The 57,671-nt window shown below is 49.8% G+C and carries 56 protein-coding genes (2 of these 56 cut by a window edge); 33 read left to right on the top strand and 23 right to left on the bottom strand.

Annotated elements, in window-relative coordinates; translation table 11 throughout:
* The 4 genes from NNX04_RS12405 to NNX04_RS12390 form a co-directional block, all read right to left on the bottom strand.
* On the bottom strand, positions 1-551 hold the 5' portion of the coding sequence (locus tag NNX04_RS12405; protein ID WP_261945961.1) for a S1C family serine protease. Its footprint begins 493 nt before the window's first position; 551 of the gene's 1,044 nt are visible here — the first part of the coding sequence; its start codon is at positions 549-551; its stop codon lies off the left edge, out of view.
* A 16-nt stretch (positions 552-567) separates the two neighbouring features.
* A complete protein-coding gene (htpX, locus tag NNX04_RS12400) occupies positions 568-1,443 on the bottom strand; it encodes a protease HtpX (protein ID WP_007639841.1) in 876 nt (291 codons plus the stop codon).
* 356 nt (positions 1,444-1,799) lie between these two features.
* The gene (locus tag NNX04_RS12395; protein ID WP_261945959.1) at positions 1,800-2,594 is read right to left on the bottom strand and encodes a Crp/Fnr family transcriptional regulator; all 795 of its coding nucleotides are present in this window, start codon (positions 2,592-2,594) and stop codon (positions 1,800-1,802) included.
* A gap of 107 nt (positions 2,595-2,701) precedes the next feature.
* Positions 2,702-2,989, bottom strand: coding sequence for a TfoX/Sxy family protein (locus tag NNX04_RS12390; protein WP_007639843.1), 288 nt, complete (start codon positions 2,987-2,989; stop codon positions 2,702-2,704).
* 230 nt (positions 2,990-3,219) lie between these two features.
* On the opposite strand from NNX04_RS12390, the gene NNX04_RS12385 reads away from it, so the two are divergent.
* From NNX04_RS12385 to cysE, 4 genes are all read left to right on the top strand, one after another.
* Positions 3,220-3,894 carry a M15 family metallopeptidase gene (locus tag NNX04_RS12385; protein WP_261945958.1) on the top strand — a complete coding sequence of 225 codons (675 nt, stop codon included), beginning with the start codon at positions 3,220-3,222 and terminating at the stop codon, positions 3,892-3,894.
* 36 nt (positions 3,895-3,930) lie between these two features.
* Positions 3,931-5,343, top strand: coding sequence for an MFS transporter (locus tag NNX04_RS12380; RefSeq protein ID WP_261945957.1), 1,413 nt, complete (start codon positions 3,931-3,933; stop codon positions 5,341-5,343).
* 68 nt (positions 5,344-5,411) lie between these two features.
* On the top strand, positions 5,412-6,116 hold the full coding sequence (locus NNX04_RS12375) for an HAD family hydrolase (protein WP_261945956.1): 705 nt from the start codon (positions 5,412-5,414) through the stop codon (positions 6,114-6,116).
* A gap of 2 nt (positions 6,117-6,118) precedes the next feature.
* Positions 6,119-6,943, top strand: coding sequence for a serine O-acetyltransferase (cysE, locus tag NNX04_RS12370; RefSeq protein WP_261945955.1), 825 nt, complete (start codon positions 6,119-6,121; stop codon positions 6,941-6,943).
* A 3-nt stretch (positions 6,944-6,946) separates the two neighbouring features.
* On the opposite strand, the gene NNX04_RS12365 is transcribed toward cysE, so the two are convergent.
* Positions 6,947-7,216 (bottom strand): hypothetical protein, encoded by a 270-nt coding sequence (locus tag NNX04_RS12365; RefSeq protein ID WP_007639851.1) that lies wholly within the window; start codon positions 7,214-7,216, stop codon positions 6,947-6,949.
* 212 nt (positions 7,217-7,428) lie between these two features.
* Here NNX04_RS12365 and NNX04_RS12360 point away from each other — a divergent pair, with 212 nt between their 5' ends.
* From NNX04_RS12360 to NNX04_RS12330, 7 genes are all read left to right on the top strand, one after another.
* A complete protein-coding gene (locus NNX04_RS12360) occupies positions 7,429-8,223 on the top strand; it encodes a hypothetical protein (RefSeq protein WP_261945954.1) in 795 nt (264 codons plus the stop codon).
* Positions 8,224-8,294: 71 nt separating this feature from the next.
* The gene (locus NNX04_RS12355; protein ID WP_261945953.1) at positions 8,295-10,412 is read left to right on the top strand and encodes an AsmA family protein; all 2,118 of its coding nucleotides are present in this window, start codon (positions 8,295-8,297) and stop codon (positions 10,410-10,412) included.
* 123 nt (positions 10,413-10,535) lie between these two features.
* Positions 10,536-11,678, top strand: coding sequence for an A/G-specific adenine glycosylase (gene mutY / locus NNX04_RS12350; RefSeq protein ID WP_261945952.1), 1,143 nt, complete (start codon positions 10,536-10,538; stop codon positions 11,676-11,678).
* An 8-nt stretch (positions 11,679-11,686) separates the two neighbouring features.
* Complete coding sequence (locus NNX04_RS12345; protein ID WP_151054613.1) at positions 11,687-11,965, top strand: oxidative damage protection protein; 279 nt, start codon at positions 11,687-11,689, stop codon at positions 11,963-11,965.
* Positions 11,966-12,066: 101 nt separating this feature from the next.
* The gene (locus tag NNX04_RS12340; protein WP_261945951.1) at positions 12,067-12,366 is read left to right on the top strand and encodes a hypothetical protein; all 300 of its coding nucleotides are present in this window, start codon (positions 12,067-12,069) and stop codon (positions 12,364-12,366) included.
* A 24-nt stretch (positions 12,367-12,390) separates the two neighbouring features.
* Complete coding sequence (locus NNX04_RS12335; protein WP_261945950.1) at positions 12,391-12,828, top strand: hypothetical protein; 438 nt, start codon at positions 12,391-12,393, stop codon at positions 12,826-12,828.
* A 91-nt stretch (positions 12,829-12,919) separates the two neighbouring features.
* Complete coding sequence (locus NNX04_RS12330; RefSeq protein ID WP_261945949.1) at positions 12,920-13,984, top strand: extracellular catalytic domain type 1 short-chain-length polyhydroxyalkanoate depolymerase; 1,065 nt, start codon at positions 12,920-12,922, stop codon at positions 13,982-13,984.
* A 103-nt stretch (positions 13,985-14,087) separates the two neighbouring features.
* Here the strand turns inward: NNX04_RS12330 and NNX04_RS12325 are convergent, their stop codons facing one another.
* Positions 14,088-16,580: a cellulose-binding domain-containing protein gene (locus NNX04_RS12325; protein WP_261945948.1), complete on the bottom strand. Its 2,493-nt coding sequence runs from the start codon at positions 16,578-16,580 to the stop codon at positions 14,088-14,090.
* Positions 16,581-17,019: 439 nt separating this feature from the next.
* On the opposite strand from NNX04_RS12325, the gene NNX04_RS12320 reads away from it, so the two are divergent.
* Complete coding sequence (locus NNX04_RS12320) at positions 17,020-17,859, top strand: penicillin-binding transpeptidase domain-containing protein (protein ID WP_261945947.1); 840 nt, start codon at positions 17,020-17,022, stop codon at positions 17,857-17,859.
* 37 nt (positions 17,860-17,896) lie between these two features.
* A complete protein-coding gene (locus tag NNX04_RS12315; RefSeq protein WP_261945946.1) occupies positions 17,897-18,547 on the top strand; it encodes a glutathione S-transferase family protein in 651 nt (216 codons plus the stop codon).
* A 159-nt stretch (positions 18,548-18,706) separates the two neighbouring features.
* On the opposite strand, the gene NNX04_RS12310 is transcribed toward NNX04_RS12315, so the two are convergent.
* Positions 18,707-19,543 (bottom strand): AraC family transcriptional regulator, encoded by an 837-nt coding sequence (locus NNX04_RS12310; protein WP_261945945.1) that lies wholly within the window; start codon positions 19,541-19,543, stop codon positions 18,707-18,709.
* A 124-nt stretch (positions 19,544-19,667) separates the two neighbouring features.
* Here NNX04_RS12310 and NNX04_RS12305 point away from each other — a divergent pair, with 124 nt between their 5' ends.
* Entirely contained in the window at positions 19,668-20,099 is a 432-nt protein-coding gene (locus NNX04_RS12305) for an organic hydroperoxide resistance protein (RefSeq protein ID WP_040391165.1), read from the top strand.
* Positions 20,100-20,150: 51 nt separating this feature from the next.
* Positions 20,151-21,083: an alpha/beta fold hydrolase gene (locus tag NNX04_RS12300; protein ID WP_261945944.1), complete on the top strand. Its 933-nt coding sequence runs from the start codon at positions 20,151-20,153 to the stop codon at positions 21,081-21,083.
* Between the two features lie 78 nt (positions 21,084-21,161).
* Here NNX04_RS12300 and NNX04_RS12295 read toward each other — a convergent pair whose 3' ends face one another.
* Together NNX04_RS12295 and NNX04_RS12290 are read right to left on the bottom strand one after the other, a co-directional pair.
* The gene (locus NNX04_RS12295; protein ID WP_261945943.1) at positions 21,162-22,358 is read right to left on the bottom strand and encodes an acyltransferase family protein; all 1,197 of its coding nucleotides are present in this window, start codon (positions 22,356-22,358) and stop codon (positions 21,162-21,164) included.
* A gap of 99 nt (positions 22,359-22,457) precedes the next feature.
* Entirely contained in the window at positions 22,458-23,054 is a 597-nt protein-coding gene (locus NNX04_RS12290; RefSeq protein WP_261945942.1) for a CIA30 family protein, read from the bottom strand.
* Positions 23,055-23,250: 196 nt separating this feature from the next.
* Here NNX04_RS12290 and NNX04_RS12285 point away from each other — a divergent pair, with 196 nt between their 5' ends.
* Complete coding sequence (locus tag NNX04_RS12285) at positions 23,251-24,879, top strand: RNA polymerase sigma factor (protein ID WP_261945941.1); 1,629 nt, start codon at positions 23,251-23,253, stop codon at positions 24,877-24,879.
* 24 nt (positions 24,880-24,903) lie between these two features.
* Here the strand turns inward: NNX04_RS12285 and NNX04_RS12280 are convergent, their stop codons facing one another.
* From NNX04_RS12280 to NNX04_RS12265, 4 genes are all read right to left on the bottom strand, one after another.
* Complete coding sequence (locus NNX04_RS12280; protein ID WP_261945940.1) at positions 24,904-25,323, bottom strand: group II truncated hemoglobin; 420 nt, start codon at positions 25,321-25,323, stop codon at positions 24,904-24,906.
* 99 nt (positions 25,324-25,422) lie between these two features.
* Positions 25,423-25,740, bottom strand: coding sequence for a CcdB family protein (locus tag NNX04_RS12275; protein ID WP_261945939.1), 318 nt, complete (start codon positions 25,738-25,740; stop codon positions 25,423-25,425).
* Positions 25,740-25,985 (bottom strand): type II toxin-antitoxin system CcdA family antitoxin, encoded by a 246-nt coding sequence (locus NNX04_RS12270; protein WP_261945938.1) that lies wholly within the window; start codon positions 25,983-25,985, stop codon positions 25,740-25,742. The genes NNX04_RS12275 and NNX04_RS12270 overlap by 1 nt, the downstream gene beginning before the upstream one ends.
* A 68-nt stretch (positions 25,986-26,053) precedes the next feature.
* A complete protein-coding gene (locus tag NNX04_RS12265) occupies positions 26,054-26,707 on the bottom strand; it encodes a DsbA family oxidoreductase (RefSeq protein WP_261945937.1) in 654 nt (217 codons plus the stop codon).
* Between the two features lie 261 nt (positions 26,708-26,968).
* Between NNX04_RS12265 and NNX04_RS12260 the strand changes: the two genes are divergently transcribed.
* On the top strand, positions 26,969-28,222 hold the full coding sequence (locus tag NNX04_RS12260; protein WP_261945936.1) for a hypothetical protein: 1,254 nt from the start codon (positions 26,969-26,971) through the stop codon (positions 28,220-28,222).
* Between the two features lie 104 nt (positions 28,223-28,326).
* Here NNX04_RS12260 and NNX04_RS12255 read toward each other — a convergent pair whose 3' ends face one another.
* From NNX04_RS12255 to NNX04_RS12230, 6 genes are all read right to left on the bottom strand, one after another.
* Positions 28,327-29,706 (bottom strand): 8-oxoguanine deaminase, encoded by a 1,380-nt coding sequence (locus NNX04_RS12255; protein WP_261945935.1) that lies wholly within the window; start codon positions 29,704-29,706, stop codon positions 28,327-28,329.
* 9 nt (positions 29,707-29,715) lie between these two features.
* Entirely contained in the window at positions 29,716-30,474 is a 759-nt protein-coding gene (locus tag NNX04_RS12250; protein WP_081489649.1) for a TetR/AcrR family transcriptional regulator, read from the bottom strand.
* Between the two features lie 75 nt (positions 30,475-30,549).
* Positions 30,550-31,635 (bottom strand): BMP family ABC transporter substrate-binding protein, encoded by a 1,086-nt coding sequence (locus NNX04_RS12245; RefSeq protein ID WP_007639904.1) that lies wholly within the window; start codon positions 31,633-31,635, stop codon positions 30,550-30,552.
* Positions 31,636-31,698: 63 nt separating this feature from the next.
* Positions 31,699-32,613 (bottom strand): ABC transporter permease, encoded by a 915-nt coding sequence (locus NNX04_RS12240; RefSeq protein WP_261945934.1) that lies wholly within the window; start codon positions 32,611-32,613, stop codon positions 31,699-31,701.
* A 29-nt stretch (positions 32,614-32,642) separates the two neighbouring features.
* Entirely contained in the window at positions 32,643-33,722 is a 1,080-nt protein-coding gene (locus NNX04_RS12235; RefSeq protein ID WP_261945933.1) for an ABC transporter permease, read from the bottom strand.
* Positions 33,712-35,271: an ABC transporter ATP-binding protein gene (locus NNX04_RS12230; protein WP_261945932.1), complete on the bottom strand. Its 1,560-nt coding sequence runs from the start codon at positions 35,269-35,271 to the stop codon at positions 33,712-33,714. The genes NNX04_RS12235 and NNX04_RS12230 overlap by 11 nt, the downstream gene beginning before the upstream one ends.
* A 218-nt stretch (positions 35,272-35,489) precedes the next feature.
* Here NNX04_RS12230 and xdhA point away from each other — a divergent pair, with 218 nt between their 5' ends.
* The 10 genes from xdhA (at position 35,490) to NNX04_RS12180 (ending at position 45,532) form a co-directional block, all read left to right on the top strand.
* Entirely contained in the window at positions 35,490-36,995 is a 1,506-nt protein-coding gene (xdhA, locus tag NNX04_RS12225) for a xanthine dehydrogenase small subunit (RefSeq protein WP_261945931.1), read from the top strand.
* The gene (xdhB, locus tag NNX04_RS12220; protein WP_261945930.1) at positions 36,988-39,372 is read left to right on the top strand and encodes a xanthine dehydrogenase molybdopterin binding subunit; all 2,385 of its coding nucleotides are present in this window, start codon (positions 36,988-36,990) and stop codon (positions 39,370-39,372) included. Before xdhA ends, xdhB begins: the two co-directional genes overlap by 8 nt.
* Positions 39,359-40,219, top strand: coding sequence for a xanthine dehydrogenase accessory protein XdhC (gene xdhC / locus NNX04_RS12215; RefSeq protein ID WP_261945929.1), 861 nt, complete (start codon positions 39,359-39,361; stop codon positions 40,217-40,219). The genes xdhB and xdhC overlap by 14 nt, the downstream gene beginning before the upstream one ends.
* Before the next feature lie 34 nt (positions 40,220-40,253).
* Positions 40,254-40,760 carry a 2-oxo-4-hydroxy-4-carboxy-5-ureidoimidazoline decarboxylase gene (gene uraD / locus NNX04_RS12210; protein ID WP_007639920.1) on the top strand — a complete coding sequence of 169 codons (507 nt, stop codon included), beginning with the start codon at positions 40,254-40,256 and terminating at the stop codon, positions 40,758-40,760.
* 81 nt (positions 40,761-40,841) lie between these two features.
* The gene (uraH, locus tag NNX04_RS12205) at positions 40,842-41,180 is read left to right on the top strand and encodes a hydroxyisourate hydrolase (RefSeq protein WP_261945928.1); all 339 of its coding nucleotides are present in this window, start codon (positions 40,842-40,844) and stop codon (positions 41,178-41,180) included.
* An 89-nt stretch (positions 41,181-41,269) separates the two neighbouring features.
* The gene (guaD, locus tag NNX04_RS12200) at positions 41,270-42,679 is read left to right on the top strand and encodes a guanine deaminase (protein WP_261945927.1); all 1,410 of its coding nucleotides are present in this window, start codon (positions 41,270-41,272) and stop codon (positions 42,677-42,679) included.
* The gene (locus NNX04_RS12195; RefSeq protein WP_261945926.1) at positions 42,667-43,896 is read left to right on the top strand and encodes a urate hydroxylase PuuD; all 1,230 of its coding nucleotides are present in this window, start codon (positions 42,667-42,669) and stop codon (positions 43,894-43,896) included. The genes guaD and NNX04_RS12195 overlap by 13 nt, the downstream gene beginning before the upstream one ends.
* A gap of 21 nt (positions 43,897-43,917) precedes the next feature.
* Positions 43,918-44,220: a DUF1330 domain-containing protein gene (locus tag NNX04_RS12190; protein ID WP_261945925.1), complete on the top strand. Its 303-nt coding sequence runs from the start codon at positions 43,918-43,920 to the stop codon at positions 44,218-44,220.
* 89 nt (positions 44,221-44,309) lie between these two features.
* Entirely contained in the window at positions 44,310-45,242 is a 933-nt protein-coding gene (locus NNX04_RS12185; protein ID WP_261945924.1) for an alpha/beta hydrolase family protein, read from the top strand.
* Between the two features lie 95 nt (positions 45,243-45,337).
* Complete coding sequence (locus NNX04_RS12180; RefSeq protein WP_007639929.1) at positions 45,338-45,532, top strand: hypothetical protein; 195 nt, start codon at positions 45,338-45,340, stop codon at positions 45,530-45,532.
* Positions 45,533-45,624: 92 nt separating this feature from the next.
* Here NNX04_RS12180 and NNX04_RS12175 read toward each other — a convergent pair whose 3' ends face one another.
* Complete coding sequence (locus NNX04_RS12175) at positions 45,625-47,280, bottom strand: endonuclease (RefSeq protein ID WP_261945923.1); 1,656 nt, start codon at positions 47,278-47,280, stop codon at positions 45,625-45,627.
* Positions 47,281-47,527: 247 nt separating this feature from the next.
* On the opposite strand from NNX04_RS12175, the gene NNX04_RS12170 reads away from it, so the two are divergent.
* A complete protein-coding gene (locus NNX04_RS12170; RefSeq protein WP_261945922.1) occupies positions 47,528-47,959 on the top strand; it encodes a GNAT family N-acetyltransferase in 432 nt (143 codons plus the stop codon).
* A gap of 158 nt (positions 47,960-48,117) precedes the next feature.
* Here the strand turns inward: NNX04_RS12170 and NNX04_RS12165 are convergent, their stop codons facing one another.
* The 3 genes from NNX04_RS12165 to NNX04_RS12155 all read right to left on the bottom strand — a co-directional run bounded on the left by NNX04_RS12165 (position 48,118) and on the right by NNX04_RS12155 (position 53,132).
* A complete protein-coding gene (locus tag NNX04_RS12165; protein ID WP_151054556.1) occupies positions 48,118-48,885 on the bottom strand; it encodes a DNA/RNA non-specific endonuclease in 768 nt (255 codons plus the stop codon).
* A 141-nt stretch (positions 48,886-49,026) separates the two neighbouring features.
* Positions 49,027-52,170, bottom strand: coding sequence for a TonB-dependent receptor (locus tag NNX04_RS12160; RefSeq protein WP_261945921.1), 3,144 nt, complete (start codon positions 52,168-52,170; stop codon positions 49,027-49,029).
* A gap of 104 nt (positions 52,171-52,274) precedes the next feature.
* Positions 52,275-53,132, bottom strand: a complete 858-nt coding sequence (locus NNX04_RS12155) for a S1/P1 nuclease (protein ID WP_261945920.1) — start codon at positions 53,130-53,132, stop codon at positions 52,275-52,277.
* 527 nt (positions 53,133-53,659) lie between these two features.
* On the opposite strand from NNX04_RS12155, the gene NNX04_RS12150 reads away from it, so the two are divergent.
* From NNX04_RS12150 to NNX04_RS12130, 5 genes are all read left to right on the top strand, one after another.
* Positions 53,660-54,538: a PhnD/SsuA/transferrin family substrate-binding protein gene (locus NNX04_RS12150; RefSeq protein WP_261945919.1), complete on the top strand. Its 879-nt coding sequence runs from the start codon at positions 53,660-53,662 to the stop codon at positions 54,536-54,538.
* Entirely contained in the window at positions 54,538-55,578 is a 1,041-nt protein-coding gene (locus tag NNX04_RS12145) for a hypothetical protein (protein ID WP_261945918.1), read from the top strand. The genes NNX04_RS12150 and NNX04_RS12145 overlap by 1 nt, the downstream gene beginning before the upstream one ends.
* A 119-nt stretch (positions 55,579-55,697) precedes the next feature.
* Positions 55,698-56,924, top strand: a complete 1,227-nt coding sequence (locus NNX04_RS12140; RefSeq protein WP_261945917.1) for a TNT domain-containing protein — start codon at positions 55,698-55,700, stop codon at positions 56,922-56,924.
* Position 56,925: 1 nt separating this feature from the next.
* Positions 56,926-57,285, top strand: coding sequence for a hypothetical protein (locus tag NNX04_RS12135; RefSeq protein ID WP_007639954.1), 360 nt, complete (start codon positions 56,926-56,928; stop codon positions 57,283-57,285).
* Positions 57,286-57,436: 151 nt separating this feature from the next.
* Positions 57,437-57,671, top strand: partial view of a hypothetical protein gene (locus NNX04_RS12130; protein ID WP_261945916.1) — the 5' portion only. It continues 101 nt past the right edge of the window; the window shows 235 of its 336 coding nt (coding positions 1-235); its start codon is at positions 57,437-57,439; its stop codon lies beyond the right edge, outside the window.

The raw sequence follows: 57,671 nt of genomic DNA, 5'->3' as shown, positions 1-57,671 counted from the left end.
GTCTGGATCACATTGGTAATTTTGCGTTGGTTGGGCGATTCAATTTCACGCCCCAAGGCGCTTACCACACCCGTTGTCAGGGTGGCATCCAACCCAAAAGGGTTGCCAATGGCTAACACCTTGCGGCCAACACGCAGGTCGGCTGAGTCACCCAGTGGCAAAGCGGTTAACTGGTCGGCGGGCGCTTTAATCCGCAGTACGGCTAAATCCCGCTCCGGCGCTAAACCCACCACTTCGGCGGGCCAGTTGGATTGATCTTGCAGGGTGATGGTGATTTGACGGGCGCCCTCTACTACGTGGTAGTTGGTGACTATGTAACCGCGTTCATCCCACACAAAACCGGTGCCGGAACCGCGTGGCACCGTGACGAGATCAAACGAGTAGGGGTTGCGCGCCAGCTGTTGGTTGGTGACAAAAACGACGCTCGGGCGAGCGGCGTCAAACACCTCCATGCTATTGCGCTCATCATCGGTGGAAAAAGCATTGGCGACAGCGCTCAAGGCGCTGGCGCCAATCATTAAGGTAACAAGCAGCCAGCGCCAGAGTGTCATGCGGCGATCCTCGTACTTAGGCGGCGTCGCGCAGGGCTTGGATACGCGCTTCCAGCGGTGGGTGGCTGGCAAACAGGCTGCGCATACCACCGCTGATACCAAAAGCGCGCATGCTGCTTGGCATTTGGCTTTCTGCACCGGCGCCGCTTTCAGCTTGCAAGCGTTGCAAGGCGCGAATCATAGCACCGCGATCCGCCAGCGTAGCACCGGCGTGGTCGGCGCGGAATTCACGGTAGCGGGAGAAGGCCGCCACAATCATCGAGGCTAAAACACCCAGTACGATTTCAGCGACAAAGGTGGCGATCATAAAACCAAAGCCACGGCCGCTTTCATTCTTGAGCAATACACGGTCGACAAAGTCGCCAATGATGCGCGCAAAGAACATCACAAAGGTGTTCACCACACCCTGGATTAGGCTGAGAGTAATCATATCGCCATTGGCAACGTGACCGATTTCGTGCGCTAACACCGCTTTCACTTCGTCGCGCTCAAAGCGTTGCAGCAGGCCAAGGCTCACCGCCACCAGTGCCGCGTTGCGGTTCCAACCGGTGGCAAAGGCATTGGATTCCTGTGCGGGGAATACACCGATTTCCGGGGTTTTAATACCCGCTTTTTGCGACAGCTCTACCACGGTATCAACCAGCCATTGCTCATCGGCATTGCGGGGTTGGTCAATCAATTGCACGCCCATGGTCTTTTTTGCCATCCACTTGGAAATGAACAGCGAGATAAAGGAGCCGACAAAACCAAAGACCGCACAGAATACCAGCAGGTTCTGCAAATCCAGTCCACCTGCTGTGCGATAGCTGCCTACACCCAAAAGGCTGAGCACAATGCCGGCAACAACCAGAACCGCGATGTTCGTTAACAGAAACAAGCCAATACGTAACACGATAGGATCTCCCATAGAAGTTGATGCGCTGGTTTATACGCAGCGTCGGGGGAGTATATGTGTGCAGGGAGGGATTATTTCAATCGCGGCAGGTTAAGAATCGCAAAAAATCACGGCAAAAGAAAAATGGCCGCCACAGGGGCGGCCCAAGCAACCGTGTTAGCCAAGAGACTTGTGCAGAAATGCTCGCAGAGAAAGTCCCAAGGGGTGAGCCGTTTTAACAATCGACTTGCAGGGCGATCATCAATTCCGCTCAGCTGCTGTGGGGAGAAATCCGCAGCAACGAATTAACGATAATCGTTCTCATTTGTTCGGTCAAGTCTTTTTTGAGAATAATTCTTGTTTGTGGGGGTGTTTTAAAGTTCCGGGCTTTTGAGTTGCAGTAACTGGCTATTTAGCTGGTTAATTTTGGCGGCCATTTCCTCGATAAGCCCCAGGCAAATCTGGGGTTGATGCTCAATCAAGGCGATAAACTCCTCTTTGCGTACCGCCAGTACAGTGCAATCACTGGTCGCCACCACCGAAGCCATCCGTGGTTGGCGAGTGAATACGGCGAGGGCGCCAAAAATTTCGTTCGGGTGAATCTGCCCCACAGTGACACCATCGCATACCGCCTTGGCGGAACCCTCCAGCAGGGTATATACCTGATCTGCGGTATCGCCTTGCTGGATAATGGTTTCACCGCTGCGGAAGTGTAAAAAACCAGCGACAGGTTGGAATTCACCACGCAGTTCCTGGGTGAGTGCCTGCTCAAAGTAGCTGATGGAGCAGACCAAAAAGTAAGTCCAATTGCGCTGGTATTTCAGGTCGCTGTTGGCCTGCTCGACCAGCGCGTCGCGTTCGTAGGCCACTAGTTCCACCGGGCTGCTGCAGCTGAATTGGCCTTGCGGCAAGTTCAGTGAGCGCGGCAATCCGAGCAGGTCGCCCGCCTCAAAATGCATGACCAGCTTGCCCTGCAGGTAATAATCGACCTGGCCTTCCATGAGGCGCAGCAGGCGGGTGGGGGCGATATCGGCAAAAATGTCATCGCTCGCGGCGACCCGAAAAGGCTCCTCAGCCGGTGTTACCGGTGTGCAGATGAGTTCAGTCAGCGCGCCCAGTTTGGCGGCCAGCTCGGACATTAATTCGGATTGTTTGGTTGAAAGGTGCATAGAATCCCCGGCGACAAAAACACTAAATTAGGCAAAGTTTTAGTGTAGCCTGTGACGGAGAAAAAACTGCGTGTAAAACCACATCTGCGCACAGATGTGGTTTTTATTTATGCGGTGGCGTGAGTTAGCTCGTCGGGTTGTTCGGCTTCTTGCACCAAGCGGGCTTTAAGGTCAGGGGGAATGTCGTTCCAGTGAATATCCATCAGTGCACCCTCAAGGGCGTAGAGCATGACTTTGGATACATTAATATTGCGGGCGCGAATGCGGCGATAAGTTTCTACTGCCCCCAGACGCTTGAGATCCGCGTGGGTATTAATCCCTATTGCGCGGAGGATATTGACCGATGCTACGCCCAGATTCTTTAACTGTAATAACTCACTTTGACAGGCTGTCATACAGTGCGACTCTCCATTATTGTTGTCGGATGTTGTGTTCAAATTTTCCGTTTACTGCGGGCCTTATCTTACAGGCTTGATTTAGTGGTGCAATTCTTTTTATGGGGCTTCGGTCAAAAAATTAGCTACGCAATATTGAGTGCCAGCGCGAAGTTTGTGCGCTACCGCGCTTAGTGTCGGTGATCATGAGCGTGGAAAAATTTGGATAATTAATAGCTATGCACAATTGGATGAAACAATTATTACTCGGGCTGGATGAGCGCGAGTTAATTGAATTACCTGCGCTGCAATGCCGTGTGCATCGCGCGTTGGAAACCCCGTTGCTAGGTTTGCAAACACGCGCGGCAGCCGCCGGTTTTGATTTGCGAATTGCCAGCAGTTATCGCAGTTTTGAGCGCCAGCGGATGATCTGGAATAACAAGGCATTGGGGTTGCGCCCGGTGCTGGATAGCGCCGGAGCACCGCTGGATTTAAGTCTCATGAGCGAGCGGGATATTGTCCTGGCGATTCTGCGCTGGTCGGCATTGCCCGGCGCGTCGCGCCATCACTGGGGCACCGATATTGATGTGTATGATGCATCGCGCATTGCGCCTGATTATCAATTGCAGCTCACGGTGGCAGAGACGGAAGGTGATGGCCCTTTTGCAAAATTTCATTGCTGGTTGAGCGAGGAGTTGTGTACTTCTACCGGTGATTTTTTTCGCCCTTACGCGCAGGATTGCGGCGGCATAGCCCCCGAGCCCTGGCATCTAAGTTATGCACCACTGGCCAATCAATTTGCCCGGGAATATTCCGAAAGCTTGTTGCGTGAGCAATTGGAAGTGACGGAGTTGCAATTAAAAAATACCGTACTGGAAAACCTGAGTGAAATTTATCAGCGTTTTATTGGTATCACTACGCCTTAAACCAAAAGCCCCTAAATACACGACAGGATTTTAGTGTTGACTGATTCTTCTATCGCCTCGCCGCGTGCAAATAATTCGCCAGTGCAACATCAGCCACCGGCATCCAAATTGGCTATTCGCTCCTGGATGCTATTTGACTGGGCCGCGCAGCCATTTTTTACGGTGGTGATTACCTTTATTTTCGGGCCTTATTTTGTCTCGCGCTTGGCTGAAGATGCAGTGCAAGGTCAGGCGGCTTGGGGTTATACCGTGACCATCGCCGGGGTGATTATCGCGCTCTTAGCGCCGATATTAGGCGCCGTCGCGGATGCCACCGGCGCGCGCAAACGGTGGATCGCTTTTTTTGCGCTGATCAAAATTACCGCGCTACTGCTACTCTGGTTTGCGGCGCCCGGCTCCGCGTTATGGTTGCCTATGGTGTGTGTGATTTGTGCGATGGTCGCCGCTGAATTTTCGATTTTGTTTAACGATTCCATGATGCCGCGCCTGATCCCCGCGCAGGATATTGGCCGCGTTTCCAATCTCGCTTGGGGGCTCGGTTATCTCGGCGGTTTGGTGGTGCTGTTCAGTGTGTTGCTGCTGTTGGCTGGCAGCCCTGAAACGGGCAAAACCTTGTTGGGCATTAAGCCCCTGTTTGGCCTGGATGCGACTCAAGGTGAAGATGCGCGCATCACCGGCCCCTATGCCGCGCTCTGGTATTTAATTTTTATTGTGCCGATGTTTTTATTTACCCCCGATTCCCATGGCGGCGTTTCATTGTTGCGCGCAATTAGCGGCACGCTGCGCGAATTAAAATCCACCCTGGCGGAAGCGATGCAGCGTAAATCCCTGCTGCGCTTTTTACTCGCACGCATGGTGTATCAAGACGGCGTGAATGGCTTACTGGCATTGGGAGGTACTTTTGCAGCGAGCATGTTTGGTTGGCAAACCATTGAGATGGGTATCTACGGCATTTTGTTATTAGTCGTGGCGATTGGCGGCTGTGCTTATGCTGGCCGGTTGGATGCACAGTTAGGTTCCAAAACCGTCGTGCTGATGAGTTTGCTGCTGTTGATTGTGGCTACCTTTGGCATAGTCTCCACTGGGCCGGGTTATTCGCTGTTTGGCTGGGTGTCATTATCCACCGCAGATAGCGGCGGATTATTCGCGACCGCAGCAGAAAAAGTGTATATCGGTTTTGGGTTATTAATTGGCATCGCCTTTGGGCCAGTGCAAGCGTCATCGCGTGCGTATCTGGCGCGCAGTGTTAACGCCGATGAAGCCGGTCGCTATTTTGGGCTTTATGCACTGTCTGGCCGCGCGACGGCATTTTTAGCCCCCATGGCGGTGGCGAGCTTAACGCTCTACGCTGATTCGGCGCGTATCGGCATGTCGGCGCTGTTGGTGTTTTTAATCGCGGGGTTATGGTTGCTGCTAAAAACTCCCTATCCCGCGTTGCGAGCTAGCTGATTTTTTTATCGTTTATTTTTTCTCATTTTTGTTTTTTTATTATTGTTGGCGGCATTTACGAGGTACTCATGCTGGTTATTTTTGATTGTGATGGCGTGTTGGTGGACAGCGAAATTATCTCGGCACAGGTGTCGGTGGATTGTTTAAAGGCGGTGGGTGTTGAACGCAGCCTGGATTATATTTTGGAAACCTATCGCGGCAAATCGGTGGTGGATTGTATTCGCATGATTACCGATGAGTTGTCATCGGCTGCCGATTGGCAGCAATTGGCCGAGAGCGAAAAAGCTGAACGCGGCGCGCAATTTTGGCGGCAGGTGCAACTGCAAACCCTGGTGGTGTGTGAGCAGCAACTTGAACCGGTAACCGGCGTGATGACGGTGTTGGATTATCTGCGCGATCACAAGATTCCCTTTTGTGTGGCCTCCAACGGCAAACATGAAAAAATGCGCATGACGCTCAACAAAACCGGCATCATGCCCTATGTGCAAGGGCGTGTTTTCAGTTTTGAAGATGTCACCCGCGGCAAACCCGCGCCGGATTTATTTTTGCACGCCGCCAAAACTCTGGGTGTTCCTGCAACTGAGGCAATTGTGGTGGAAGATTCACTGACCGGTATTCAAGCGGCGGTGGCAGCGGGCATGCGCCCCTTAGGTTATTGCCCGCCCAATCACGATGGCAGCGACAATTGTTTGGTAAATGAAATGCGCGCGTTGGGTGCGACCGTATTTTTTTCGATGGATGAATTAATTCCGTTAATTTTGCAACAGGGTTAAGCATGGTTATGCAATCTGCGGGGGCGATATTTCCGCCCGACCTGGACGTGTGGCAGGAAATTCACACCGAGGCCAAACAAGCGAGTAAAGATGAGCCGGTGCTGGCGAGTTTTTATCACGCCACGATTTTAAATCACGCCTCGTTTGCGGCGGCGATCAGTTTTCATCTCGCCAATAAATTGGACAGTCAGGCGCTGCCGGCGATGATGCTGCGCGATGTATTTGCCGAGGCGATGAATGCCGACGCAAACATTGAGCGGGCGATGCGCGCCGACATTCGCGCGCACCGCGAGCGCGATCCAGCGTGCAATAAATTTTCCATGCCGTTTTTATTTTTTAAGGGCTATCACGCGCTGCAATCCTGGCGCATTGCCCATTGGCTGTGGCAGCAGGGGCGTACGGCGCTGGCGCTGTATTTCCAGAACCAAATCTCTGAAGCCTTTGATGTGGATATCCACCCCGGCGCACAAATTGGTCAGGGCATTATGGTTGACCATGCGACGGGTGTGGTGATTGGTGAGACCACGGTAATTGAGGACGATGTCTCCATGCTGCACAGCGTCACCCTCGGGGGCAGCGGGTGTGTGAAAACGGATCGCCACCCTAAAATCCGGCGCGGGGTATTGATTGGTGTCGGGGCAAAAATTCTGGGCAATATTGAAATTGGCGAGGGGGCAAAAATCGGGGCGGGCAGTGTGGTGTTGGATGCAGTTGCGCCGCACACCACCGTTGCCGGTGTGCCAGCTAAACCTATCGGGCGCCCCAAGGGCGAGGCACCCGCGTTGGATATGGATCATCACTTGAGTGATGATCCGTCAGCCATTTGATGGTCAGGCGCTGCGCTGGCCGGGCAGGCTGGAGGTTTCGTCATCGCAGCCGTCCATTAACCACTTGAGCACGGATTCGCGGCTTTTGAGCATGGATTGATAGTGCTCAATCAACATGGGATTAGGGCGCGCCTGACTTTTCATCGCAGTAATGCGGTCAGTGAGGAAGGCGATATCCTGCTCTACCTTAATGCGCGCGTTGCCGTGCGGGCTGATGAGTTGATCGCCGGTGAAGCGATTATCCTGCAGTTTTTTATCGATGAAAGGCAGCATGGCGTTATTACTCCCTGAGTGGGTCAGGTATAGAGTATGGTTCCGCTTCTTGCCTTGTGCCAGTTGTCCCTAAGACTGATTGGTTACATTCTGTGCACTGGTTATCGCGCTTGTTATCACACCGGCGGCTTGGTGCTCCCACCGCGCCCGCAGCCAAAGGCAGGAGTGCTATTATCCTTGCATCTGCCACTCTTCTAGCGAGTCCTATTGCGATGAGCACTTCTGAATTCGACATTATTTTTCGCGGCGATATTGTGTTTGGTCACCAATTAACGGAGGTCAAACTCAAGCTGCAGCAGCTATTTAAAGTGGATGCCGCCAAGGTGGATGCACTGTTTACCGGCCGCCCCGTTCCACTCAAACGCAAGCTGGATGAAGCGACCGCCAATAAGTATCGCGAAGTATTACTCAAGGCGGGCGCGCAGGTGGAAATCTGCCCCAGCGATAGCAGCCCGGCTACGGCGGCGCCCGCGCCCAAACCGGCACCTGTCCGTCCGGTGGCGCCAGCACCCGTCAATAACTCTACTGCGACGGCAGCGATTACCCCCGTTACGCCAATAGCGCCAGTGTGGTCGATTGCACCGGCGGGCGCGGATTTACTGCCCGCCGACCAGCGCCCTGCAGCAGCCGCACCGGTGGCGGTGGATCTCTCTGGCCTGAGCCTGCGCGCCCAAAGTGGAAACTTATTGGATGCTACGGAGGTCGCACCCATACCAGTGGCTACTGTGGCGGTGCCGGATCTGGTGGTGGCCGAGGCGGGCGCTACCCTGAGTGATGAAGATCATCTGCCCCTGCCACTGGTGGAGATCGAACTGGAAGACTGGGATATTGCTGAAGCCGGCGCCGATTTACTGCGCGAGGATGAGCGTCCACTGGTGGTACCGGTAGCGGTCGGCCCGGTCGATTTTGGCTTGGCGCCCGCTGGCAGCGATCTGGGCCAGCTCAAACCCCAGGTGAAACCGCTTAACCCCGATATCAGCGGTCTGCAGTTGGTTGATCCCTCTTGAACCCTCTGCTTACCGCACAAGCTTTTGGTTATTGATAACCACGTTTTTTCGCTTACTAACAAGGAGTCCCTATGAAGACTTTGGGAAAAATACTGCTCGCTCTTATCGCCATTCCGGTGATTGCTGTGCTCGCGCTCGTCATGCTGGTGGATGTCAATCGTTTTAAACCGCATATCGAAAATGCTGCCAAGGAGCAGGGCATTGCCCTGTCCATCAAAGGCGATTTGGGCTGGAACCTCTGGCCAAGCATCGGGGTAGAAATTAATGACCTCAGTGTGGCCGCGCTAGCAACGCCGCAACAACCGCTGGCGGAATTAACCCGCGCCAGCTTGCTGCTGAAGTTAATGCCTTTGTTCTCGGGGGATTTTCAGGTCGATCACCTGTTGGTCGATGGCGCGCGTATTAATCTCGCGGTGGATAAAGCGGGCACAGGCAATTGGGAGGCCTTAACTAACAGTGATGAAGGTGATGCCAAACCCGCCGCCGAAACACCCGCCGACGCTCCTGCGGATTTAACCCTGGATATCCAGGACATCAGTCTCACCAATTCACAAGTGAACTACAGCGATGCTCAAAGCGGCCAGAAACTGGCACTGCGCGCTATTAATTTGCACCTGAGTGACGTGAATACCCGCGCCGAGCCTTTTCCATTGACCCTCGCACTGAGCGTAGAAATGGCGCAAGACGGTGCTGCGCCGTTGTTGTTGGATATCGCACTCAACAATAACCTGAGTGTGGATGCCCAGCTGAGCGATATCACCCTGAGTGACGGCGAATTGCAGTTGGGGGTGGGCAAGGCCGCGCCGCTGGTGCTTGGCTATCAAATGGCGCTGAGTGATGTGCAAAACAAACCCGCATACAAAGGCCAGCTCAGCGTGAAGGAAACCAATTTGCGCGGGCTGCTCGCCGCGCTCGGCACCGAATTGGAAACCGCCAATAGCGATGCCTTGAAACAATTCAGCCTCTCGGCGGCGATTGATGGCAATGACCAGCAGCTGCAATTAACGAATCTGGTGATGCAGTTGGATAAAACCCGTTTTGATGGTGCCTTGGCGATTACCGATCTGGCTAACACCGCGCTTAAGGTGGATCTCAAAGGCGACAGCATTAATGTCGATGATTATTTGCCGCCGCCCAGTGAGGTGGAAGCAACAGAATCCACCGCCGCGCAGGAAGATACCCCCTTACCACTGGAGGCGATTCGCGGGTTAAATCTGAATGCAAAGTTTGCCTTGCAGCGCATGATTATCAAACAAATGGCGCTGGAAAATATTCTGCTCACGGTGAATGCTAAAAATGGCGTGGTCAATCAAAGCCTCACCGCCAAGGCTTACAGCGGTGATGTGAAATTCACCAGCAAAACCGACGCCCGCAGCGATAAAGCCGCACTCAATTTTGATGGCGCGGTGCAGGGTTTTGAATTGGCGCCACTGTTAAAAGATTTGCAGATGGATGAAAAAATGGCGCTCTCCGGCGCGATTCAGGCCAATACCCAAGGTACGGCGCAAGGCGCCACGGTGAATCAGTTAATGACCTCCATGAACAGCACCGCTAACTTTTCCGGCGCGCAGGTGCGTTTAGCGCCGCTCAATATTGAAGAGCAATTTTGCAAATTGGTGAATCTGGTTACGCAAAATCAGGAGCAAGTGACCTGGGACGCCTTTACCGAAATGCGTCAGCTGGATGGCAATATCGTTTGGCGCGATCAGGTGATTAGTCTCAACAGTTTCAACGCCGGTGTGTCGCAGTTGCTGCTGGCCAGTACCGGTAAAATTAATCTGGCGAACGACAAATACGAATTTAAATTGCCGATTAAAATCGCCTCCGCCAGTGAAGCGGCGCAACTCAAAGGTTGTAGTCTGGGCACCACTAATTATTGGGTCGATCGCGGCCTCTCGCTACTGCTCTGCAAAGGTTCCTTTGGTGCGATTGATCCGGTGAAAGATTGTGGTTTTGACAAGAATGCACTGGGCGATTTAACCAAAGATTTTGCCGAGTACAAACTGCGTGAAAAACACGGCGCTAAAATCGAAGCGGCTGAACAAAAAGTGGAAGAGAAAAAACAGGAAGTGAAGCAACAAGTGGAGGACAAAAAGCAGGAGCTGATTAATAAACTGCAGAATAAATTGTTTAAAACACCCGCTTCGGCAGCAGCATCGTCCGCCGCGACTGAACCTGTTGTTGAGTAAAATAATAGATTACTACCGGTAACAAACACACCACCGCGCGCCCTCACGGGGGCGGTGGTAAACTCACAACTCTTATCAGCAATTGGTTGCACTCAGCGCAGCCTCGCCAGAGTTGTTACATACATGTCCCTTCCCGTTTCTATGACCGCTGAATTATCCATGAGCCAAGATTTTTCCCGCCGTGTTCTTAAATGGTTTGATCAATACGGGCGCAAACATTTGCCCTGGCAACAAGACATCAGCGCCTATCGCGTGTGGCTGTCAGAAATTATGTTGCAGCAAACCCAGGTCACTACCGTGATCCCTTATTTTGAACGCTTTATTGCGCGCTTCCCTACGGTGGAATCCCTCGCCGCCGCGCCGATTGATGAAGTGCTGCATTTATGGACGGGTTTGGGTTACTACGCCCGCGCGCGCAATTTGCATAAATGTGCGCAGCAGGTCGTGAATCAATACGGCGGTGAATTTCCCGCGACCGTGGAAGCGCTCGCCGAATTACCCGGCATAGGTCGCTCTACCGCCGGTGCGATTACCAGCATCGCGTTTCAACAGCGCGCCGCGATTCTGGATGGCAACGTCAAACGTGTACTCGCGCGTTATCACGCGGTGGAAGGCTGGCCGGGGCAGAGCGATGTGGTGGGCCAACTGTGGGACATCGCCGAAACCTACACGCCCAAAAAGCGCGCCAATCACTACACCCAGGCGATGATGGACATGGGCGCCACCGTCTGCACGCGCAGCAAACCCAAGTGCGAACAGTGCCCCTTGCGCGAAGGTTGTATCGCCTACGCACAGGGCAACCCGCAGGACTACCCCGGCAAAAAACCGAAAAAAGCCCTGCCGGAAAAATCCGTGCAGCTATTAATGCTGCGCAATCCGGCGGGCGATTTATTGCTGCAACAACGTCCCGCGCAAGGTATTTGGGGCGGCTTGTGGAGCTTCCCGGAATTGGCGTTAGCGGCAGATGCGCAGGAATACGCGGAGGATCACTACGGCAAAGTCATCGCATTGGAAACATGGAACAGCTATCGCCACACCTTTAGCCACTACCACTTGGATATCACCCCGGTACTGATCCAGCTCGCCAAAAGCCCACGGGCTATCGGTGAGGCCGCCACACACTGGTACAATCCCCACCAACCTGATGCCTTGGGCCTCGCTGCACCGGTTAAAAAACTGCTGGAAAAAATCGCCCAGCTCGACCCGCGTAACAGCGCCCCACCAAGTGCAACCAAACGCACATCAACCGCTAAAAAAGTAAAGTGAGAAAGTTTATGGCCAGAATGGTTTTTTGCCGCAAATACAAAACTGAAATGGAAGGTCTGGACATGCCCCCTTACCCCGGTGCCAAAGGCATGGATTTGTTTAACAACATTTCCAAACAAGCTTGGCAAGAATGGATGGCCCATCAAACCTTGCTCATCAACGAAAAACGGCTAAACGTAATGGACATGGGCACCAAAGTATATTTAACCGAACAAATGGAAAAGTTTTTGTCCGGTGACAAAGTGGATGAAGCTGAAGGCTATGTGCCACCGGCGAAGACGGAGTAATTCGCTGTGTAATTCGGTGCTGGAAATTGTGGTGGGGTGGTTTAGTCAGCCGCTATATTGCCCTCCACACACAATAGCGGCTAAAAATACAGGAGGTTTTTGTGACGAATAAAGAGCTTAAGTTTGTGGCTTCGCTTAAAAGAAGCCTAAAAATAAACGTATATGTCTATGCTGTAGTTGCAATAACTGCACTCTGCAATTCGTATTTTCAATTTATGCCCGAACTCAATGCTGTATATTCACTTGCGCTGGGGATTGTTTTTTGTTTTGTTAGTCTCAGTAATTATCTGGGTGATACTCAGCTTCATAAATGCAGTGAAATTATTGATGGGCTAATAAACAAAGATCCGGAACTTATCAAACGTTTAAACGAAATTAAAGATGGAAAATCAACGGTTTAAACCGTAAACGAAATGGAGGTCTTCATGAACGCAAAAGTTAAAAGCATTCTCGCTGGCGCCGTGTTGGGCGCGATTGTTTTTTATATTGCGGCTTACTTTATTCTTGGTTACACAGCGGCAATTGTGCTGCCGGGTTCCATTGCTGATTGGGCAAACGAAAACTCAGCGAATTTCCCAGTGCTTTTTGTGTGGGAATTGTTCGTAGTTCAATTGCTTGGAATTGGGGTCCTGTCGGCTATTGCTGCCTATCTGCTGTTAAGAATCACATCTTTAAAATGGCTGTACGTGGCGATTGGATTTGTTGTGGCTGACCTAATCCTCTCGCATGTTTTTCTGTTTTCACTTCCTACGTTGGAAAATCTTTCTGCTACCAACTTCATTTGGTTTGCACCGCATTTTATTGTGGTTTTTCTCTGTGTTTTTATTGCGGCCAGTTTGGGTGGTAAACACCAAAGTGTTTAGCGTCTTATACAAAGAATGAGTAGTCTAGTCAGTTTCAGTTAATCTTGTTTTGGTTAAAAGTATCTTTTCAACATCATCTATGGTGTGCCTTGTGAATACTTTATCAGCCTTGAAAAACTCCATATCTCCCTGCATTGCCGCACTCTGTGCGGTTTTTTGTTTGTTATTACCGCCGTTAGCCTTTGCGCAGGATGAAAATACCGATACGACGTTGCGTGAGCGTATCAAACAGCGGGTGGCTGAGCGGCGCGAGGCGCGACAGGATACAGATGCATCTGCAGCGGCAAAAATCCATGCGCCGGGTGATTATGTGCGTTCACTCAAATACCATGGCCTCACGCGCACCTATCGCATTTATGTTCCCCGAGCATATCAAACATCAACCGCCGCGCCACTGTTGTTAGCATTCCATGGCGGTGGGGGCGATATGGATTACATGGCCAAGGATGAATATTACGGCTTGATTTCAAAAGCCGAGGCCGAAGGGTTTGTGGTGGTATTTCCCAATGGCTATAGCAAATTTAAATCCGGTAAATTTGCAACCTGGAATGCAGGCAGCTGCTGTGCCGATGCACGCGATAAAAATATCGATGATGTCGGATTTGTGAAGAAAATAATTGGCAGTGTAACGCGCGAGCTGAATATCAATCGCCAGATGATTTTTGCAACCGGGATGTCCAACGGCGGCATGATGTCCTATCGCTTGGCGTGCGAAATGTCTGATACCTTCGCGGCTATTGCGGCAGTGGCCGGAACCGATGGCACGCTTAATTGCCAGCCGCCCAAGCCGGTTTCTGTGTTGCACATTCACGCTAAAAACGATGACCGGGTATTGTTTAATGGCGGCGCCGGGAAAAAATTCCGCGACGAATCCAAAGTGACTGATTTTGTTTCAGTGCCGGATACTATCGCCAAATGGGTCAACCTCAATCGCTGTAATACAACACCGCAGTCGGTATTAAAAAAGCCGAGAGCCTATTGCGAGCAGTATTCGCAATGCCAGGCGAGTGTAGCGGTGCAGTTGTGTGTGACCGATACTGGCGGGCATTCCTGGCCGGGTGGCACAAAACCCCGTGGCAGTGAGCCACCATCAAAGGTGATTTCAGCCAATGATGTAATGTGGGATTTTTTTATCGCCACGAGTAAAAATAAATAAAGTTTCTGTTTTCCCCTGTGTTGTTATGACTGTCACTATAAAAAACGGCGCAAGCTTTCACTTGCGCCGTTTTTTATCAACCCAATAAATATTGAGCCATTATTTATTGATAATGCTTGTCGTACAGCGGTGCTGTGCCAGTCACGCCTTCCAATAATTGCAAACGATAATCGTGTTTGCGCGTGCGGGTTTCTTCGCCGTTGTACAAGTGATCCACATTACTTACCACCGCTACCACTACGCCATTTTTCGGCGCTTTGGTGAGATCCAAACAAGCTTCGCCGCTGGCGACCGGTTTGCTGTAAACCGCACTGCCGTCTGCTGCGCGATAGGCCAATTGCACACGCATATTCTGGCCGATGGGTTGGAAGTTTACGCGCACTTTATTGCCGGTCACTCTGAGTGGAATCTGGTTGGCACCCGACCAGCCGGGCAAGGTCGTGGCGCTTGGAACCAGGGTGGTGCCTTCCTGGGTGGTGGCTGAGTAGAAGGTCAACCGATGCGGGCCCGGGTCTTGCAGAATGCCACCGGCGACCGGTTCGGCGTTAATTGTTCTGCCCCAATTGTTATTGATCGGTACCTTGAACGCATTAGACCAGGGGCCGAAATCCACCATCGCCTGACGCGCGCGGAATTCCATAATCATGCGCTGCACTTGCTCCTCGCCCACACCGGCAGAAAGTGAACGCAGAATATGGTTGTGCGGCCCTTTGGCCCAAATCCACGCATTGGCGCCTTTGGAGACATGCACACCGAGGAAGTGCGGGAAGGCGGCGTTATATTGGTTGCCGCCCAGGTATTCGCGCCAGGTGGAAATTTGTTGGCCATTCACACGGCGATCTACACCCTCTGCATTCGGGCCACCAAAAGTGCCGTCTTGCAACCAGCCGCTGTAGTTTTCGATGGGCATGTGCGGTGCGAGGAATGAGGTCGCATCCAAAAAGCCCACACCGTAAGTGCCGGTGCGCGACGCTTCCAGATTCATCTGCAACCAGGTGTTGCCGCCCTCGTTAAACCAGGCTGCCTTGTTGCCGCGGGTCGCCATAATGGTGTGGATAAATTCGTGGGTAATGCCGCCGCGTTCGCTCGGGGTCACCACGGGATAGTAGGACAACAACACCATCGGATAACCGTTGATGCCGCTCTGCCAGCCACCGCGCTCGGTGTTGGAGGCGCTGTCGGTACACAGGCCTGAACCATAGAGGTAGATATTGCTGAAGTAGCCTTCCTGCTGCAGTTTATCCACCGGCCAACCCATCACATTGTGGATGTAGTCGGCATCTTCATTCAGGTTGGTGAGCACGCGATCAATATCCGCATCGGTAATCGATGGATTGCGGTTGTGCCCCCAAATAAACGCAAAACGCCCTTTGGTTTTTACCCCGGCGATAGTGTTGGCGGGGCAACCGTTATAGACCTTGAAGTTGCTGGTATCCACTTGGCCAAAGTCGGTGCGGAAATCGTAATTTAAATCCGGCTCGTATTTCGGCCAGTCGTAAGCGCTGCACTGCGCCACACTCGGCGCGCTGCTGCTAGCGGCGGAACTGCTACTTGGGGCGGGTGTGCTGCTGCGCACCGATGAACTCGCCACACTGCTCACTACTGAACTTGAGCTGCTGCGCGCTATTGAGCTGGCTGCCAATGAACTGGAGCTGCGCACCAGACTGCTGCTGGATGAGGCCACTGATGACGTAATCGTACCGGCGGCTGTACCTGCAACACGCCACTCCAATATGCCGGTGGATTGGGTGCTATTGAGCATGGACACACGCACGCGATTAGTGACGACACCGTTCAACGCCAAGGTATTAAACGCATTTTTAGCCAGCGGCAGATTGCCCGCGTTAACCCAGGCGCTGCCATTCCAATATTCGAGATAAGCGCGTGTGGGTGTTAACACCCCGCCGTTGTCATCAAACCAATAAACTTGCGTTGAACTTAGGGTGTAGTTTTGTGGCCAATCGTACTGCACCCATTGAATAGAATTAGGATTATTCCAATTGCCATAAGCACCGGCAGATTTGTCATTCGAGTTGGCGGGGTTACTGTTATCGTTTACCGCGCGCAAGGTTTCCCACGGCGATACATAAGACGTAGTTGCCGTCGCCAATCCGGCGATATTGACGCTGTTGGTAACGGACGCCGTTGATGAGCTGGTCGCACTCGCGGCTATGCTGGAGACGATGCTGGAGCTGGAGGTTGCCGCCGCGCCACAAATAGCGCCGGAGATTGGCGGTGTTTCAAGCGCGCCGCCATTGGTGACACCTTGAAGGCCAAACTCGGCCGACTGACCGGGTTGCAAGCTGCCGTTCCAGCCGACATTGGTTGCGGTGTAATTGCGGCTGCCTGCGCTGCTGAGCTGCGCGTTCCAGGCATTAGTGACTGTGTTGTTACTGTAGGCCCAATTGACTTGCCAGCCGTTAATCGCCGCCGCGCTATCGTTAGTGACGCGGATAGTTGCGGTAAAACCGCTGCCCCAGGCATTCGTGACGGTGTAGCTACAACCCGCCGATGCTGCCGTGCCCCAGGTTGCGGTCATTAACCCCAACCCGAGCACAGCCATAAGGCGATGGCTCTTTGCTTTGTGATGACGCATAAGAAATTCCTCCATGCAGATGAATATTGGTTACAACAGTGATGGCGCCGCCAACCGGGTTTTGTTCGGTTAGCGCCGGGAAGGTAATTGACCGTTTCTACTGCTTATTGCCATTCATCGAGCGGATGTAGAGGGTTGAATGCATCAGTCTCTTTTTATCTTGCATAAAATTATTTTTATATTTGAATGCGTTGCCGCTTGGCATACTAGGGATCGAACAAACCTGTATACAAGTGATTTTGGCCGGAATAGCGAGAACAATTGTCAAAATCAGATGAAATGCCGGGCGCAGGGTGATCTACTTGGTATTTTTTCGGGCGCGTGAGTAATCAATCAACAGTGATTGATTTTTTGCCCCCAAGGTTAGCGCTCGCGCTGTAAGCAGCGTGGAGTTATAAATTTTTTCTGGATTAAAAAATTAGCGATGGAGAAATCATCAGTGAAAATAAAAAGTGTATTTGCCTTACTGCTGTTAACACCTTTGATCAGTGTTGCCGAGGTCTGTAACACCACCAAACCCATCAATACCGATCCCTACATCGCGGACATTGGCACCCGACAAGTAACTTTTTTGGTATTGGATTACCGCAGCAACGAATGTCGCTATATCAATAAAACGGGTTTGACTGAACGCCACGGGCCTTATTCCACGTTTAAAATTCCGCACAGTTTAATTGCGCTGGAAACCGGCGCGGTGAAATCGGTCGATGAACGGTTTGAGTGGGATCAGGTGAAATACCCGGCAAAAAGTTTCTGGCCAGCAACCTGGAAACAATCGCACACACTGACAAGTGCATTCAAACATTCAGCCGTGTGGTATTACAAAGCATTAGTGCCTCGTATTAAGCCCGCCGACTATAAAAAATGGCTCGCCCGTTTTCAGTATGGCGACCAAGTGTTTACACCGGGCAGCAACGAATTTTGGCTCGACAATGAATTAACAATTTCTCCGCAAGAACAAGTCAATTTTATCGCCTGCTTGCTCAAGGATGGCTGCGGTGTAAGCGCCAGAAACCTTTCCGCGTTTGAATCCATCGCCTTGCAGGAAACCAAAAATACTTTCGCACTCTACGCCAAAACCGGAGCCGGCCCGGTCGCCCCGAATAATTTTGATGGCGCGTTCGAAGGTTGGTATGTGGGTTATGTCAAAGATGATGGCGGCAAACCCGTTGCCGCATTTGCGCTGTACATGGAAACGGAAAATTTCACCGCGCTGAAAGATTACCGAAAAGCCTTGTCGCTGCAGTTATTGGGGGATTTGGGGTTGTGGGTTAAATAAAATGATTGCTGTATTCCAAATCACACAAACGGAGTGAATGGTGTATAAATTATTTTACTACCCGAGAAACGCAAGTTGGGCGCCGCATTTGGTATTGGCTGAAATGGGTGTTGAGTTTGAGTTGATATTGGTGGACAGAAAATCCAATCAGCAAAAGTCACATGAATATCTCGCGTTAAATCCTACTGGTCGTATTCCTACCTTGGTAGATAAGGATCTGGTTATTTTTGAAAGCGCCGCTATTTGTTTATACCTTTGCGATAAGCATCCCGAGTCCGGCTTGATTCCCAGTGCAGGGAGTCCGTTGCGCGCAACATTTTATCAATGGTTGTTTTATTTAAACTCCACCATTCAGCCTGAACTGATGGTGTATTTTTACCCGCAGAAACACACTGCGGGAGAAAACACTAAAGAAATCGTTCAGGCACAAGAGTTGCGCGTGACGGAAATGTTTTCGTTGATTGACAAGGCGTTGGAAGGTAAGGATTTTTTGGTGGGCGAGAGTATTAGTGTGTGCGACTACTTTTTATTTATGTTGTCCCACTGGGCTAGCGGTTTTGCACAGCCACCATTAGCGTTTAAAAATCTGGGAGCGTATTTACGTAAGCTCGCAAAGCGTGATGTGGTTAAGTCAGTGTGTGAGCGTGAGGGAACTGATTTGGGGATTTATGCAGATCAAATGGATTAACTACAAGAAAGTGGAAGTTTTTGAGTGCGTATCTGTTTCTTTTCCACAATCAGTGTTTTACCAGTCGCAAAAAATCCACCCAACGGAAATTCAGAATTTAATCAATCAATAGCGTGAGTATTTCGCATAAGTTAATCCCGCTGAAAACCGATGGCGGGATTAATGTTTTGCAGCCTGACTTTCCTTCAGCCACTGCATAGGCGAAAGTCCGCATTGCGATTTAAATGCGCGCGATAGTGCGGCTTCGCTGCCGTAGCCAGCTTCTTCTGCGATTAATCGCAACGGCTGGCCGTTCTTCAGCCATTTCTGCACCAGACCAATACGCCACCGCTGTAAATAATTCGCGGGTGTATCGCCTACGGCATCGCGGAATTGATTGGAAAAAACACTGCGCGACATGCCTGCGATTTTCGCCAGCCGTTCGACCGACCAATCCTCTTCCGGTTTTTCATGCATCGCCACTATCGCGCGGCGCAATTGTGTGTGGGCGAGGCCCGCTAATAATCCCAGTTGTGGGCTGTCGCTTTCCATCAGCCCGCGCAACAACTGAATCAATATCACCTCGAACAAACGGTCGAGCACGGTCTGGCGCCCGCAGTTGTTGGCCTCGGCTTCTGCAAACAGGAGTGAGAGTAGCGCGACGCTGTCCGGCAGTTGGGTGAGCGGCATGCACAGGCAATCCGGGAGGGCATTCAGCAGCGGGTTGGCCGAGCCGCCTTCAAACAAAATATGCGCACACACAAAGTCAGCGCCATGTTCGCGGTCGGTCACAAAACTGTGGGGTGTCGGGCGCGGATAAAACAGCAGGCTCGGCTCCTCAAGGTCATGGGCTTTGGTGTGCCCATGCCACACCTCCGCTTTTCCTCGCTTCAATAGATGCAGCTGCCCATAGGGTTTGCTGCCGTCCAGCGTATTAATGCCGCACAGCGGGCCGGTTTGGAAGGTTTGGGCGCTTATCGAAAAGTGCCCCAGAAGTGCTGCCAGGCGATCAACCATAAAAATACGATTCGTTAAATATTGAATACTAATTGTATCAGTTCGTATTTATATATCCAGCACAATGCTCCTCGTCAACAGCAACAAACAAACCTCAACCAACATCCAAACAGGAATGCAGATTATGAAACCTTCACAAATTCTCTATACCGCAAACGTAGTTTCAACCGGTGGCCGCGAAGGCCGTTCAGAGTCCAATGACGGCGCCTTGTCAGTACAACTTTCTACACCAAAAGCGCTTGGCGGTGCCGGCGGCTCAGGCACCAATCCCGAGCAACTGTTCGCAGCCGGTTACTCAGCCTGCTTTTTAGGTGCACTCAAATTTGTTGCAGGCCAGGCGCGGGTACAAATACCAGCCAGCGCACAAATCGCAGCAGAAGTAGGCATCGGCCCAATCCCAACCGGTTTTGCACTGCGCGTGAAATTAGAAATCTCGCTGCCTGGTTTGCCATTAGCGCAAGCACAAGAGCTGGTTGAAAAAGCGCATCAGGTTTGCCCTTACTCGAATGCAACACGCGGCAATATCGATGTCGAGTTAGTGGTTATCGAAAACTAAATTCATTCACACTTTCGTATTGAAACTTTTTAATTATTTTGGAGATTAATCATGAAAAAATTTATGCATATCCTCAGCGCTTTTGTAATCACCACCGCAACCTCTTTTGTCACCCTGCACGCGCAGGCTGCCGATAAAATTGAACACACCGCCAGCACAGTCACCACACGCGACGGCGTACAAATTTATTACAAAGATTGGGGCCCAAAAAATGGCCAAGTGGTGATGTTCAGCCACGGCTGGCCGCTGAGTTCCGACAGCTGGGAATCACAAATGCAATTTCTGGCAGAAAAAGGTTATCGCGTGGTTGCACATGACCGTCGCGGCCATGGACGATCAAGCCAACCATGGGACGGTAATGATATGGATCATTACGCCGACGATTTGGCCGATGTAGTCACCGCGCTCAAACTGGATGATGTCACGTTGGTAGGTTTCTCCACTGGTGGTGGTGAAGTAGCTCGTTATATCGGCCGCCACGGCACCAAACAAGTTAAAAAGGCTGTGCTGGTCAGCGCCGTGCCGCCCATTATGTTGAAGACCGAAAGCAATCCGAACGGATTACCGATTTCAGTTTTTGATGGCTTACGCAAAGCCTCCAACGAAAATCGCTCACAATTATATTTGGATATCGCTTCCGGCCCTTTCTTTGGTTACAACCGCCCGGGCGCAAAACCATCAGCAGGTGCAATCCAATCTTTCTGGAGACAAGGCATGCTGGCCGGTGCAAAAAATACTTACGATTCTATCGCTGCATTTTCAGCGACTGATTTTAGAGGTGACTTGGCCAAATTTGATGTACCGACCTTGGTAGTCCACGGCGACGACGATCAAATCGTACCGATTGAAACCTCCGGTAAAGCATCTGCGGCCTTGATTAAAGGTGCAAAATTGTTGGTATACCCCGGCGCACCACACGGTTTGGCGGATACACACAAAGATCGCTTGAATCAGGATTTGTTGAATTTTTTACAGCAGAAGTAATGTTCGCCAGATTGCAAAAAAAAGAGAACTGGAGCTTGGCTTCAATTCTCTTTTTCTGTAATAGGTAAGCCATTACCATCACCTAACTCGCGGCTTACGCTTTCCATTCAACACCATTCCAATGACGGTTGATCGCACCAATACATCGTAGAGCACTAAGGATAATGCAATAGTAATTGCGCAAATGGCGACTAACTTTATCGACCAGTGCAGTGGTAATTCGGCAAAGGCGATTTGCAACCAAATGACGATGGGTAAATGAATAAGGTAAAGCCAATAGGATGAGTCGGCCAGATAGCGGACAGTTTTGCTCGGGCGATTAAGAAAGTGCTTAAAGAGTCCGATAGTGAGCGAGACCAGCGACCACATCATAATGGCATAGCTGAATACAAAACCGGTTTTAATCAGTTGATAATGCGGGTGGGCGAATTTTATTTCAAAACGGGCGAGCAGGTTAGCGGCAACTATCGCGAGTAAGCAGAGCGCGAACTTACCCCAGCTTAAGCGAGTAAAATTTTCCAGCAAATTTGTTTGGCGTTGCAGCAGCCAACCGAAAATAAAAAATCCGCTGTAGATGATCGTTACAGGAATGTGTGGCACCAGTGACTTGTCGGGTGTATCCATGCCCCAGTGGTTCATAAACCACAGGCAAGCTGCAGTGGGAATGGCAACCGCAAAAATAGCAAGGCGCGAGCTACACAACCAATGCATAGTGTTTTCAGCGAATTGAACTATTTTTTGTTCTGTCGATTTGTGCATGTGAAAAATAGAATGCATTAATACGATGCTCAGACTGATCAATAACAGGTAATACAAAAACCAAAGGTGCGTACCAACCAACAGATCTTTTGGCAAGTCGCCCAGTGTGGCGAAACCGGCCCGCAATGCATTTAAAATATTCACTTTACCGCGCATACTTTCCGCGCCCATAATCCAGCCGGAAACCAACAGCGGGCGCAATAAAAACCAACCAATTACAAATGGGATCGCAATGCGCACCAAGCGCGACTGCAAAAAACCGGGTACATCGTCGCGATGAAATGTCATATGACTGAAAAATCCAGCAAGCAGAAAAAATAATTCCAAGCGAAAGGAGTGGCTGATCATCATAAATATCGACACTGTGGAACTCGTCGATATGTCCATCACCGCCCAGCCAATGAAAATAGGCAAGAAGGATATGCTGGCGTGAAAAATAATTCCCAGCAGTAGCGCGAAGGCTCGGGCTGCATCTAAATAGTCGAACCGCTCATTGTGTTGTGATGAGATAGTCATAGCGTCGTTTCAGTTGATTGAATAGAGATTTGCATGGAGCCTGGGCTATTGCGCGGTAATTACCCGGCAATACTATTTGCCGGGCTTTTGCTTTTTTGATTAATAGAAACTCACTTCATCCACAGCGAAATCGAAGGCACTTTTTTGCAAGCCAAAGGCGACAATGCTCAGGCTGTTGATGGTTTTTGTGTTGAGCGGCGTCTGTTCCGACCAGGCGCGTTTCATGGCGGCGAAGGGGATTTTTACCTCGTGGAATTTGCCATCAGCCATTACTGTGATGGGCGCGGCGTGGTAGTCAAAATTGGTTATCTCGGTGCTATTGGCAGAAATTGACATGCTGCCGCTGTTGATTTTTATCAGCAGGCGCACGCCTTCGAATGCGCTTGCATCCTTGGGCAAGCTTTGCGAATCAAGAGGCAATATCATGCTTGCCCAACCCGGCTGGCCGCGTGGTGGAATAATTTCACCCTTGGCGTTGATAATGCCCTGAACAACTGCTTGTGCGGTTGTCGTGTTTCCCCCTGCAAGGGTATCGTTTAGGAATTGGCGTGGAATACCCAGGTTGTTATTGCTGGCATCGCTAAAGTCGTCGATTAACGGGCTCAAACCCCCGCCAAAGCTCGCGCTAGAAAGAGTGAGTATTGCCGCTAAGCCCAAATACCGAATAAAAAGATGTTTAACAAAAAGATGTTTCATAAAGGGTTTCCATGGTTAATTGGGAACATTAAAACTGCCGATAAAAAATCTGTGGCGATTCCTGGTCGTCACAACACTTAAGTGCCCAAAACCAGCAAGAAGGTGACAGATTTTTTTTGATAAATAATTGAAAAATCCTTGTCACCTTTAGTGGGGAGCTGGGCACTTAATGGTTCCAGCGTAGAGATGGTGAGCCATGAGTATTTTTAAAAAACGAAACCGCATCATTGATTCGAGTGACGCCGCCTTGGTGATGGCCTCATTAGGGGGGGATCGCGATGCCTTTTGTAAAATTGTTGCGCGCTACCAAAACCTGTTGTGTTCCCTGGCTTATTCATCCGTTGGGGACTTAAAACACAGCGAGGACATAGCACAAGAAGCCTTTATCGAAGCATGGAAAAAACTCGACACTCTTAATGACCCGGAAAAATTAAAGTCATGGCTGTGCGGGATTCTGCGGTTTAAAGCGAGCCACTTTCGCCGCAAAGAGGCGACGCAGCCGGTGAGGGGCGCCGATGAATTGGATGAGTTAGATGAGCACGCCAGTGGGCATTCGGCGCAGGTAAAAGTTGAAGATGCAGCAATCAGTGCGCAAGAACAGGCATTGCTTTGGCAGGCACTGGAAAAAATGCCCGACACTTATCGCGAACCTTTGATTTTGTTCTACCGGGAGCATCGCTCGGTGGAGTATGTCGCCAGTCAGTTAGATCTGTCGGAAGACACAGTGAAACAACGCTTGTCGCGCGGGCGCAAGCTACTGCAAAAAGCGATGGTGACATTCGTGGAAAATACACTCGCAAAAAGTACACAGGGCGCGGTGTTTACGCTAGCGGTAATGGCGGCCATCACCAGTATTTCTCCGCCGGTAAAAGCAGCAGCCATGGGCGCAGGGGCGATAAAAACCGGGTCGCTGTTCAAGTGGGCCAGCCTTGTCGTTGTCTTGGCTGCTTTCTCGGGTATTGTCAGTTCGTTCTTCGGTGTAAGGGCAGGTTTTGATCAGTCACGCACGCAACGCGAGCGCAACAGTGTGATCATTTACACCGCGCTTTTTTTTGCAATCACGATTTTATATGTAGTGGCTATGTTTGGCTTGAAGCACATGGCGTTAAATGATGTTGGCAATGCCGGTATTTACGCCGCCGTTTCGCAACTTGTGGTGTTGGGGCTGGTGCTGAGTCACATCGTTCTAGTAATTCGCATGCTGCGCGGAATGCGCAAACTCAGGGCCGAGGAGCGAATATTTAATCCGCAGGCATTTCAAGGCGAGGCAGATCAAATCGGCGCAAAACAACGGGAATACAAAAGCCGTTTTTGTCTCGCTGGAATTCCTTTGCTGCATTTTCGTTTTGGCATGCCGGAGCAGGGCGACAAACCTGTTGTAGGTTGGATCGCCGGTGGCGACTACGCCTATGGAATGTTGTTCGCTTGGGGCGGCGTTGCGATTGCCCCTGTTAGTGTCGGCATTATTTCTGTTGGCTTGATCAGCGTCGGCGCCGTGGGCACAGGCTTGTTTGGTTTGGGCACAATCGGCATTGGCGTCATCGGCTTTGGTGCTTCAGCAATAGGCTATAAAGCCTACGCTACTTTTTCTGCTCTCGGCTGGAACAGCGCTTTTAGCGGCATTGGTTTTTCTATTGCGAATGAAGCGGCCATTGCGCCATTTGCTTTTGCAAAACATATCAATAACGAACAAGCCGGTGAAATGGTAAACCTCACCATCATGGGCCAAAGTTATCTTTGGATTTTAGCGATGATTGCGATATTAGTGATTGTTCCTGCTGTTTTGCATTCGAATAAAGTGAGGCAGAGAATGAGGAAAAAATAAATCGGGGATTGCAGCTATATTTTTCTATACTGCCGGTTTTTTACTCGTCGCAAAAATCCGCTCAGCGGGAATTTTAAGTTGAGCTAAGAGATAAGTTGAAAATTCCGGTGAATAATTTTGCTTGTCAATCGCGCGCTCCATACACAACAACCACGCATCGCGCTCGGCTTCACCTATCGGCAAGTGCGCATGATCGCGGGGAATATTAATGCCGCCATATTTTTCATGATAAAGCCCCGGCCCGCCCATCCAGCCGCACAAAAATAACGTGAGTTTATCGCGCGACTCGCTGAGATCGGTTTTGTGCATCTTGCGGATAATCACCGCTTCCGGCAGCGTATCCATTTCCAAATAAAAATCATCAACCAGTTGGCGTATACCGTCGATGCCGCCTGCGGCTTGAAAGGAAGTGTCGGAAAAGCCGTAGAGGGGAGTGTTGGACATTTGGAAGCCTATAACGATTACAAGAAAGGTAATTATTGTTGCAGTGTTGGTATGTCGAATACTGCAGAAATATAAACGCAGTATTTGTGCACGGTTCTGTTAAATGCCCGTAAGCAGAAAATCCAAGGCATTGAGTATTTCAGTTCTTGCGTACTCAACATTAGCAATGGCTTTGCCTAGCTCTTTGCGTTGAATGCCTGCCAGTTGAGGTGTCAGTATTAAATAATCAGTGCCTTCGATATTTATGGTGGGCGTTAAGTGAGTTAACGCCTTATCTTTATTGCTTCCCAGTTTTTTGAGTGGCACTACAACCGTTGTTTGTAGCGAATCGAGCAGATTTGTTTGGATATCCAGGAGCAGAGGAAATGCTTTATTGCTCTGTGAGTTTTTGTTTTGGTAAACCGTAAATTGCGCCATCAAAAACTCCGCAGTCCATCGCTGAATACGCCATTGTTATCAACAGATTTGTTGTAGGCCGCAATAGCCGTTTTATTCTGTTCCAGCCATTGCTGCGCTTGCTTGGCCTTTAGTTGGTCTGTCAGTGCCTGTTCTAAAGCAGCGGAAAGGTTAATGTCCAAATCCCTGGCTTTCTTCAGTAAGTCACTGTTTACACTAAGGTTTGTGGCTTTCTTCGGGGCGTTTTGATCATATAGCGCAAGCATAATTGCCTCCTTCATGTAATGCGCATATCGTATGCGCATCATGCCCTTGGGTCAAATGCGCTCACTGTTTAATTAGCTTCCTCTGCAAGCTGCTGCAAAATCTGTTGGTAATTCTCAGTGCCTTGCGCACCCGTCACCAAGTGGCGGCGATTAAATACCATCGCCGGTACACCGCGAATGCCTGCATCGATCCAAAACTTTTCGGCAGCGCGCACGTCATTGGCAAAACGTTGATCGTGCAATACGGCTAAAGCTTCCTCTCGCGCCAAGCCAATTTCGGCGGCGATATCGGCCAGCACTTCATCGTCCGATAAATTTTGGCGATGAGTAAAATGCGCTACAAAAAGCGCTTGTTTCAAATCCTGCTGGCGCCCTTGTTGATCAGCCCAATGCAGTAGTTGATGCACATTAAAAGTATTGTGCATACGCATATCATCAGTAAAGCAAAACTCAAATCCCAGCTCCGCGCCTACCGCCGTTATATGGTTTCGGTTAGCGTCCGATTGCTCTTTAGTTGAGCCATATTTCTCTGCCAAATGCTCACGCAAATTTTGACCCTCTGCAGGCATATCGGGGTTCAACTCGAAGGGATGCCAGTGAAGCTCATAGGGCGTTGCGGTTTGCTTTAGTGCTTGTTCCAGCTGTCGGTAGCCAATAATGCACCAAGGGCAGACAACATCGGACACTATGTCTATGCGAAGTTTGTTTGGGGTGGTGGTCATGGGGGAGGCCTGTGTAATGAGTTAATCCAATTGTAAACCCAACCGATGCTGGATTTGGTGTAATCTTTGGTAATTGATTGATTTGGTTTTAATTGGTATTGCTGTCATGGTTTGTAGGAGTGTTTTTTCGGTCAGCGGGGGGGTGATGAAATTGCAGTTGATATATGATGACTGCACCATAGTAAACGCTGTTTTTTGATGTTTTCTTCAAAAAGCTCCAAATAGATGAACAACCTCTTTATGAAATTTGTAGGTGTTTAAATGGCAGGAAATAGAACCGTTTTAGTTCCACTTGAGTCCTGGGCCTACTCTTCACCAGAGCTAATGCTTTCAGGAAGGCAAATTGATATTGGGTTATTCGCAGAAGCGTTAATTTATTATGATACCGTTTTAGTTAATCCATCAAATCAATATCAGTTGGCTGATTTCATAAGTTGGTTTATAAGGCAAGGTTCATTAAATGATTTTTATATGCTCTTAAATGAAGGGAACTTGAAGATATATGAGTACTCATTTATAAGTACTGCTATAGAAAAAGATGGTGAGTATTCTTTATGGAACATACAGGATACATTGCAGGCAAAAAAGGATTCTTTTGAGGAGCGATTTCTCTATCATAGTTCGATAGAAGAATTGTTTTCTAAGTCTAGACAAAGAAAATATTTATATTCGGCTTTTAGAGATAATGTAATAGAAGTTAAGTCTGATGATTTTGGTTCTGCAATCGAAAACGCGAGGGCTGACTTTAAAGATCCCAGAAGGAATAGCCTTATTGTTCAGTCTTTTATCGATGAGATATATCGAATTAAAAATTTTGGTCGTCCCCCGCAAGTTGCCACCACCATTAGTGACTCACCTTGTGGGACAAAGCAAACACTTTCTTTTAATGTAAATTTTGAAGAATTGAATAAAATTGCCGGCGGTCAGATTAATTTTCATAAAGCCACCCCGCTTACTGCGTCAGCTCACTCAAATAGATTAATTTGGTCTGCATCCACAATAAAAAGTGATCTCTTTCTGCCACGACCTATGGGTTCGCTTGTTGGTGACAAGCTCTATGAATCTAAAGAGCGAATAACAAAATCTGGGAGTATTATCGAGGAATTAAAAGAGGTGGTAGAGTTTCCAGATGTTAGAGGATTGGTGAATTCAAATAAACTATCTCTTAAAGACATATTGCTAATTAGGAAAAAAGCAAAAAAATTCCGTCATTGGCTGCAGCAAGAGAATGGTCGTGATCGGGATGCATTAATTGCATATCATAATGAAGTTGCTAAGGAGATAGGGCTTATAGTAGGGGCGCGCAAAGCTCTAAGTATTTTTGGAGTCATAGGCGGTAGTGTTGTGGGTGTGGCCGTTGCAGCTCAAGCTGGAGATACTATGGGTGCCATTACGGGAAGCGCTGCCGCCTATCTTGCAGATGTTGGCTCTAAAATAGGGAAAGATTGGAAACCGGTTATTTTTGGTGACTGGTTAAGAACCAGAATTGAAAAAGTTATTGCAGATGATGAGTGAGTTCAGCTGGCAATTTTTAGCGAAATTAGCTTTTTGTCAGTATTGGTGTCTTTCTGATTCTATTTGTTGCTTTGGCGGCTTGCTTCGCGAAGCCGCCCTACATTTTAATGTGCAGCCATCTCTCTTAATCTTTTCGCCGCAACCCCATGCCTTGCCATCACATCATTAATATCTACATCCACCATCTCACCGTTTTTCACTTTCCATTCGCCAGCAACCATAACGTAATCCGCTTTGTGGGCGCCGCACAAAATTAGCGCGGCGAGTGGGTCACCGTGGCCGGAGAAGCGGGGTTCGTTTAGAGAAAATAGTGCGAGGTCTGCCTTTTTGCCGACGGCGAGTTCGCCGAGTTCGGGGCGGTGTAATAATTTTGCGCTGCCTGAAGTCGCGAGTTTTAGTGCGTCGATATGCGTGAAATTTGCGGAGCCGTAGCGCAGTTTTTGCAGCAGCATGGCTTGGCGGACTTCTTGAATCATATTTGATCCGTCGTTGGATGCGGAGCCGTCTACACCCAGGCCGACAGGTGCACCGGCGCGTTGTAAATCGCGGGTGTGGCACATGCCGGAGGCGAGCAGCATGTTGGAGGTGGGGCAGTGGCAGACGCCGACGCAGGCGTGGCCTAAGCGTTCAATCTCTTCTTCATTAAAGTGAATGCCGTGGGCGAGCCAGACGCGGTTGTTTAACCAGCCTACATCATCCAGATAATCCACCGGGCGCATGCTAAATTGTTTCAGGCAGAAATTATTTTCATCTTCGGTTTCACCGAGGTGCGTGTGTAGCAATACATCTTTTTGTTGCGCGAGTACGGCGGTTGCGCGCATTAAATCGGGTGTGACGGAAAACGGTGAGCAGGGCGCGAGGGCGATTTGGCAAAAGGAATCTTCGCTGGTGTCGTGATAGCTATTAATTAAGCGCTCGCTTTCGCTCAGGATTTTTTCATCGCTTTCCACTACCGAATCCGGCGGTAATCCACCTTTGGATTGGCCGAGGCTCATGGAGCCGCGTGTTAAGGTAACGCGATTACCGATGGTTTTGGCGGCGGCGACTTGTGCGTCTATCGCGTGCGGCATAATGCTGCTGAATACGTAATGGTGATCCGCGGCGGTGGTGCAGCCGGAGAGTAATAATTCACTCAGTGCTAATTGTGTGGAGGCAAAAATGGCCTCGTCATTTAAATTCGCCCACACGGGGTAGAGCGCTTGTAGCCAGGGAAATAATTCTTTGTTGAGTGCACCCGGCAATGCGCGGGTGAGAGTTTGGTAAAAGTGGTGATGGCAATTAATCAGGCCGGGCAGAATGACATGGTCGGAGGCATCAAAACTGTAATCGTAGGTGCTGGCCGGTGTAGCACCGGCGGCGACCAATTCGATAATGTTATTGCCTTGAATCACCAGGCCATTGCTGGCGTCTTGTGTATTGCCTGTCCAGCAGGCGCGTGGGTTTTTAAGCCAAAGGGCGTTGCTGTTTGATGAAATCATTGTCATGGGTGTTGATTACTTAACCGGTGGTTTCAGGCCGCAGCCTTTTAAAATCATTTGGCTTAAAAAATCCGAAATATCTTTAATCATGTCCGGTTCGTATTCTGCGCGGTTCATGACGGTGAGAATTTTTACATCAAAATCCGCGTAGTGTTGGGTGGATGCCCAAATTAAAAAGATCAAATGCATGGGGTCAACTTTGTCCATGCGGCCCTGTTCAATCCACTGTTCGATAATCTGCGCTTTGCGCCGTACAAATTGACGCATCTCGGTGCGGATATAACCTTTTAAATGTGGTGCGCCCTGAATCATTTCCATCGCGTACAATTTTGATGCGCGGGGGTTGGTGTAGGAAAGCTCTACCTTTTTGCGAATAAAACGATCCAATACTTCTGCGGGGTCATCATCCACGGTGATTTCACCGAGCAGGTCGTTCCATAAATTAATAATGTTATCCAGCACCGCTACATATAAATTGGTTTTACTTTTGAAATAGTAGTGCACGTTGGCTTTGGGAATGCCCGCGCGGTCGGCGATATTTTGAATGCTGGCGCCGCGAAAACCGTTTTGCACAAATTCTTCTTCGGCGGCGTTAATAATATTGCTCAGGTTGCGGTCGCGAATTTTGCCCGGTTTGTATTTGCCGGTGGGCGTTTCAGTGGGGTTAAACTCCGGCTGGGCTTCTGCTGGTTTGCTTGCCATAGTTTTTCCGGTTCCTTGTTTGCTGCTTGTCGTGGCGGCAGGTTTTTTTTCGGCGGTGGTCTTAATGGCCATTGTTATTGTTTCTCGCTGGGTGTTTTTATTGGTGGCGCGCTGGCAGCGCATAAATTCGTGCCGCGCGCCAGGCAATTATTGCGGAATTTTCCCCTCTATGCCTTTTACGTACCAGTTTTGTTGGTGCAATTCTTCATCGCTCAGGGTTTTGCCCTCGGCGACTTTTAATGCACCGGCTTGATCGTAAATAGGCCCTTGGTACACAGCGCGGCTGCCCGCAACAATTTCCATTTTATACGCCTCCATTTTCTCCACAACCTCTTTTGGCACTAGGGGGTTCATGGGCGATAGTGCTACTACACCTTCACGCAGTCCGTGCCAAATCGCTTCCGGCTTCCAGGTGCCATCCAATACTGCCTGGATTTTTGCGCGGTAAATGGATTCCCAGTGTTGCGTGGACGAGGTTAAATGGGTTTTGGGGCCGTAGGCGCTCATGTCGGAATTAAAGCCCACCGAATAAACCCCTTTCGCCTCTGCCGCTTGAATGGTTGCCGCAGAATCGGTGTGCATGGTGATTACATCGGCGCCTTGCAAAATTAAACTCTCCGCCGCTTCACGTTCTTTGGCTGGATCGTGCCAGGTATTGACCCACACCACTTTCATTTTGATGTCCGGGTTCATCACCTGGGCGCCGAGCATAAAGGAGTTGATGCCGCGAATCACCTCGGGAATGGGAAATGCGCCCACATAACCGATCACATTTTTTTTGCTCATGGCACCGGCAATCATGCCCGCGAGGAAGCGGCCTTCATAATCGCGCGCTTGATAATTGCCGACGTTGGCGGCGGTTTTATAACCGGTGGCGTGTTCAAATTTTACCTTGGGAAACATCTTGCCCACTTTGATGGTGGGGTTCATGTAACCGAAGGAGGTGGTGAAAATTAAATCGTAACCGCGTGAGGCCATGTTGCGAATCACGCGCTCGGCATCGGCACCTTCGGCCACACTTTCGACAAAAGTGGTTTCGATTTTATCGCCAAATTCTTGCTGCACAATTTTGCGCGCTTCGTCGTGTTGGTAAGTCCAACCGGCATCGCCAATCGGGCTTACATAGACAAAGCCGACTTTCAGCGGAGCGGCAAATACATTGGCGCTCAGTGTTAGCAGTGCCGCCGTGGCGCCCAGCACACGGAGAAATTTTTTGCGGGTTAACAGCGTCATGGTGGTTCCTCTTTTTTAGCGATTTAGCATCATTAACAAACAATTTATTTCGGTGAATGCTTTTTATTTTGGTGAATGCCACGGCTGCCCGAGTGAGCGCGGGGCGAATAGGCCCTGGTTTTGTTGGCGATACATCATGAGTACCAGCACCACAATGGTGACCACATAGGGCAGCATGGCGAGCAGGTTGGGCGATATTTCGTAGCCGTAACCTTGCAATAACAAATGCAAAATACTGGCGAAGCCAAACAACCAGGCGCCGAGCAAAATGCGTTCGGTGCGCCAACTGGCAAATACCACCAGCGCAAGGGCGATCCAACCGCGCCCGGCGGCGATACCTTCCGACCACATGGGTGTGTAGGCGAGCGACAAATAAGCACCGGCCAAACCGGCCATGGCGCCGCCAAACATCACCGCGCCGTAGCGCACGCGCATAACTTTGTAACCCAGTGCGTGGGCGACATCGGGATTTTCGCCCACGGCGCGAATAATTAATCCCAGCCGCGTATAACGCATCACCACAAACACGGCGGCAAAAAGCGCAAAGGCGAGGTAGACCAGCAAGTCCTGATCGAACAGGGCTTTGCCAATGAGCGGTATATCGCCCAGCAGCGGAATTTTTACCGTGTTAAACCCGGTGATGGTTTGGCCGACATAACCTGCCCCCAAAAATGCACTTAGACCGGTGCCAAAAATAGTGAGCGCAAGGCCGGTGGCAACCTGATTGGAAATCAGTGTGAGCGCGATAAACGCAAACAACAGCGACACCACCACCCCGGAAATGACTGCCGCAAGCACACCCCAACCGAGGCTGCTACCGGCGTAAGCGGCGATAAACCCGCAGGCCGCGCCCACCAGAATCATGCCTTCCTGCCCCAGGTTTAATACCCCGGCGCGTTCCGACATCATCGCCCCCAAGGCCACCAGCAGTAGCGGCGTACCGGTGCGCACCATGGCGAAGAGAATGTTTTCAAACATGCCGATATCCATACATCTATACCCTTCGTTTATACCTTGTATTCTTTTATGGTTGGGTTACTGCCGGGTACCAGGCGATAGCTAATCAGCAGGTCGCAGGCCAGCAAATAAAACAGCAGCATGCCCTGGAATAATCCGGTGATGGACTTGGGCAGGCCCTGATCGATTTGCGCCATCTCGCCTCCCAGGTAAGTAAGCCCTAACAGACAACTGGCAAGCAGGATGCCGAGCGGGTGCATGCGTCCCATAAACACCACAATAATCGCGGCATAACCGTAGCCCAGCGAGAGGGTGGGAATCAGTTGTCCCACGGGGCCATTGGTTTCGGAAATGGCGGCGATACCGGCCATTGCGCCGCTGAATAACAGCAGCAGCCAGATGAGTTTTTTGCCGTTAAAACCGGCAAAGCGTGCGGCGTTGTGATTCTCGCCCATCACCCGTAATTGGAAGCCGAGCAGGGTGCGGGTGAGCACTACCCAAATCACCACCAACATAAACAGCGCGATAAAAATGGCGATGCTCACGCGGTAGTCCTCAAACAACACCGGCAACAAGGTCTGGCTGGCAAAGAGCGCGGACTCGGGAAAGTTGAGCCCTTCCGGGTCTTTGAGCGGGCCGTGTACGCCCCACAGCAACAGGTTCACAGCGATATAGTTGAGCATGATGGTGGTGAGGATTTCGTTGGCGTTAAAGCGCGTGAGCAGAAGCGCGGCAATGCCCGCCCAGACCAAACCCGCCAAGGCGCCGCTGGCGATAATCACCGGCAGCACCCAAAACCCTTCGCTATCCGCCAACTGCAAGGTCACTGCGCCGCCAATAAGCGCGCCAAATACAAACTGGCCTTCGGCGCCGATATTCCAGATTTTGGCTTTGAAGCAGAGCGTTAACCCAATCGCACAGAGCAACAGCGGGGTGACTTTTACAGCGAGTTCCGACAGGCCGTACAAATCGCTAATCGGGGCGATAAAAAAGGTGTAGAGGCTGCCCAGCGGCGGGCGCCCGAGCAGCGCAAACAACAGCGCACCGGAGACGAGCGTGAGCAGCAGGGCGAGCAGGGGCGACAGGTACATCATCGCGCGGGAGTCTTGCAGGCGTTTCTCAATGCGCATGGGCAACCTCCGCTGCTGTGTTGTCAGCGAGGTGGCTGCCAAAGTTGCCGGTCATCCACTGGCCGAGTTGCCCCAGTGGCACCTCCGCTTTAGCTGCCAACGGTGACAGGCGCCCGCCGCACAGGGCGCCGAGGCGATCGGCCAATAAATACAATTCGTCCAAATCTTCGCTGATCACCAAAATCGCGGTGCCCTGGTCGCGCAATTTAATCAGCTCCTGATGAATCAAATTCGCCGCGCCCACATCCACGCCCCAGGTCGGGTGAAAACACACCAGCACCTTCGGGTTTTGCAGAATTTCACGGCCGATAATAAATTTTTGCAGGTTGCCGCCGGAGAGGCTTTTGGCGCTGGCATCGGCGCCCGTCGCTTTGACTTTGTATTTGGCGATGATGTCGGTGGCGCGGTTTTTAAGTAGCGGCCAATTCAGCCAGCCGAATTTTCCGCTTTGGTTGATGTAGCCAGTGAGTAGATTATTTTCGGTCAGGCTCATATTGCCCAGCGCACCGCGCCCGATCCGGTCGGCGGGCACCACACCCATGCCCAATCGGCGGCGCTGTTGCACGCCGAGTTGGCCAACATCTTTGCCGCCCAATAACAGGCTGCCGCTATCGCTGCGCAGCTCGCCGTTAATCAAATCCACCAGTTCGTCTTGCCCGTTACCGGCCACACCGGCAAGGCCAAGAATTTCGCCCGCGTGTAACTGCAGTTGAATGTCTTGCAGGTGAATCGCAAATGCATCGCGCGGTTTCACCGTAATCTTATCGAGCGCGAGCAGGCATTCACCGGCGCTGCCGGCGGGCATGGAATCCTGCAATTCCAATTCATCGCCCAGCATCAGGCGCGCCATTTGGGTGGGGCTGGTTTCACTCGGCACACAGGTGCCGGTGACCTTACCGCCGCGCAGAATGGTTGCCTTGTCGCACAGTGCATTCACTTCGTGCAATTTGTGCGAGATAAACAAAATGCTGCACCCTTTGCGCGCAAGTTTTTTCAGCACTGCAATCAGCTGCGCCACTTCCGGCGGCGTGAGTACGGCGGTGGGTTCGTCAAGAATTAGCAGTTGGATGTCCTGCAGCAGGCAGCGAATAATTTCCACCCGCTGTTGTTCGCCCACCGACAAACTGTGCACCAAACGGTCAGGATTTATCGCCAGGCCATATTCATCGCCCACCGCGATAATACGTTCGCGCAATCGCTCCAAATTGCCGTATTCGGCAGGCGTTAAATAGAGCGCGATATTTTCGGTCACGGTCAGGGTTTCAAACAGGGAAAAGTGCTGGAACACCATGCCCATACCCAATTGGCGCGCATGGGCGGGGCCGCTAATGCTCACTTCTTTATCGTTCCACAGCATTTGCCCGGCATCGGGTTTTACTACGCCGTAAATCATTTTCATCAAGGTACTTTTACCGGCGCCGTTTTCGCCGAGCAGCGCATGGATCTCGCCCGGTTCAACCTGCAAGCTCACGCTGTCGTTAGCGATACAGCCGGGGTAAGCCTTGGTGAGCGCTAATAGCTCAAGGCGCATGGCCTTTTTTTCAGACATAAATCAACTCGCTCATAAACCTGACTATCTGGACAAAAAGATAAGTCGGGTTGAGCAAATTGCATGCCATTCACTGCCATAAACCGCGCTTTGCAAAAAACCTATGAAAAATTGTCTGTTTGGCCAGACTTTTGCTTTGGCCTTGGCAGGTTCGATTTTTTTAGCCGTGCCAGCGAGGGTGTAATACCCGCGCAAGGCAGGCAAGTGGAGGAGGTATTGTGCGGTTGGTGGTGAACAATAAACCGGTTGAGGGTGTGGATGCGGCAGCAGATATGACGCTGCTGCGCTACCTTCGCAGCGGTCAACAATTGATGGGTACCAAAGAGGGCTGTGCCTCCGGTGATTGCGGCGCCTGCACGGTGATTGTTGGGCGCCCCAGCCCGCAGGGCCTGACCTACAGCACGGTGAACGCCTGTATTTGCCCGCTCGGCAGCCTGCAGGATTGCCATGTTTTTACCGTGGAAGCACTCGCCGCCAGTGCGGATTCCCTGCACCCGGTACAGGCCGCGATGGTGGAATGCCACGGCTCCCAGTGCGGCTTTTGTACTCCCGGTTTTGTGATGTCGCTGGCCAACCTGCAACTCAATGAGGGCGCGCGTTTGGCACAGGCGGATGATGCGGTACAGCGCGCGGCGGTGATTGATGCTATCTCCGGAAACCTGTGTCGCTGTACCGGTTATCGCCCCATTGTGGCGGCGGGAATGGCGGCCCTTAAAAAACCTGCCCAAGTGGCCAGTTTTGTGCAAGAGTGGGTGCCGAATGCACCTTTAGCGGGCAAAAATCCTGAGTCGGTGGCGCCTGTTGCCGCGCCGCTATTACACGGTGATGGCAGCAGTTATTGGCAGCCGCACACCGAAGTGGAGTTGCAGCAACTATTGCACGCCTATCCCCAAGCGCGTTTGGTGGCCGGTGGTACGGATTTAATGTTGGAGGTTACCCAGCAGTACAAATCCTTGGCGCACTTGATTGATCTGAATCGGGTGGAGACATTACAGCAGATCGAGATCAATGAGCGCGAAGTCATTCTGGGTGCGGCGGTGTGTTACAGCCAGTTGGAAAAGTCCCTGCGCGATCTCTCGCCGGAATTTGTTGCGCTGCTCGGGCGCTTGGGTTCACGGCAAATTCGCAATCGCGGCACCTTGGGGGGCAATATTTGCAACGCATCGCCCATCGCCGATAGCCCGCCGTATTTATTGGCGCTGGATGCGGAAGTGGAAATTGTGAATGGGCGCGGTGAAGTGCGCCGTGAAAAGCTGACGCAATTTTATCGCGATTACAAAAAAACCAGTTTGATGACCGGCGAATACCTGGCGCGCATTTACATCAACCGCGCGCACTTAGCAAAACCATTGAAGCTGTTCAAAATCAGCAAGCGTTATGAAGACGATATCTCCGCCGTGATGGGTGCATTTTGCTGGAGCGGAAAAACAACGAACGAATTTTTCATCGCCTTTGGCGGCATGGCGGCGATTCCAAAACGTGCCAGTGCCACCGAACAATTTTTAAATAAAAGCCCTTGGTGTATTGCCGGAAGTGTTGATGAAAATATTCTTGAACAAGCCTGTGATGTGTTGCGCAGTGAATTTTCACCACTGAGTGATGTGCGTGCCAGCGCTGAGTACCGCATGGCAATGGCCTGCAACCTGCTTAAAAAATCCTGTTACGAATTTGCTGCTGAAGCCTCGGGCAATCACATCGAAACGAGGTTGTTTGCCCATGCGTAGATTAATCACCAATTCTGAATTGTCTCCGGCGATTGTGGCGCCAGCATCCAACGGTGGTGTTGGTCACTCCACCGCGCATGAATCGGCACACAAACATGTGCGCGGCGCAGCGGAGTATGTGGATGACTTACCGCTTTTGCCTGGCACCTTATTTGTTGCCACCGGTCAGTCCACTAAACCCCACGCGCGCATTAATGCGCTGGATTTAACCGCCGTAAAAAATGCGCCCGGTGTACTCGATGTCATTGTACAAAGTGATATTCCCGGCAAAGTCGATGTCGCGCCGGTGTATTCCGGCGATCCTTTGCTGGCGGGCGAGCTGGTTGAATTTATCGGCCAACCTATTTTTGCGGTGGCGGCCACCAGTTTTGAAGCAGCGCAACGCGCGGTATTGTTGGCGCGCATTGAATACGACGAATTACCTGCGCAATTAACGGTGGAGGATTCACTCGCCGAACAGAGTTTTGTATTGCCACAACATCAATTATTGCTCGGCGATCCCGATGCGAGTATTAACGCCGCGCCGCATCACTTAAGCAGTGAAATTTATGTGCGCGGGCAGGAACATTTTTATCTGGAAGGGCAAATCAGTGAAGCGCGGCTAACGGAAGACGGCGGCATTCATGTGATCAGCTCATCGCAACATCCCACCGAATTGCAAAAATTAGTCGCTGAGGTCCTGGCTATTCCGTTTCATTTAGTGGTGGCAGAAGTGCGGCGCATGGGTGGTGGATTTGGTGGTAAAGAAAGTCAGGCGGCACCGCTTGCGTGTATCGCCGCCTTATTTGCGCAGCGCACCCGTCGCCCAGTGCGTTACCGCATGCCGCGCCGCGACGACATGGTACAAACCGGCAAACGCCACGATTTTTTAAATCGCTGGCGGGTCGGTTTTACTAGCGAAGGCAAATTGCTCGGCGTGGATATGTTGCTCGCCGGTAAGTGTGGTTTTTCTGCTGATTTATCGGAAGGTATTGTCGACCGCGCCATGTTCCATGCAGACAACGCCTACTTTTTAAATAACGCCCGCATTCTGGGTTTGCGCTGCAAAACTCACACGGTTTCCAATACCGCCTTTCGCGGTTTTGGTGGCCCTAAAGGCATGATGGCGATTGAAACCATCGTGGAAGATATTGCGCGCTATTTAGGTAAAGATCCCCTCGATATTCGCAAAACCAATCTCTACCAACTCGGTGCAGATGAAACGCCCTACGGGCAAAAAATTGAGCAACATGTGTTGCCCGCGTTAATTGAACGCTTGGAGCAAAATTCGAACTATCGCGCACGCCGCGTTGCCATTACCGAATTCAATAAAACCCATCGCACCTTGAAAAAAGGGCTGGCGCTTACGCCGGTAAAATTCGGTATTTCATTTACCGCTAAACATCTCAACCAAGCTGGTGCGCTGTTGCAAATTTATACCGATGGCAGCTTGTTGATTAATCACGGCGGCACGGAAATGGGCCAGGGGCTTTACACCAAAATCCAACAAGTTGTTGCCAGCGCTTTTGGTGTGAGTGTGCAGCGGGTGATGGTGTCATCCACCCGTACCGATAAGGTGCCCAATACTTCACCTACCGCCGCGTCATCCGGCACTGATTTAAATGGCATGGCCGCTAAAGATGCGTGCGACAAAATCAAAGCCGATTTAATTGCTTTCGCCGTTGAGCATTTTCAGTTGGACGCAGCACAAATTAGTTTTGCGCAGGACCAGGTAGTGCTGGGTGAGCAGGCTATGAGTTTTGCTGAATTTATTAAATTGGCTTATCTCAATCGTGTTGCTCTCTCGGCTACCGGCCATTACCGCACCCCAAAAATTTATTACGACCGCGCCAAAGCCAAAGGCCAGCCCTTTTTGTATTTTTCCAACGGTGCGGCGGTGGCAGAAGTCACGCTGGATTGTTTAACCGGCGAATACAAAGTTGAGCAAATTGATGTGCTGCACGATGTGGGTAAATCGCTCAACCCGGCCATTGATATCGGCCAAATTGAAGGCGGATTTATTCAGGGCATGGGCTGGCTCACCACAGAAGAATTATTGTGGGATGAAAAAGGCCGCCTTATATCCAATAGCCCTGCCAATTACAAAATTCCTACCGCGTTTGATGTGCCGGAAAAATTCAACGTGGAATTATTTGATGAGCCGAATCTGGAAAATACTATTCACTTATCCAAGGCAGTGGGTGAGCCACCCTTAATGCTGGCGATTTGTGTGTGGGCGGCATTGCGCGATGCTTGCAGCAGCACAACCGATTATCAATTCAGCCCACGCCTGGATACACCCGCAACGCCCGAGCGAATTTATTGGGCGCTGCAAGAGTGCGCGGCGTTTACCAAACAAGACGCTAAAAATAGGGAGCTATCAAATGGCACTGCTTAATTGGTCGGCTGCGATTCAACACTGTCAGCAAAGCGGCAGCGCCTATGTGATCGCCACCATTATTAATACCCAGGGTTCAACCCCGCGCGATGGCGGCAGCAAAATGGTGATTGCGGCGGACGCCACCTACGACACTATTGGTGGTGGTCAGCTGGAGTTTTTGCTGGTGCGGCAAGCGCGTGAATTGCTCGCGCAAAATAAAAATTGCCAGGTATTAAAAGCGATTCCACTCGCGGCAGAGGCGGCGCAATGTTGCGGTGGCAATGTCACGGTCATGTTGGAATGTTTTGCGGCCTGTGCTTGGCAAATCGCGCTGTTTGGTGCGGGCCATGTATGTCAATCCTTAGTCATTATTCTCGCCGGGCTGCCGTGTCAGGTGCGGGTGATTGATAATCGCCCTGAATTAATGACAGCGCCGCTGCCCGCGAATTGCCGCTACGAATTTTATGCAGAGCCAACAGCTGCAGTCGCGCAGTTACCCGACAATTGTTGGGCAATTATTTTTACCCACGATCACACGCTGGATTTTACGCTGTGTAAAACCCTGTTATCTGATGAGCGCTGGGCCTATGCCGGAATGATTGGTTCGCAAACTAAAGCACTACGTTTTCGCAAACGCCTAAGTGATGCCGGTTTTGCGAATGAAACAATAGAAAAAATTCACAGCCCGATTGGCTTGCCAGAAGTAAAAGGCAAATTGCCGATGGAGGTTGCGGTATCCATTGCGGCGCAATTGCAAAGTTTGTATTACCAGACGGCTGCACCGCAAACAGGTACCTCCAGTTCCTGGCGCGATATTAAAACTATTCTGCAACAACAAAAAACCACGGCGATTTTATGCGAGTAATTTGGGTGGTGAATGTTTGCTGGGAGAATAAATCATGAAGTTGGATGAATTTAATCACCTGCCTGCGGTGGATGCGGTAAGTGCACTGTACGGCTGCTGTCATTGCCAGCATTGGGCAGAAGCAGTATCGGCACGTCGCCCTTTTGCACAGTGCGAGGATTTATTAATCGCCGCGCAGCAAGTCTGGGCGCGCGCCAACGAAAGCGAAATTCTGGAAGCCTTTTCCGGCCATGCACGTATTGGTGACATCGAACTATTGCGTTCCCGTTATGCCGGTCGCGCCACCCAAGAGCAGGGGCAAGTATTGGCCGCGAGTGACGCAGTTATTCAGGAACTCTATACGCTGAATCAGGTGTATGAACAGCAAAATGGTTTTATTTTTATTGTCTGCGCCAGTGGTAAATCCGCAGAAGAAATGTTGGCGCTCTTAAAAGCGCGCATCACCAATTCGCGCAGTCAGGAGCTGGTTAATGGTGCGTTGGAGCAGGGGAAAATCACCACGCTTCGGTTAATGAATTTGATTGAAGATCAGGAGTGTTAAAAAGGAAATCGTCATCCTCGCGAACATGGGGGTATGACGAAATTGTGATTTAAGAATCTTATAGTTTACGGAAAATATTTTATGCAAAAAGCACCAATTACAACTCACATTCTTAATTTGGATAGCGGCAAACCCGCGGCGGGTGTACGTGTAACCCTACACCGTCTGGACACCCAGGAACCTATCGCCAGTGCGACTACTGATGGTGATGGCCGAATTATGCAGTGGGAAAATACTTTTGAAATTCAAGCGGGTAATTATCTGCTGCATTTTGCAGTGGCGCCTTGGTATGAAGGTCAAGCACTGAGTAATTTTTATCCGGAAATCCAGCTTATTTTCCGCGTGCTAAATCCGCAGGAACACTACCACGTGCCGCTGTTGTTGAATGCCTATGGTTATTCCACTTATCGCGGTAGCTAGGTTTTTATTGTTATGGATGCCCGCGTTCGCGGGTATGACAAAAAGATAGTTTTAATTTTTCCGTTTTAATTTTGTTGTTAAGGCTGGTTATGAGTGATGTTGCGGTAGGAATGGAAAGTATGGTGAATGCGATAGGTGCGAAGAGTGCGGTAGCGGCGTTTCGCGCAAAAATTTTACATTTCACCGATCAACCCGATCCCATCACGGGTGCTGGTATTGAGTATTTTGATGATGGGGTGTTGGTTGTTGAGCAAGGGCGAGTCAAGGCTTTGGGCGATGCACAAAAAATGGCGGCGGCAGGATTTGATTTGCAGTCGTGCCAGCATTTTCCCGATCAATTAATTATGCCGGGTTTTATCGACAGCCATATTCATTATCCTCAAACCAGCGTGATTGCCTCCTATGGCGAACAGTTACTGGATTGGCTAAACAACTATACTTTTCCCTCTGAAGCGCGTTTTGCTAATGCGGAATTTGCCGCGCTCGCTGCTCGTGAATTTCTAAAAATTCTTCTCCAAAATGGCACTACTACGGCCATGGTTTACACCACCGTTTTTGCGCAATCGACCGAGGCATTTTTTGCCGCCGCCGCGCAGATGAATCTGCGCATGATTAGCGGCAAGGTAATGATGGACCGCAATGCGCCAGATTATTTGCTTGATACACCTGTGAGTAGTGAACAGGATTGCCGTGCGTTAATTGAACGCTGGCACCAACAGGGGCGGCAACTTTATGCGCTCACACCGCGTTTTGCACCGACTAGTACCCCGGAGCAATTGGCGGTGACGGGAAAACTTTACGCGCAATATCCCGGTTTGTATTTGCAAACCCATCTCTCTGAAAACTTGCAGGAAATGGCGTGGATAAAAGAACTCTACCCCAAAGCGCGCGATTATCTGGATGTGTACGATCAATTTGGTTTGCTCGGCCCACGCAGTGTATTTGGCCACGGTATTCATTTGAGGGATCTTGAGGTTGAGCGTTTGGCACAAACAGGTTCGGGCATTGCTTTTTGTCCGACCTCAAATTTATTTTTGGGTAGTGGCTTGTTGGATATGGCGCGGTTGGAGAACGCCGGTGTTCCCGTGAGCCTTGCTACCGACGTGGGTGGCGGCACCAGTTTTTCGCAATTGCGTACCCTTGCTGAAGCTTACAAAGTGCTGCAATTGCAAGGGCAAAATTTGCATCCGTTAAAAGGGTTTTATATGGCCACCTTGGGTAATGCACGTGCGTTGCAATTGGATAATTACCTCGGCAATTTTGCGCCGGGCAAAGAAGCTGATTTTGTGGTGATTAATTTGGGTGCAACACCGTTACAGGCATTGCGGCAATCATCGGTGCAGAGCGATTCACCGGATTCAGTGAAAAGTTTGGCAGAAAAACTGTTTGCATTAATGACCTTGGGTGATGAACACAATATCGCCCACACCTATGTGATGGGTAAAAAAGTATTTAGCCGCGCACCCGCTACAGAAGGAGCATTTTCATGGGCGATTTAATTAACCCGCTGGTATTGGAGTGGTTAAATCTGGCATTCCGCTGGTTTCATGTGGTCGCGGCCATTGCCTGGATTGGTGCATCATTTTATTTTATTTGGTTGGATTTGAGTTTACGTGAGCCGCCACAATGGAAAGCGGATAAAGGCGTAAAAGGTGATTTGTGGGCAATTCACGGCGGCGGTATTTATGAAGTGGCCAAATACCATTTGCGCCCGCAAGAAATGCCCAAAAAGTTGCACTGGTTTAAGTGGGAAGCTTACAGCACCTGGTTGAGTGGCACCGGCTTGTTAATATTAATGTATTACCTGCAAGCACAAACTTATCTGGTGGGCTACAACACCCTGATTCAATCACCGGGTTGGGCGGTCGTTGCCAGCATCGTTTTTATTCTCGGTGGCCAAACGCTCTACGAATTATTGTTGCGCACACCGCTGGTAAAACGCGGATTATTATTTGCCGCAATATTGTTGTTGGTGATTAGTGTGGCGAGTTATTTGGCGCACTTGTTATTTTCACCGCGCGCTGCCTATTTGCATGTCGGTGCAATGATTGCCACCTGGATGGCAGGCAACGTGTTCTGGGGAATTATGCCTGCGCAGCGTAAATTTGTGGCGGCAGTCAGCAACAATGAGGCGCCGGACACCTGTGCTATGGCCTTCGCCAAGTTACGCTCTACGCACAATAATTATTTAACCCTGCCGGTTATTTTCTGCATGCTCAGCAATCACTATTCTTTTTTGTACAGTCATGTTTATTCCTGGCTGATATTGGTTGCAATAGGTTTATGTTTGGCATGGGGCAGGCACTTTTTTAATCTCAAACATTTGGGTGTAGTAAAGCCATTTATTTTGTTGAGCAGTTTTAGCGGCTTGGTATTGGTTGCGGTGTTAATGGCAGTTACATCGCCCGCGAGTATTGCCGCTAAACAAGCTGAAAAAGCGGCGATTGTTACTTCAGCAGAACAAAGCGTCAGTACCGATGAGCGCATTAACCAATTAATTCACGTGCACTGCACCAATTGTCATGCGGCTGTGCCCTCGCAACCGGGTTTTAATGCCGCACCTGCTGGTTTGGTGATTGATTCCACTGTGCACCTTGCTGCGCAAAAAGTGCGTGCATTACCGGCTTTGTCATCGGGCTATATGCCACTGGGAAATTTTCATCACATGACTGATCTGGAACGTAAAACCCTGATCGATTGGCTTGCGCAACAATAGCGGATGAGTGCAGGAATTATTATGGCTGCTTATGTGATTGTTGATATTGAAGTACATAACCCCGAAAACTATAAAGATTACCTCACGAAAATTACGCCCACGGTATTTGCCTGCAACGGACGCTATTTAGTGCGCGGCGCAAACGCCGAGGTCGTTAGCGGTAACTGGCAACCCAAACGTTTGGTGGTGATGGAATTTCCCGATCTCGTCACTGCCAATCATTGGGCAACTTGCGCGGAATATGCCCCCATCCATGCACTGCGCAATGCTAATGCAACGGCCAATATGATTATTGTGGAAGGCAGTGTGGATTACACGGGTTGAAAATCGTAGCTCTTAAATTTTTCTAATTGTATAAGTGTGCACTTTTATGGCGTTGCCATTTAATGGCGATAATTAATCGGGTGAAGCTAATGATTCGTTTAAAGCACGTTAGGTTTTTAGCGGTAGTATTTTGTTTTGTCGCCATCACTGGTTGCGCCGTTAAGCCAGATCATGCGACCCCCGCTGGATCTGTTTATGTCGAGCAGCCATTATTTATCGATAATGGAACTTATAAAATTCCTGCCATTTTAGTAAAGCCAACACACACCACCGGTAAACCATTTCCGGTGGTGGTGATGTTGCATGGTACTGCATCGCAGAAAAATGAAGTGGGGGGATTGTATCAACGTTTGGCTGTTGATTTGGCCGAAGCCGGTATCGCCTCTGTGCGTATCGACTTTGCTGGTACCGGCGATAGCCCGGTGGATTATCGCTTTTATAATCTCACCAGCGCCCAACGCGATGTTGTTAGCACGCTGGATTATCTAACCGCTCAGCAGGATATAGATGCACAGCGCATTGGCCTGATTGGATTTAGTCAGGGCGGATTAATTGCACAGCTCGTTGCCACAAAAGATTTACGCATTAAATCACTGGTTGCCTGGTCCAGTGTTAGTGGAAATGGCACTGGCGTTTTCCAATCCTTTTTTGGCGACTATTATGCAGAGGCAAAAGCCAATGGTTTTGCAGTCGTAAAATTCCCCTGGCGCCCCGAGCCATTAAATTTTGGTTTGCAGTGGTTTGAAGAAATTAAAGTTAATACCAGCTTGCAAGACTTAAAAAATTATCGCGAAAAATTACTCACAATTGCCGGTACAGCGGATACCTTGGTTCCCTACGAGTCATCGATAAATATAATCAACCACGCCGGTACCACTAATGCAGAATTGCACCTTATCAAAGGTGCAGATCATATGTTTAACGTTTTAGGTTCAGCCAATGCGAATGGCCTGGCGGAAGATCAATCTACGGCGGAAACTGTACTTTCAATAACCACTGACTGGATTGATAAAAATTTATAGATTTTTATTGTGCGTAACGGATTAATCCGCAAGTTGATTTTTGCTGCGTTTTCTCGTTTAATGAGAATGTTTTTCAACTTGTTATGAGGGATAGTATGTTTTCTGTATTAGGGCCAGTAGTGATGCTGGGAATGTTCGCAATTTATGTGTTAGTCATTTGTTTATTCATTGTTATGGTTATATCCATAAAACGTATTGCTGCGTCGCAGCAGGAAATAGCAAAGAGCCATCATGAAATCGTAAAACAGCTGGCTAGTATTGCCATAGAAATTAGAAACAGAGAAAAATGATTTTTCGTTAAGTCATAAAAAACCAGCGATTAAGCTGGTTTTTTTATTTTTTATGTTTATAGATTTTATAATTCACAACAAAGCGTATGGTCTTATTGTTTACGCAATCTAACTAGACTTAATAGCAACAATAAACTTAACCAGTTTAATGAGCCGCTACCCGAGCCGCTGTTAGTGGCTGACGCAGAAGCGGTTGAGCTGCTGGAAATAACAGTGCTGCTTGCGCTACTGCTTATGGCCGTAGCTGAGCTGCTTGATAATATGGCGCTACTGGCTTCACTGCTTATGCTGCTGCTTGATTCATTGCTTGTAGTACTACTGCTGCTGGAAGACGATGTTACGCCGCAGAAATCGCCCCACAAACTAAGTACCCAATTTGGATTATCAATAAACGGATTGCGGTTTCCTTGCCATTCCTGAATACGATGGTTGCGGCGCATTTCAAAATTATCGACCGGGTCCAGCTGACTCCACTCAACCAAAGTACACAATTTACCGATATTGGCGTCACCGCTTGCCATGGCCGTGTTATCCACTAAAACCAAATCCGGTGTGTTGCCATCGGTGCCTTCATAACGCACATCCATATAAAACATCATGCGCGCCACATCGCCTTTTACCGCATCACGCGGTTCCCATGAATCGTCATCAGTAAAGGTATCGGGTGCTTCACCTTGCGCAGTGCCACCATTATCAAAGGCTTTGTTGCTGCGTGAACTGTTAACGGTTTTATCTTCCGGGCGCAGGTGATGAATATCGGTATAGGCGAATTGATTATCATCAGGAAAGCCGTAGGATTTTGCCCAAACATGTTCGCGGTTCCAGGAGTCGTTATCAAATCCAGGTTGCCCATCGCGATCATTTTTATCCGCCGAGCGGCCGCTGTATAGCAACAACACATTCGCGTTGTTATCCGGGTCTTCGTCAGCATATTGCAACGCGCTCCACACTTGGCTGTAGGTTAAATTAATATGGCCGGTGCGAATAATATTGTGTAGCGCGACGCGCAACTCAAATCCTTCAAGTCCCATTGCCGGTGCATAATACACATCGTAGCTATAAGGTATTGCTAACGATGATGAGCTGGCAGATGACAAACTGCTTATACTACTGCTTTCACTCGATGTAACGCTGGAACTTGAGCTGCTACTGATTTCTTCAGTGCTACTTGAACTGCTGCTTATACTGCTAGTTGTATTGCTACTCGACGCCCCACCACCGGAGCAATCTTGCGTGAGCGGGCCGATGCCGGGGCTATCCGCAGTGCTGACTGCCCACTGCGCGTTGGTTGCCGGCGTTGTGTTATCAACGCGATAAATCGATACATCAACCGCTGCAATTGTCCAACCGCTAATACCGTTTTCCCATGCAACTGTATCTACATCGACACCATTATTTTTTAAAACAAATAAATCACCGCTGTTGCCCAGCGCAAGCGACATACCTGTCAAGTTGGGTGCAAAGCCGTAGCGTGTGGTAAACGCATCTGCCTCGCGCGCAAATGTTAAATAACTATTTGGCTGAATCGTGCCGCTCAGGTTAAGTACCGGCGCGCCTTGTTTGTCTTGCAAGGTATAGGTGCTCAGATCAATTGCATCACAGCCCGCATTAAAAAGCTCGATCCATTCCAATGTGCTGTCCAAACTATTAGGCGGATCGTAAAGCACCTCGGAAATTAAAACCTCTGCCTGCAATGGCAGTGAAAAAGCCGCAATCAACGCGGCGGGTAAAAAAAGACTACGTTTCATTTCTATCACCTGCTTAAAGTGGTTAATAACCGGATCAAAACTCAGATCGATCATCAAGCAGTGCAGTTAAGCGAGAAATGATTTAACAGAATTCAGGTTGAATTGTTGTTAATGCTTATAAAAGAGGGAGTTAGCGTTGATCAGTAAGTTTATTTAAGGTAATAATTTACCGATATGAGTAGGGCAAAACGCTATAGGCGCATTATTTTTTGTTATTTTTTGTTATTTTTTGTTATTTGGATTTTTTATGGAAATACGCATTGGTTCATTTGATGAAATATTGGTTCTGCATAATGAAATTACAGAGTTGTCACCTCTAGCAGACACTGATTTTTTTACGGAGCGTATTGGAGATAAAAATTTCCTTTTGCTTGTTGCAGAAAATAACAGTGTTTTGGTTGGGTACAAATTGGGTTATTGGATTGATGAACAATGTTTTTATAGTTGGTTAGGGGGCGTTCATCCTCATTACCGAAAAAAAGGTATAGCGAAAAAATTATTACTTGAGCAAGAACGGCACGTTAGCGAAATGGGGGCAAAAGAAATTTCTGTTAAAAGCATGAATAAGTACAAAGCTATGTTGCTCCTGTTAATCACCCAGAATTATGAGATTACAGGCGTGCATAGAAATGTAAAAGGAGATGATAAAATTCTTTTTACCAAAACATTGAATCAGTAACTGTTTGGCTCCTACCTTTTAATCAATGACTCAATCAACTCCCGTTGCGGGCTAGGTTAGAGTACAGTGGGGCAGGTGTAGTAGTCAGATAACAATAATAAAAAAAGAGCGGGCGAACCCGCTCAAGTGGAGCGCTCATGAAAACAACACTAACTCGGTTAGCAACCTAATTGGCTTTTTAATCCACCGTAACTCCGTTCAACGGGAGCTTGGATCGTGGTGGATAAACTGGGCATGACGTTAATGCCTGCGCGCATTTCTACTTCATCGATGGTGACTTCTTTATTGCAAAAATTATCCGCGCGCGCGGAGTCTTGTTCCATGATGAAGGCGGAGGCTTTTACTGTGCCGTTGATTACGGCGATGACAACTTTGTAATAGCCTGAGGGAATGATGTGCGATTCGTCGGCGCCGGGCAGTGAGCCGAAATACCATTCGTAGAGTGGGCCGGTGACAACAAAAATCGGTTGCCCACTGCGTGCAATAACTCGCTCGGCATTTTCCAATCGCTCCCAGGGGCCTTGATTTAATTCGGCGGCTTGCGGGGTGATGTTGGATAAATAGTTGGTGGTTGCCCAGTCGGCGGTGTTGCTAAACGCGGCGAGTGGGACTTGGTGGCCGCGATCAGTACCCAATACCGCGGCGGCATCCGTGTAGTCGGCGGGTTCGAGAGTATTGGCGGCGGTGATGCTGGGGTCGACGCGCCAAGTGCGGGTGCGTGAGGGGCCATCGATAGTAGCCGCTGTGACTTGATAGGCGGCCCAATCGGCAAACTTGGTGGTGGCGTTATTGCTGATGGTGTAAATCGAACGGGTGACGACTTGACCGGATTTTCCGGTGGGACAGCCGTAAATACAGTTGGCGGCTTGGGTGGTGGCAGCGCTGAGTGCGACGAGCGCGAGTAAACCAAGGGCGAGCTTTTTCATAACAGGTAACTCCTTAACAGTGGTGATTGATAAAGGTGGAACACGCGAAAAGCCCGGAATTGAGCGCGAGCTTGCCCAGACCCTTTTGCCGCTAGGCAAAAGGGCGGGAGCTGCGTTCGTTAACGGGAAGTTGAGCTGAGGTTAAAAGCTGTAGCGCACGCCCAGTTTCAGGCGCCACACCGAGGCTTCCGGAATGTATTCACTCCAGTTGTTGGTGTTGGTGCCGTTAAAGCGCACGTCGTATTGGTATTGGCCGGTAGTGGAATTCACGTCGTAGTCCCACAGGGTTTGTTGTGGGAATTCCATGCGACGGACTTCACCTTTGCTGCTGTCGATCAGGTTGAGCAGGTTTTCAATGGTGAAATAAATGGTGCCGGTGTGACCGTCAGCAAATCCGGGAATGTCCTGCTGCACACTCAAGTCCAGGTCAGTAACCCAGGGTTGGGTGGTGGAGTTTTTCGGCACATAACCGCCGGCATAACCCTCCAGTCCAGCGCCTTGGATAACCTCTAGCATGGCGGCGTATTTTTCTTCGTTGGTGGTGGCACCCGGCCAGTTACTGCCCTCCCAATCGATATTGGTGTCGTTCGGGCCGGTGGGAATGTAAGGCAGGTAGACATCGCTGTTTTGGAAGTCGCGCTGGTCGCCAAAGTCGTTGTCGTTAAAGGCGTCCAGTGTCCAACTCAGTGGGCGGCCAGAGCGGCGCTCAAACGCTACATTGATACGGGTTTCGTTATCGCCAAACCAGTTGGCGGCGTAGCCGAGGTTGAGTACAAAGCGGTGTTTGATTTCGTAGTTACTGGTGCCAACCAACTCCTCGTTGCGGTTCATGGTGACGTTGAAGTTGTAGTTGGATGAGGCGGTGGAGTTGGTGCCGGGGTTGACCTCGGTCACGTCCTGATGGGTATAGGCGGCGAACATATTCACACCGTTATCCCAGTCTTTTTTCAGGTTGGTGGTCCAGATAATACTGCGGCCATCTTTTTTGGCATTGGTCAGCATCAGGTCGTAGTTGTTGGCCAGGTTGCCGCTGTAAATGCTCTGGTAAATGATGCGCTGGCCGTCGGCGGTGCGGCGTCTTTCGGTGCGCGAGGTATCTACCCAGAAGGAGGAGTCTTCCTTGTCAATGTAGTTGAACTCGGTGCTCCACAGGTAGCCATCGCCCAAATAGGGAATGTTCAGCTCCTGATCCCAACCCAGTTGATAGCGCCAATCAGATTCCAGTTCATAGTCCGGGTCGACATAGGCGGTGCTGCCGGTGCCGCTGACCAGCGAGGCTTGCACTGAGTCGGGAATTTGGGTGAAGTCGACATTAGCGGGGTCGGCGATGGCCGCGTTGGTAGCGCTGCTCGGCGCGGCAACGTAGGTGAGGCCGTCGTTGGTGAAGGAGTTGGCGAGCCAGACGTTGGGTTTGCCACCGCTAAAGCGGCCGATACCACCGCGCAGGGTCATGGTCTCATTCAAGTCCCAGTTGAAGTTGAAGCGCGGCAGGATGATGTCCAGCCCATCCAGGTTTTCGGTATTGCTGTAACCATAGGTGCTCACGAAGCGCGCATTTTCTTGCGGTACATCGTCTGAGGCGAGCTGCTCATAGCGCAGGCCAAAGGTGAGCAACAGCGAGGGAGTAACCGCCCAGCTGTCCTCGGCGTAAAGTGCATGGGTGGTGCGTTCTGCACTGTAGGCCAGGTCTTCGGCGTTATTGGTGTAGGCGTTGCGATAGGCAAAGAAATTGGGTTTCTTCGCGGCAAAATCATCCAGGCTCGCGAATTCCCACACGCCGTCGGTGTATTGGCCGAACAAGTTGTAATAGGTCACGCTTTGGCCCTGGTAGCCAAAACGCAACTCGTGGTTGCCCAACAAATAGGTGCCGTCCAAATGCAGCTGCCAGGTTTGGGTATCGGCGATATTGGCGTGGCGCGAGCGGTCGGTACCAAACAGGATTTCATTGCTGCCGATATTGACGGTCACTTCACCCAGGTCCGAGTTTTTCAGCGAGTCAGTTGTCAGGTCTTTGTAGGACAGGCCGATGACCGTGCTGAAGGCATCGCTCCAGTCAGAAAACAGGTGTGAGCTGTAGGTGTCTGATTCGGTTTTGATGGTGAAGAAGTTGGAATTCAAGCGCAGCTGGTAATCCTGATCCGGGCTGTTGCGGTCGAGTTCGTTATCCTGCTTCTGGTAGCTGAAATCCAGGCGGTGTTCATCGCTCAGGTTGATGTCGAACTTGACCAGCAGCTTGTCATCGCGCTCGCCCGCACCACCGGCTACTGAGTCGGTCAGGCCATAGGTATCGTTGAGGATCTGCAGGAACTGCTCGTATTGGGCGCTGGTGATTTCACTCTCGTTGGCGCCGGAACCATTCAGGCCGTAGAGCGCGGTGGTGTCCTGCTCGAAGGATTCGTAAGAGATAAAATAAAACGCTTTGTCCTCCACCAGTGGCCCGCCCACGCTGAACCCCATGGTAGTTTCTTCGCCCAGATCCAGGTCGCCGGTTTTCGGGTCGCCGGAAAGGCTGTCGTTGGTGCCTTCAGCAAATACTGAGCCCTGTAGCTCATTAGTACCCGATTTAGTCACCACGTTGACCAAACCGCCGGAGAAGCCGCCGACTTTGGCAGTGAAGGGCGCCGAATTCACGCTGATTTGGCTTACGGCATCCAGTGATACCGGTGGGCGCGCCGTGGGGTAACCACCGAAGTTCAAGCCAAAGTCGTCGTTCTGGCCGATACCATCCACAGTGATATTGTTGAAGCGCGGGTTGCTACCGGCAATGCTCAGCTGTCCGTCTTCTACCACCACCATCGGGTTGCTGCGGATGATGTCTTTAATATCGCGGCTGAAGGCGGGGGTCTTTTTAATATCGTCTTCACTGAATACCGAACTGGCGCCTTTGGTGCTGGAGTTGATGATGGTGCCCATCACCAGCACCTCTTCCAACTCGGCCATATCTGCCGCTTCCAGGGTTTGATCCAGACGCAGCACCTTGCCTAATTGCAGAAATAGATCGCGCATCTCGGCGTCGCGATAAGTATCGGAATCGATGGTGATTTTGTAGGGGCCGCCAATGCGCAGGCCTTTGAGCGAGTAGCTACCGGCGCTGTTGGTTTTCACTTCACTGCGCGTGCCGGAGGGTTCATGTATCACGATGATGCGGGTATCGGCGGCGGGTGAACCGTCCGGCGCGCTGATTTTACCGAGGATGGATGAGCTGGTGTCCTGTGCATGGGCATAACCGGAAATCCCGGCAGTCATCGCCACAAAGAGGGCGCTTCTTTTTAATAGCGGTTTCATAGTGTGTGTTCCCTAAACAAGAGTAATGGAGCGGTTAATAACAGTGCTCGCTACCGAGCTATGGTTGTGTGATTGGTTGTGTGATCGGTTGTGTGGCCAAGGCGTTAGGGTTTTACCGCCAGGGCAGCAGTGCCCGGCTTGGCTCTGGGGTCAAAAATGCTGTTGAGTAAACCAGCGAGGCGAATGCCCGCTTGCAGCAGTCGCTCTTCGGCAACCGGCAGTTGTTGATGGATGTAGCCGTAGCTGAATTCGGGCAAGGTGTTGGTTGCTGCGGGGGCGGCGCTTTGGTAGATGCTCTCGCTCAGCGCCATGGATTCTTTGAGCCAGTCAGCGGGGCTGCTGGTTAAATAGGTTTTGATGAGCTGTTTGTCCTGCGTATTAATAAAGGCGGCAAATTCGCTGAAACTCAGGTTTTGTGATTCCAGTAACTCGGTATCCCACAGCGAGTGCAGATTGGTCAGCTCGCCAAAAAACTTCACCTCTATCAAATTGCCGCCGCGATCTTCCGCGTGGCCGGTGTGCATGGGTTGATGAATATCGCCCACCAAATGCACCAGAAAGCGCAAGTAAAACTGGCGCTCGGCGAGTGGGGTGTTTTTATCTTTAAGCGCGGCGATGCAGCGCAAAATGCCGCCGTAGATATCTTTTACTTCTTCTTTGGTTTGCGGTGTGTGGTAGTGGCTTGCATCAAAGTCTTTGGGGGCGGCCACATTAATGTAGTGCCAGCGGGTGGAATCTTTTTGCCAAAACTCGGCGGGGTCGGAGCGCATTTCATCGGCCCAGGTGCCCACTTCGGCCAGCAAGTCGCCACCCAATAATGGCAGCAGGGCTTGTTGGGTTTTTTTGGTCAGGTGCTCATTGGCTATCTGGCCAACTATTCGGTGGCCATTTTGTCCCCAGGCCAGTGCCTGCACACTGGTGGTCACCAGCAGCAGGCCGCAAACAAATCGGGCGATCTTCATTACAAACTCCAGCAATTCAAACAAGGTCAATAACAGATGTGTTGGCCTATCATCCAAATTGCCGTGTGCGCGAGAAAGCATTTGTCGAAATTCAAAGTTACTGGTTAATAAATCTTTAACATCAATTAGTTATGGTGAATAAATAAGCTTATCCAAACCAATAAAGCAGGTTTATGTGAAGGTTTATCGGTTGCGGTTGCGCTGTTAGTGCGAGCTGGAGAGGAAAATTCGAGTTGGATAAGAGCGCGCAGTCGCGAGTTTTTTCGCTGACCGGTCGCCACTTTGGTCTGCTTTGGTGCATGCACTGGCTGAAGCGCACTATTGCAGTGGTCAATTAATACTTGTCTTTTCAGCCAGAGTTTTTTCTCTACGGAAAAAAGCAGAAAAACAGGTGGTTTAACACTGAACCAAGAGAAAAAATCACGCTATTTGCGATTAATAGACAAGTTTTATCAAACACACAGGCGTTTCTGTATTAAGGGTACGATTTTTGCAATTTTCTTTCAGGGGCTGATAAGAATACGCACATGAATGACTTAAAAATTTTTGCACCGCTAAGTTTGCCATTCACGCTATTTTTTATAGCGGTATTGGCTATGTGGCTGCTGGGCAAAAATAGTCAGGCACCGCTTAATTATCATTTGCCGAGTTTGATTGAAGACAGCTACACCTGCGCGGCGGGAAACAATTCCGCGGTAGAAAAATTAACGGTGTATATGAACACAGAAAGCGTCGCACGCAATCTCGCCAATTTATTGTGCGGTGATCCGGTGGTGCAGCGGCAGTATCAACAGGTGCAGGCCTATTGGGGTACGGGCGATGTTTCCGATATCACTTTTATCGGCAAAGGCATCGGCGATTTAGTGAATACCAAAGACAATATTGTGCAGGCGTTTGATGCGGAAAATACCCACGGCTATAAACGTCTTGCCAGCTATTCACAGTATCAAGCCTATTTAATTGGTCGCCATGAAAAACCCTTATTAACCCGCGAGTATTTACTCGGTCGGCGCATAGGTTTATTGGATTATCCGTCCAGTCGCTCCGGGCATATTATTCCCATGCATTTATTTCGCGAGTTGGATTTACGCGAGGATCAAATATCCATTGTGTACAGCCACAATCACACCGGCCTGCGTGAATTACTCGCCAGCGGCAAGGTAGATATGATTGCCAGCTATTGGTCAGAAGAAGACGGCGAACAATTTTCAGAAAATTATATTCAAGCCATCGGCGACAGCGATATTCGCGGCAGCAGTTGGTATTTAAAAATGAATGGGCGCAATACGGATCTATTCTGCGCCCTGCAAACCACCTTGGGTAACCTCGCACAGCAACAACAGTCCACCTATTTTGGTGAACTCAGTTACGCGGAAGGTTGCCCACAGCCGCTGGTGAAACGTTAATGCAAAGTTTATATCTCAATGCCTTGGGTATGAAATTGCCGCGCTTTAAACGGCCGCAGCTGGGGGCATTAAAAAATACGCTCAGCTACGCCCATCTGTTGTTATTGGTAGGTAGTTTTGTTGCGCTGCAATTAGCTTATTTTTTTGGTTCCTCGCTGCAGCGCGAATTCAATCTGGAACGCAGTATCCTCGCGGTGGAAAATCGTGTGTCACTGGATCTGCCGCGGCTTTCGCTGCCCAATCCCGCGTTGAACATGGCCGGCAACCCGGCGCAAGTACACGCCTATTTAGAAAAACTAAATGAACTATTAGTCGCGCAGAATTTATCGGTGCGGGTCAGCAGCTTGCAGCAGTTTGATGCCCAGTTGCGCTTTGAGTCAGAGATGAGATTGTCGGGTCAGGTGTCGCATTCACACCGTATTGTAGAGCGGCAGTTGCAACTGCCGGGGCAAGTGATCAGTTTAAAACTGGGCATTTGCGAACCCAGTCTGTGGCAAACTATTTCGGTATATCCCTTATTTTTCGCATTGCTGCTGGTGTTTTTTTTATCGCCCTATTTGCAGCGTAAACCGCTAGCAATTGCTGCGACACTTGCGCCCGGCGCTAGCCAACATATCGCACTGGTATTGGATTTGGAAAATAAATGTATTGCACTGCGCGACACGGATTACAAAGTAGAGCTGGCCAATAAACCGCTGTGTTTTTATGCGGCATTGCTAAATTACTGTCAGCAAAACCCCCGTGTGCGCCTATGCCAACACGCAATTTTACCCGATGAATTACTGCACCTTGCCAATCAATATTTTATGCGGCTGGTAGCACTGGGGCACACCATTCGTAAGCGCCCGGATTTTGATACCAATCTGGAAAAAACCCTGAGCGAAATTCGCGCGGCATTGGATGAATTATTGATTGATTACCCTGAGGCCAAAGCCGCGTTTTATCCACCCAAGGCACTGGGCGAGGGTTCGCGTTCAAAAATGCATAATTTTGCTTTGGTGAAACTGGCTGCGGGTGATTGGGAAATTAAAGGGAAATAATGGAATTGACTATTTTCACAGTTTGAGGATAAGCCGCGCTTCGGTTATGGACATACTGAATAAAATCCTTACACTGCGTTTTCAATTTTCATCAAGATAATTACCACAGGGATGCCATAGTGATAAATCTCGTTATTAAAGACCATAGCGGCCAGTCTTATGAGCTGACAGCCCGCACCAGGTCTCCTCGCACATCTTCAGCAAAACGCTACTCCAGTGATTCCTATTCAACCTTTCGTTTTGTTGCCAGGTTACCGGTCACACTGCAGCAGTGGATGCAAATTCTCAATCGCACCCATCATAGCGCTAATTTCCATAGCAGCCATCCGGGAGAGGTATATCAAGCGGTTGCCCAATGTATTTTGCGTGGCGACCTAGCGATCTATAAGTTACCTACATTGGCCGCAGCGGGTGCATTAAAGGGTAAAAATGGATTTGGCTTGTGTATCATTAAAGGCCCTAATCCGCACATTGCTACTGATCTAATACCCGAGGTGATTAACACTACGGATGCTGCTCAGCAATTATTCAATCAGTTGGGCATCAGTAGTCAGCTATTTTTAGCGTATTTAAACAGTGAAAACCTGTACAACACTAATCAAAAACAAAATCCTCTAGCCGACGCTTTGCACTTGTTCGCGACGGGTGAGTTACTTGCCTATAAAATTCCTTTGCCACCAAAAGCACCACCAGCAAAAGCAGCAGAATTCCTCCCTGCCACTGCAGCGGATAGGCCAGTGCCTTTGGCACCGGAGGGTACGCGGAATCCAGAGGAAATTGAAACGCCTACTCAGAATATGGTTAGTCCAACTGTTGAATCCAAAGAAAAAAATAGTGATGTGATATCGGATGAGGATGAAACAAAGAAAGCTACATACGATGAGTTTTGTAGTACGGTAGAAGAATTCGAAGTTAGAAATGCGCTATCTGAGCAAGCGTATGCGATGTACACTAAAGAACAATGGAATGAGTTAGAAGCATTATTTAACGATAACAATCTCAATGGCGGTTGGCCTCCCAATCGAGGTGCAATAAGTACGTCAGAGATAACTTTACAAATAGATACTCAGATTGATCGTTATGGCGGATTTATAGATAGGAATACTGGCCAGTTTCGTGATTTTGGTACCTTTGTTTCTTATAAAGGTGAGCCATTTGAAAACAGAGCGCTACCCCCGGATACTAAAAGTAAAACCATGAAGTCATATACGGTGGTTAAGCCCATTCCAAAAGTTAATGCAGGAAAAGCTATTCCTTGGTTTAATCAGGCTGGTCTTGGCACGCAATTAGAAACGCCGTTAACTATTGAAGATTTGGTGAGTAAGGGTTACTTAAAGGAAGTGTGATATGAAGTTTGAAAAATTAAATGAAAAAATTTATGACGGTGATAGCCTTGAGGCTAATGATATTGAAATGGTTTTTACTGCCGATGTTACATCAGTTAAGCTGAGTTTTCCGGATTTGTTTGACTTTTCAAAACTTGAGAAAATTATCTCTCATGATGAGTCATTAAATATACAGTCCGAATTAAATTTTGGTGTAATTGAATTTGACGGAGAGAAAATATTCAAGGGAAGAAAGAAAGGGTTAAGGTTGTATGGTCATATCTCAATAGAGGAAAGCGGGAAATATATTTTTATTTTTTCTTGTGGTGAATTTCAGCCAGCAAGATTCCAGATTTTTCTTGAAGGATATTTGAAAGTTTAAGTGCTATCTGAGGGTGGTCGAACGCAAATATATGTTGCATTTAGCTCGCCTGTAAAGTTGACTCAAAAATTAACCAATTGGCCTTATGTGTAAAATAGATTCAAAACTTAGAGAGAAATTACTGTTAAGAATGTTCTCTTCGGTTGATTATATGAATGCGTATTCAAAACATTTTATTGAGTTTATTAGTGCAGGAATACTGGCATTTGAGGCTTATGAAAAAATTCTTGAAAAACCGGTAAGTCATTCGGAGTACTCAAACGTGACTTCTGATATTCACTTATGGAAGTTAAAAGTAATCCCTAACTTTTTGAATATGAAAAATAATATGAAGACTTCAATTGCTGAAGCAAAACAGGGGGATTATTCAGGTATTAGTGCTGCAG

Source organism: Cellvibrio sp. QJXJ (assembly GCF_024452345.1).
In the GTDB taxonomy this organism is placed as follows: Bacteria; Pseudomonadota; Gammaproteobacteria; order Pseudomonadales; family Cellvibrionaceae; genus Cellvibrio.
This window is presented reverse-complemented; position numbering and strand designations above follow the sequence as displayed.

Bases quoted from the DNA above. Each gene is read 5' to 3' on its own strand.
- NNX04_RS12300 (WP_261945944.1), top strand. From the start codon at position 20,151: ATGAAAAAATTTATGCATATCCTCAGCGCTTTTGTAATCACCACCGCA.
- NNX04_RS12165 (WP_151054556.1), bottom strand. From the start codon at position 48,885: ATGAAAAAGCTCGCCCTTGGTTTACTCGCGCTCGTCGCACTCAGCGCT.
- NNX04_RS12145 (WP_261945918.1), top strand. From the start codon at position 54,538: ATGCAAAGTTTATATCTCAATGCCTTGGGTATGAAATTGCCGCGCTTT.
- NNX04_RS12290 (WP_261945942.1), bottom strand. From the start codon at position 23,054: ATGAAACATCTTTTTGTTAAACATCTTTTTATTCGGTATTTGGGCTTA.
- NNX04_RS12135 (WP_007639954.1), top strand. From the start codon at position 56,926: ATGAAGTTTGAAAAATTAAATGAAAAAATTTATGACGGTGATAGCCTT.
- cysE (WP_261945955.1), top strand. From the start codon at position 6,119: ATGGTTATGCAATCTGCGGGGGCGATATTTCCGCCCGACCTGGACGTG.
- NNX04_RS12150 (WP_261945919.1), top strand. From the start codon at position 53,660: ATGAATGACTTAAAAATTTTTGCACCGCTAAGTTTGCCATTCACGCTA.
- uraD (WP_007639920.1), top strand. From the start codon at position 40,254: ATGAAGTTGGATGAATTTAATCACCTGCCTGCGGTGGATGCGGTAAGT.
- NNX04_RS12395 (WP_261945959.1), bottom strand. From the start codon at position 2,594: ATGCACCTTTCAACCAAACAATCCGAATTAATGTCCGAGCTGGCCGCC.
- NNX04_RS12345 (WP_151054613.1), top strand. From the start codon at position 11,687: ATGGCCAGAATGGTTTTTTGCCGCAAATACAAAACTGAAATGGAAGGT.
- NNX04_RS12335 (WP_261945950.1), top strand. From the start codon at position 12,391: ATGAACGCAAAAGTTAAAAGCATTCTCGCTGGCGCCGTGTTGGGCGCG.
- NNX04_RS12180 (WP_007639929.1), top strand. From the start codon at position 45,338: ATGTTTTCTGTATTAGGGCCAGTAGTGATGCTGGGAATGTTCGCAATT.
- NNX04_RS12155 (WP_261945920.1), bottom strand. From the start codon at position 53,132: ATGAAGATCGCCCGATTTGTTTGCGGCCTGCTGCTGGTGACCACCAGT.
- NNX04_RS12275 (WP_261945939.1), bottom strand. From the start codon at position 25,740: ATGGCGCAATTTACGGTTTACCAAAACAAAAACTCACAGAGCAATAAA.
- NNX04_RS12235 (WP_261945933.1), bottom strand. From the start codon at position 33,722: ATGCGCATTGAGAAACGCCTGCAAGACTCCCGCGCGATGATGTACCTG.
- NNX04_RS12270 (WP_261945938.1), bottom strand. From the start codon at position 25,985: ATGCTTGCGCTATATGATCAAAACGCCCCGAAGAAAGCCACAAACCTT.
- NNX04_RS12295 (WP_261945943.1), bottom strand. From the start codon at position 22,358: ATGACTATCTCATCACAACACAATGAGCGGTTCGACTATTTAGATGCA.
- NNX04_RS12230 (WP_261945932.1), bottom strand. From the start codon at position 35,271: ATGTCTGAAAAAAAGGCCATGCGCCTTGAGCTATTAGCGCTCACCAAG.
- NNX04_RS12375 (WP_261945956.1), top strand. From the start codon at position 5,412: ATGCTGGTTATTTTTGATTGTGATGGCGTGTTGGTGGACAGCGAAATT.
- NNX04_RS12195 (WP_261945926.1), top strand. From the start codon at position 42,667: ATGGGCGATTTAATTAACCCGCTGGTATTGGAGTGGTTAAATCTGGCA.
- NNX04_RS12355 (WP_261945953.1), top strand. From the start codon at position 8,295: ATGAAGACTTTGGGAAAAATACTGCTCGCTCTTATCGCCATTCCGGTG.
- NNX04_RS12190 (WP_261945925.1), top strand. From the start codon at position 43,918: ATGGCTGCTTATGTGATTGTTGATATTGAAGTACATAACCCCGAAAAC.
- uraH (WP_261945928.1), top strand. From the start codon at position 40,842: ATGCAAAAAGCACCAATTACAACTCACATTCTTAATTTGGATAGCGGC.
- NNX04_RS12245 (WP_007639904.1), bottom strand. From the start codon at position 31,635: ATGACGCTGTTAACCCGCAAAAAATTTCTCCGTGTGCTGGGCGCCACG.
- NNX04_RS12255 (WP_261945935.1), bottom strand. From the start codon at position 29,706: ATGACAATGATTTCATCAAACAGCAACGCCCTTTGGCTTAAAAACCCA.
- NNX04_RS12285 (WP_261945941.1), top strand. From the start codon at position 23,251: ATGAGTATTTTTAAAAAACGAAACCGCATCATTGATTCGAGTGACGCC.
- NNX04_RS12390 (WP_007639843.1), bottom strand. From the start codon at position 2,989: ATGACAGCCTGTCAAAGTGAGTTATTACAGTTAAAGAATCTGGGCGTA.
- NNX04_RS12325 (WP_261945948.1), bottom strand. From the start codon at position 16,580: ATGCGTCATCACAAAGCAAAGAGCCATCGCCTTATGGCTGTGCTCGGG.
- NNX04_RS12175 (WP_261945923.1), bottom strand. From the start codon at position 47,280: ATGAAACGTAGTCTTTTTTTACCCGCCGCGTTGATTGCGGCTTTTTCA.
- NNX04_RS12360 (WP_261945954.1), top strand. From the start codon at position 7,429: ATGAGCACTTCTGAATTCGACATTATTTTTCGCGGCGATATTGTGTTT.
- NNX04_RS12170 (WP_261945922.1), top strand. From the start codon at position 47,528: ATGGAAATACGCATTGGTTCATTTGATGAAATATTGGTTCTGCATAAT.
- NNX04_RS12185 (WP_261945924.1), top strand. From the start codon at position 44,310: ATGATTCGTTTAAAGCACGTTAGGTTTTTAGCGGTAGTATTTTGTTTT.
- guaD (WP_261945927.1), top strand. From the start codon at position 41,270: ATGAGTGATGTTGCGGTAGGAATGGAAAGTATGGTGAATGCGATAGGT.
- NNX04_RS12240 (WP_261945934.1), bottom strand. From the start codon at position 32,613: ATGTTTGAAAACATTCTCTTCGCCATGGTGCGCACCGGTACGCCGCTA.
- NNX04_RS12310 (WP_261945945.1), bottom strand. From the start codon at position 19,543: ATGGTTGATCGCCTGGCAGCACTTCTGGGGCACTTTTCGATAAGCGCC.
- NNX04_RS12365 (WP_007639851.1), bottom strand. From the start codon at position 7,216: ATGCTGCCTTTCATCGATAAAAAACTGCAGGATAATCGCTTCACCGGC.
- NNX04_RS12260 (WP_261945936.1), top strand. From the start codon at position 26,969: ATGGCAGGAAATAGAACCGTTTTAGTTCCACTTGAGTCCTGGGCCTAC.
- NNX04_RS12265 (WP_261945937.1), bottom strand. From the start codon at position 26,707: ATGACCACCACCCCAAACAAACTTCGCATAGACATAGTGTCCGATGTT.
- NNX04_RS12160 (WP_261945921.1), bottom strand. From the start codon at position 52,170: ATGAAACCGCTATTAAAAAGAAGCGCCCTCTTTGTGGCGATGACTGCC.
- mutY (WP_261945952.1), top strand. From the start codon at position 10,536: ATGTCCCTTCCCGTTTCTATGACCGCTGAATTATCCATGAGCCAAGAT.
- xdhC (WP_261945929.1), top strand. From the start codon at position 39,359: ATGGCACTGCTTAATTGGTCGGCTGCGATTCAACACTGTCAGCAAAGC.
- NNX04_RS12315 (WP_261945946.1), top strand. From the start codon at position 17,897: ATGGTGTATAAATTATTTTACTACCCGAGAAACGCAAGTTGGGCGCCG.
- NNX04_RS12385 (WP_261945958.1), top strand. From the start codon at position 3,220: ATGAAACAATTATTACTCGGGCTGGATGAGCGCGAGTTAATTGAATTA.
- xdhB (WP_261945930.1), top strand. From the start codon at position 36,988: ATGCGTAGATTAATCACCAATTCTGAATTGTCTCCGGCGATTGTGGCG.
- NNX04_RS12305 (WP_040391165.1), top strand. From the start codon at position 19,668: ATGAAACCTTCACAAATTCTCTATACCGCAAACGTAGTTTCAACCGGT.
- NNX04_RS12250 (WP_081489649.1), bottom strand. From the start codon at position 30,474: ATGGCCATTAAGACCACCGCCGAAAAAAAACCTGCCGCCACGACAAGC.
- NNX04_RS12280 (WP_261945940.1), bottom strand. From the start codon at position 25,323: ATGTCCAACACTCCCCTCTACGGCTTTTCCGACACTTCCTTTCAAGCC.